General features: G+C 50.8%; 57 protein-coding genes and 2 pseudogenes (1 of these 59 running past the window's edge). 26 read left to right on the top strand and 33 right to left on the bottom strand.

Translation table 11 applies throughout. The annotated features are described in order from the left end of the window. The 11 genes from M3650_RS15920 to M3650_RS15870 all read right to left on the bottom strand — a co-directional run. Nucleotides 1–364 carry the 5' portion of a GNAT family N-acetyltransferase gene (locus M3650_RS15920; RefSeq protein WP_019424204.1) on the bottom strand. The gene continues 116 nt to the left of window position 1, outside the view, so only the first 364 of its 480 coding nucleotides appear in the window; its start codon is at nucleotides 362–364; its stop codon lies beyond the left edge, outside the window. Next, nucleotides 361–1293 carry an alpha/beta hydrolase gene (locus M3650_RS15915; RefSeq protein ID WP_251576189.1) on the bottom strand — a complete coding sequence of 311 codons (933 nt, stop codon included), beginning with the start codon at nucleotides 1291–1293 and terminating at the stop codon, nucleotides 361–363. The genes M3650_RS15920 and M3650_RS15915 overlap by 4 nt, the downstream gene beginning before the upstream one ends. Before the next feature lie 245 nt (nucleotides 1294–1538). Further along, nucleotides 1539–2030 carry an NUDIX hydrolase gene (locus M3650_RS15910; RefSeq protein ID WP_251576187.1) on the bottom strand — a complete coding sequence of 164 codons (492 nt, stop codon included), beginning with the start codon at nucleotides 2028–2030 and terminating at the stop codon, nucleotides 1539–1541. A 49-nt stretch (nucleotides 2031–2079) separates the two neighbouring features. After that, entirely contained in the window at nucleotides 2080–2487 is a 408-nt protein-coding gene (locus M3650_RS15905) for a DUF2500 domain-containing protein (RefSeq protein ID WP_251576185.1), read from the bottom strand. Between the two features lie 183 nt (nucleotides 2488–2670). Beyond that, nucleotides 2671–2868: a hypothetical protein gene (locus tag M3650_RS15900; protein ID WP_251576183.1), complete on the bottom strand. Its 198-nt coding sequence runs from the start codon at nucleotides 2866–2868 to the stop codon at nucleotides 2671–2673. 188 nt (nucleotides 2869–3056) lie between these two features. Beyond that, nucleotides 3057–3845: an APH(3') family aminoglycoside O-phosphotransferase gene (locus M3650_RS15895; RefSeq protein WP_251576181.1), complete on the bottom strand. Its 789-nt coding sequence runs from the start codon at nucleotides 3843–3845 to the stop codon at nucleotides 3057–3059. A gap of 18 nt (nucleotides 3846–3863) precedes the next feature. Continuing rightward, a complete protein-coding gene (locus tag M3650_RS15890; protein ID WP_019424210.1) occupies nucleotides 3864–4373 on the bottom strand; it encodes a GNAT family N-acetyltransferase in 510 nt (169 codons plus the stop codon). A 9-nt stretch (nucleotides 4374–4382) separates the two neighbouring features. Then, nucleotides 4383–4547, bottom strand: a complete 165-nt coding sequence (locus M3650_RS15885) for a hypothetical protein (RefSeq protein ID WP_157259752.1) — start codon at nucleotides 4545–4547, stop codon at nucleotides 4383–4385. Between the two features lie 52 nt (nucleotides 4548–4599). Then, a complete protein-coding gene (locus tag M3650_RS15880; RefSeq protein ID WP_251576179.1) occupies nucleotides 4600–5067 on the bottom strand; it encodes a DinB family protein in 468 nt (155 codons plus the stop codon). A 38-nt stretch (nucleotides 5068–5105) separates the two neighbouring features. After that, nucleotides 5106–6425, bottom strand: coding sequence for a purine/pyrimidine permease (locus M3650_RS15875; RefSeq protein ID WP_251576177.1), 1320 nt, complete (start codon nucleotides 6423–6425; stop codon nucleotides 5106–5108). An 87-nt stretch (nucleotides 6426–6512) separates the two neighbouring features. After that, nucleotides 6513–7808 carry a sigma 54-interacting transcriptional regulator gene (locus tag M3650_RS15870; RefSeq protein WP_251576176.1) on the bottom strand — a complete coding sequence of 432 codons (1296 nt, stop codon included), beginning with the start codon at nucleotides 7806–7808 and terminating at the stop codon, nucleotides 6513–6515. 298 nt (nucleotides 7809–8106) lie between these two features. Here M3650_RS15870 and M3650_RS15865 point away from each other — a divergent pair, with 298 nt between their 5' ends. From M3650_RS15865 to M3650_RS15850, 4 genes are all read left to right on the top strand, one after another. Then, nucleotides 8107–9027, top strand: a complete 921-nt coding sequence (locus M3650_RS15865; protein WP_251576174.1) for a proline dehydrogenase family protein — start codon at nucleotides 8107–8109, stop codon at nucleotides 9025–9027. 30 nt (nucleotides 9028–9057) lie between these two features. Beyond that, entirely contained in the window at nucleotides 9058–10605 is a 1548-nt protein-coding gene (gene pruA, locus M3650_RS15860; protein WP_251576172.1) for an L-glutamate gamma-semialdehyde dehydrogenase, read from the top strand. A gap of 263 nt (nucleotides 10606–10868) precedes the next feature. Continuing rightward, nucleotides 10869–13202 carry a glycosyl hydrolase gene (locus tag M3650_RS15855; protein ID WP_251576170.1) on the top strand — a complete coding sequence of 778 codons (2334 nt, stop codon included), beginning with the start codon at nucleotides 10869–10871 and terminating at the stop codon, nucleotides 13200–13202. A 173-nt stretch (nucleotides 13203–13375) separates the two neighbouring features. Beyond that, nucleotides 13376–14359, top strand: a complete 984-nt coding sequence (locus M3650_RS15850) for a phosphotransferase (RefSeq protein WP_251576168.1) — start codon at nucleotides 13376–13378, stop codon at nucleotides 14357–14359. A 135-nt stretch (nucleotides 14360–14494) separates the two neighbouring features. On the opposite strand, the gene M3650_RS15845 is transcribed toward M3650_RS15850, so the two are convergent. From M3650_RS15845 to M3650_RS15835, 3 genes are read right to left on the bottom strand one after another with little or no spacing between them, the layout of a single operon-like run. After that, on the bottom strand, nucleotides 14495–15871 hold the full coding sequence (locus tag M3650_RS15845; RefSeq protein ID WP_251576166.1) for an extracellular solute-binding protein: 1377 nt from the start codon (nucleotides 15869–15871) through the stop codon (nucleotides 14495–14497). Nucleotides 15872–15924: 53 nt separating this feature from the next. Next, complete coding sequence (locus M3650_RS15840; RefSeq protein ID WP_251576164.1) at nucleotides 15925–16830, bottom strand: carbohydrate ABC transporter permease; 906 nt, start codon at nucleotides 16828–16830, stop codon at nucleotides 15925–15927. Between the two features lie 13 nt (nucleotides 16831–16843). Further along, entirely contained in the window at nucleotides 16844–17677 is an 834-nt protein-coding gene (locus M3650_RS15835) for a carbohydrate ABC transporter permease (protein WP_483311754.1), read from the bottom strand. Between the two features lie 247 nt (nucleotides 17678–17924). On the opposite strand from M3650_RS15835, the gene M3650_RS15830 reads away from it, so the two are divergent. Then, a complete protein-coding gene (locus M3650_RS15830; RefSeq protein WP_251576160.1) occupies nucleotides 17925–18773 on the top strand; it encodes an AraC family transcriptional regulator in 849 nt (282 codons plus the stop codon). Nucleotides 18774–18802: 29 nt separating this feature from the next. Here the strand turns inward: M3650_RS15830 and M3650_RS15825 are convergent, their stop codons facing one another. Then, nucleotides 18803–19501 carry a hypothetical protein gene (locus M3650_RS15825; RefSeq protein ID WP_251576159.1) on the bottom strand — a complete coding sequence of 233 codons (699 nt, stop codon included), beginning with the start codon at nucleotides 19499–19501 and terminating at the stop codon, nucleotides 18803–18805. A gap of 444 nt (nucleotides 19502–19945) precedes the next feature. Between M3650_RS15825 and M3650_RS15820 the strand changes: the two genes are divergently transcribed. Both M3650_RS15820 and M3650_RS15815 read left to right on the top strand, forming a co-directional pair. Continuing rightward, nucleotides 19946–20098, top strand: a complete 153-nt coding sequence (locus M3650_RS15820) for a ParB N-terminal domain-containing protein (protein WP_251576156.1) — start codon at nucleotides 19946–19948, stop codon at nucleotides 20096–20098. 5 nt (nucleotides 20099–20103) lie between these two features. After that, nucleotides 20104–21021 (top strand): extracellular solute-binding protein, encoded by a 918-nt coding sequence (locus M3650_RS15815; RefSeq protein WP_251576154.1) that lies wholly within the window; start codon nucleotides 20104–20106, stop codon nucleotides 21019–21021. Nucleotides 21022–21236: 215 nt separating this feature from the next. Here M3650_RS15815 and M3650_RS15810 read toward each other — a convergent pair whose 3' ends face one another. Continuing rightward, the gene (locus M3650_RS15810; protein WP_251576152.1) at nucleotides 21237–21536 is read right to left on the bottom strand and encodes a hypothetical protein; all 300 of its coding nucleotides are present in this window, start codon (nucleotides 21534–21536) and stop codon (nucleotides 21237–21239) included. Between the two features lie 144 nt (nucleotides 21537–21680). On the opposite strand from M3650_RS15810, the gene M3650_RS15805 reads away from it, so the two are divergent. The 3 genes from M3650_RS15805 to M3650_RS15795 all read left to right on the top strand — a co-directional run bounded on the left by M3650_RS15805 (nucleotide 21681) and on the right by M3650_RS15795 (nucleotide 26007). Further along, nucleotides 21681–23147 (top strand): ABC transporter substrate-binding protein, encoded by a 1467-nt coding sequence (locus M3650_RS15805; protein WP_251576150.1) that lies wholly within the window; start codon nucleotides 21681–21683, stop codon nucleotides 23145–23147. 162 nt (nucleotides 23148–23309) lie between these two features. Next, entirely contained in the window at nucleotides 23310–24773 is a 1464-nt protein-coding gene (locus tag M3650_RS15800) for an ABC transporter substrate-binding protein (protein ID WP_251576148.1), read from the top strand. Between the two features lie 196 nt (nucleotides 24774–24969). Beyond that, nucleotides 24970–26007, top strand: a complete 1038-nt coding sequence (locus M3650_RS15795) for an AI-2E family transporter (protein WP_019421478.1) — start codon at nucleotides 24970–24972, stop codon at nucleotides 26005–26007. 153 nt (nucleotides 26008–26160) lie between these two features. Here the strand turns inward: M3650_RS15795 and M3650_RS15790 are convergent, their stop codons facing one another. From M3650_RS15790 to M3650_RS15765, 6 genes are all read right to left on the bottom strand, one after another. Further along, nucleotides 26161–26436: a hypothetical protein gene (locus tag M3650_RS15790; protein ID WP_251576146.1), complete on the bottom strand. Its 276-nt coding sequence runs from the start codon at nucleotides 26434–26436 to the stop codon at nucleotides 26161–26163. Between the two features lie 428 nt (nucleotides 26437–26864). Continuing rightward, a complete protein-coding gene (gene abc-f, locus M3650_RS15785; protein ID WP_251576144.1) occupies nucleotides 26865–28925 on the bottom strand; it encodes a ribosomal protection-like ABC-F family protein in 2061 nt (686 codons plus the stop codon). Between the two features lie 118 nt (nucleotides 28926–29043). Then, complete coding sequence (locus M3650_RS15780) at nucleotides 29044–29202, bottom strand: RAxF-45 family protein (protein ID WP_251576142.1); 159 nt, start codon at nucleotides 29200–29202, stop codon at nucleotides 29044–29046. A gap of 100 nt (nucleotides 29203–29302) precedes the next feature. Further along, nucleotides 29303–29824 carry a hypothetical protein gene (locus M3650_RS15775; protein ID WP_019421482.1) on the bottom strand — a complete coding sequence of 174 codons (522 nt, stop codon included), beginning with the start codon at nucleotides 29822–29824 and terminating at the stop codon, nucleotides 29303–29305. A gap of 234 nt (nucleotides 29825–30058) precedes the next feature. Continuing rightward, on the bottom strand, nucleotides 30059–31024 hold the full coding sequence (locus M3650_RS15770) for a Gfo/Idh/MocA family protein (protein WP_251576140.1): 966 nt from the start codon (nucleotides 31022–31024) through the stop codon (nucleotides 30059–30061). Nucleotides 31025–31746: 722 nt separating this feature from the next. Further along, nucleotides 31747–32712, bottom strand: coding sequence for a copper amine oxidase N-terminal domain-containing protein (locus tag M3650_RS15765; protein WP_251576138.1), 966 nt, complete (start codon nucleotides 32710–32712; stop codon nucleotides 31747–31749). 337 nt (nucleotides 32713–33049) lie between these two features. Between M3650_RS15765 and M3650_RS15760 the strand changes: the two genes are divergently transcribed. Together M3650_RS15760 and ald are read left to right on the top strand one after the other, a co-directional pair. Next, nucleotides 33050–34285, top strand: a complete 1236-nt coding sequence (locus M3650_RS15760; protein ID WP_251576136.1) for a PucR family transcriptional regulator — start codon at nucleotides 33050–33052, stop codon at nucleotides 34283–34285. Between the two features lie 129 nt (nucleotides 34286–34414). Then, nucleotides 34415–35548 (top strand): alanine dehydrogenase, encoded by a 1134-nt coding sequence (gene ald / locus M3650_RS15755; protein WP_251576134.1) that lies wholly within the window; start codon nucleotides 34415–34417, stop codon nucleotides 35546–35548. A gap of 121 nt (nucleotides 35549–35669) precedes the next feature. On the opposite strand, the gene M3650_RS15750 is transcribed toward ald, so the two are convergent. Next, nucleotides 35670–36722, bottom strand: a complete 1053-nt coding sequence (locus M3650_RS15750) for a YeiH family protein (protein ID WP_251576132.1) — start codon at nucleotides 36720–36722, stop codon at nucleotides 35670–35672. 398 nt (nucleotides 36723–37120) lie between these two features. Here M3650_RS15750 and M3650_RS15745 point away from each other — a divergent pair, with 398 nt between their 5' ends. Next, the gene (locus tag M3650_RS15745; RefSeq protein WP_233697766.1) at nucleotides 37121–38008 is read left to right on the top strand and encodes a LysR family transcriptional regulator; all 888 of its coding nucleotides are present in this window, start codon (nucleotides 37121–37123) and stop codon (nucleotides 38006–38008) included. Nucleotides 38009–38118: 110 nt separating this feature from the next. On the opposite strand, the gene M3650_RS15740 is transcribed toward M3650_RS15745, so the two are convergent. The 3 genes from M3650_RS15740 to pdxR all read right to left on the bottom strand — a co-directional run bounded on the left by M3650_RS15740 (nucleotide 38119) and on the right by pdxR (nucleotide 41106). Next, nucleotides 38119–38928: an HAD family hydrolase gene (locus M3650_RS15740; RefSeq protein ID WP_251576130.1), complete on the bottom strand. Its 810-nt coding sequence runs from the start codon at nucleotides 38926–38928 to the stop codon at nucleotides 38119–38121. Between the two features lie 3 nt (nucleotides 38929–38931). Next, nucleotides 38932–39489 (bottom strand): ATP-binding cassette domain-containing protein, encoded by a 558-nt coding sequence (locus M3650_RS15735; RefSeq protein WP_483311748.1) that lies wholly within the window; start codon nucleotides 39487–39489, stop codon nucleotides 38932–38934. A gap of 192 nt (nucleotides 39490–39681) precedes the next feature. Continuing rightward, on the bottom strand, nucleotides 39682–41106 hold the full coding sequence (gene pdxR, locus M3650_RS15730) for a MocR-like pyridoxine biosynthesis transcription factor PdxR (protein WP_251576128.1): 1425 nt from the start codon (nucleotides 41104–41106) through the stop codon (nucleotides 39682–39684). A 117-nt stretch (nucleotides 41107–41223) separates the two neighbouring features. On the opposite strand from pdxR, the gene M3650_RS15725 reads away from it, so the two are divergent. Then, nucleotides 41224–41871, top strand: a complete 648-nt coding sequence (locus tag M3650_RS15725) for a LysE family translocator (RefSeq protein ID WP_019421492.1) — start codon at nucleotides 41224–41226, stop codon at nucleotides 41869–41871. A gap of 66 nt (nucleotides 41872–41937) precedes the next feature. Next, nucleotides 41938–42720: an HAD-IIB family hydrolase gene (locus M3650_RS15720; protein ID WP_251576126.1), complete on the top strand. Its 783-nt coding sequence runs from the start codon at nucleotides 41938–41940 to the stop codon at nucleotides 42718–42720. Between the two features lie 79 nt (nucleotides 42721–42799). On the opposite strand, the gene M3650_RS15715 is transcribed toward M3650_RS15720, so the two are convergent. The 4 genes and pseudogenes from M3650_RS15715 to M3650_RS15700 form a co-directional block, all read right to left on the bottom strand. Next, nucleotides 42800–43732 (bottom strand): phosphotransferase family protein, encoded by a 933-nt coding sequence (locus M3650_RS15715; RefSeq protein WP_251576123.1) that lies wholly within the window; start codon nucleotides 43730–43732, stop codon nucleotides 42800–42802. Between the two features lie 293 nt (nucleotides 43733–44025). Next, on the bottom strand, nucleotides 44026–44472 hold the full coding sequence (locus tag M3650_RS15710) for an NINE protein (protein ID WP_251576121.1): 447 nt from the start codon (nucleotides 44470–44472) through the stop codon (nucleotides 44026–44028). Further along, a complete protein-coding gene (locus M3650_RS15705) occupies nucleotides 44472–44717 on the bottom strand; it encodes a TM2 domain-containing protein (protein WP_311295090.1) in 246 nt (81 codons plus the stop codon). The genes M3650_RS15710 and M3650_RS15705 overlap by 1 nt, the downstream gene beginning before the upstream one ends. A gap of 289 nt (nucleotides 44718–45006) precedes the next feature. Next, nucleotides 45007–45393: pseudogene (locus M3650_RS15700) on the bottom strand (class I SAM-dependent methyltransferase); the annotation flags it as partial. Here M3650_RS15700 and M3650_RS15695 point away from each other — a divergent pair. Both M3650_RS15695 and M3650_RS15690 read left to right on the top strand, forming a co-directional pair. Further along, nucleotides 45368–45613 carry a hypothetical protein gene (locus tag M3650_RS15695; RefSeq protein WP_251576118.1) on the top strand — a complete coding sequence of 82 codons (246 nt, stop codon included), beginning with the start codon at nucleotides 45368–45370 and terminating at the stop codon, nucleotides 45611–45613. The pseudogene M3650_RS15700 and the gene M3650_RS15695 sit on opposite strands and share 26 nt — an antisense overlap. 54 nt (nucleotides 45614–45667) lie before the next feature. Continuing rightward, complete coding sequence (locus tag M3650_RS15690) at nucleotides 45668–45835, top strand: hypothetical protein (protein WP_251576117.1); 168 nt, start codon at nucleotides 45668–45670, stop codon at nucleotides 45833–45835. Nucleotides 45836–45892: 57 nt separating this feature from the next. On the opposite strand, the gene M3650_RS15685 is transcribed toward M3650_RS15690, so the two are convergent. From M3650_RS15685 to M3650_RS15675, 3 genes are all read right to left on the bottom strand, one after another. Beyond that, nucleotides 45893–47281, bottom strand: coding sequence for an MATE family efflux transporter (locus M3650_RS15685; RefSeq protein ID WP_251576115.1), 1389 nt, complete (start codon nucleotides 47279–47281; stop codon nucleotides 45893–45895). Between the two features lie 603 nt (nucleotides 47282–47884). Further along, complete coding sequence (locus M3650_RS15680; RefSeq protein WP_251576113.1) at nucleotides 47885–48682, bottom strand: hypothetical protein; 798 nt, start codon at nucleotides 48680–48682, stop codon at nucleotides 47885–47887. Nucleotides 48683–48784: 102 nt separating this feature from the next. After that, the gene (locus M3650_RS15675) at nucleotides 48785–49555 is read right to left on the bottom strand and encodes a hypothetical protein (RefSeq protein ID WP_019421502.1); all 771 of its coding nucleotides are present in this window, start codon (nucleotides 49553–49555) and stop codon (nucleotides 48785–48787) included. 202 nt (nucleotides 49556–49757) lie between these two features. Between M3650_RS15675 and M3650_RS15670 the strand changes: the two are divergent. The 9 genes and pseudogenes from M3650_RS15670 to M3650_RS15630 all read left to right on the top strand — a co-directional run. Next, a pseudogene (locus tag M3650_RS15670) lies at nucleotides 49758–49895 on the top strand (AraC family transcriptional regulator); the annotation flags it as partial. A gap of 209 nt (nucleotides 49896–50104) precedes the next feature. After that, nucleotides 50105–50434 carry an antibiotic biosynthesis monooxygenase gene (locus M3650_RS15665; protein ID WP_019421504.1) on the top strand — a complete coding sequence of 110 codons (330 nt, stop codon included), beginning with the start codon at nucleotides 50105–50107 and terminating at the stop codon, nucleotides 50432–50434. Continuing rightward, nucleotides 50431–51150 carry a 3-ketoacyl-ACP reductase gene (locus M3650_RS15660; protein ID WP_233697723.1) on the top strand — a complete coding sequence of 240 codons (720 nt, stop codon included), beginning with the start codon at nucleotides 50431–50433 and terminating at the stop codon, nucleotides 51148–51150. The genes M3650_RS15665 and M3650_RS15660 overlap by 4 nt, the downstream gene beginning before the upstream one ends. A gap of 507 nt (nucleotides 51151–51657) precedes the next feature. Beyond that, entirely contained in the window at nucleotides 51658–52635 is a 978-nt protein-coding gene (locus M3650_RS15655) for an ABC transporter permease (protein ID WP_251576111.1), read from the top strand. Beyond that, a complete protein-coding gene (locus M3650_RS15650; RefSeq protein ID WP_251576109.1) occupies nucleotides 52632–53456 on the top strand; it encodes an ABC transporter permease in 825 nt (274 codons plus the stop codon). Before M3650_RS15655 ends, M3650_RS15650 begins: the two co-directional genes overlap by 4 nt. Before the next feature lie 107 nt (nucleotides 53457–53563). After that, a complete protein-coding gene (nikE, locus tag M3650_RS15645; RefSeq protein ID WP_251576107.1) occupies nucleotides 53564–55183 on the top strand; it encodes a nickel ABC transporter ATP-binding protein NikE in 1620 nt (539 codons plus the stop codon). After that, on the top strand, nucleotides 55180–56775 hold the full coding sequence (locus M3650_RS15640; protein ID WP_251576105.1) for an ABC transporter substrate-binding protein: 1596 nt from the start codon (nucleotides 55180–55182) through the stop codon (nucleotides 56773–56775). The genes nikE and M3650_RS15640 overlap by 4 nt, the downstream gene beginning before the upstream one ends. Nucleotides 56776–56908: 133 nt before the next feature. Further along, a complete protein-coding gene (gene nikR, locus M3650_RS15635) occupies nucleotides 56909–57334 on the top strand; it encodes a nickel-responsive transcriptional regulator NikR (protein ID WP_019421515.1) in 426 nt (141 codons plus the stop codon). A 150-nt stretch (nucleotides 57335–57484) separates the two neighbouring features. After that, a partial coding sequence (locus tag M3650_RS15630; RefSeq protein WP_483311747.1) for a transposase occupies nucleotides 57485–57671 on the top strand: 187 nt, incomplete at its 3' end.

Genomic DNA, 57671 nt, shown 5'->3' with positions numbered 1-57671 from the left:
ACTGAATGACGCTGCACTCGGGAAATTGGGATCGCAGTTCATTCATGCATGCCGCAAACATTTTCGTTCCATATCCCTGTCTTTGGTACGCCTTGTCTATAAAAAAACCGCAAATCCAATAATTATCGCGGCTGCCCGGCGTATACGAATAATAGAAAAATCCGACCATAACGCCGTTTATATATACTGCGTATGGATCGATCTGTTCGTCATCCGGGCGAATGTAGGCGGATGCCAACGATTCCGCGACGGTCGGCACCCATTCCCGTTGGGAAGGATGAACTTCCAAGTCGAGCGCCGTCTCCCAATTCCCCTTATGTACCGGTTCAATGGTTAGCTGCAACACTAGCTCTTGTTGCTTCATGTTGTTGACTCCTTTTCGAATACCTGTTGTAAAAATTGATGCACCTTGTCCCGATATCGTTCCTTATTCGTCGGGTAGGCATTGGCATGGATCGCATCGTCGATGATTAATAGCTCGCTTAATCCAATTCGCTTCTGGTTATGAATATCGACGCTCATCTGCGTCGGCACGAACGTATCCTTATTCCCGTGTATAAGGAGCAGCGGAATTTCCTTATCCTTCACCTCATCAATCGGCTTCACCTGTCTCATCGAGAACTTCGCTGTCTTCTTCAGGCTTCGGTCCAGCAAGCCCATAAACGGGAACAGCGGAACATGGTTCAGCTGCTTCAATTGATATTTCATCAGCTCTTCCATGTCGGAATAAGGGCAGTCCGCAATAATGAACTTCACGTGTTGGTTGATGCCGGCATACATGAGCACCGTCCCGCCGCCCATCGATTGCCCATGCAAACCAATTAATGCGTCTTTGCCTGCGTGCCGCCTTACAAATTCCACCCAAGCGTCTAAATCGTCACGTTCATGGAAGCCATAGCTCGCATACGTCCCTTCGCTGCGGCCATGGCCTCTCTGATCGATGAGCAGAACATTGAATCCTTCATCTGCGAACAGGCTGATAAACTGTGCCGAGATGATATGATTCGCGGTATAGCCGTGTACGAGAATAATGACCTTATTACCTTCCGGATATCGCTCGATATAGTAGCCTCTTAACGTGTGTCCGTCCTTGGACATAATGCTGACATCTTCCTTCGGAATGCCTTCGAATTCTGCTCTTGTCAACAGCCCGAAGCCTTCCACCGTCGTATAAGCGCTGTCCAGCGAGCTTCTCTCCCACAGCGTAACCTGCCGAAATGCATGGCGGCTTACGGCCGTGATTCCTATCAGCAGCAGGACAATAACTCCTGCCGCAATTATTAATAGCCACATGTTAGATCACCCTTTATGTCACGTCAATCTCATGGTATGCAATACGGCATTCGCACCAATTGCTCATCTAAAGCATATCGCCTTCAGGATGATTTGGCTATACTTTATATCGCTTTCATTTCTTTCCGCGCAATCCAGAAAGTCCATCGGATTTGCTCGAGCCAAGCCTCGTCCGCAACCCGAGTCGCATAACTTGCCTTTAGACTTCAGTCATGGAAATTAATCGGCATATACCGCCTCCGATATTAATTCTTCAATTCCAGATGTTTCAAATAAAATAGGATGCCGGCTCTGTCCACGCTTGAAAATTGCAGCGGATCTTCCCGCATCATATCACGCAAAGCATCGACGGGCATCCAGCGCACATTCGCCGTCCCATCTCCCGATGTCAACAACGCGCCTGACGCCTTGCAACGAAAGTAGTATCCAACCGAATCGAATGGTCCGCGGATGGTCTGATAAGCAGCAAACGGCCGAATGCATTCCACTTCGAACTCCGATTCGATGCCCACTGTATCCACCTTCGTCTCATATCCCTCAATTTCGACGATATCCAGACCAGTCTCTTCTTTCACTTCGCGGCGGAGCGCTTCTGTCAACGATTCATATGGATCGATTCTGCCTCCAGGGAGCTCGATGGTGGCCGGTTGATCTGGCTTTGAGCGGTTCTGGACAACAATTTCCACGCCGTGTTGATTGTTCCGTTCAATAATCGCCCTTGAATTGACGTACCACATTTTTTCGTTCCTCCTCAGCATCTCTGACATCGGCATCATCATGACTCAGCTATGTTTTTCCCCTCAACCTGTCATTTCTATCAAAGCTTACAAACCGTGTGCCTTGAAAGGTCAGTCTGCCGCGATCGCCCTCCGCCATCATGCCGAAATCCCGCTCCTTGATCTGAAACTCCATCCGGTCCCCGCTCTCCACTTCGAACGTCGTGTAATACAACGTGACGGTATGATGATGAAAATCTCCATCATGGGCGTGATGATCCCTTATCTTCGTCCGCTTGCCTACGACCAGCGCTTCCACGGCCAGCAGCGGCTGCTTATTGTTATAACTCCATTGGGAGATTCCTTTAATCAAGCTGAAAATAATAATTCCAAATACGACTATGAAGCCTAGCGGGATAATCGTGGTAATAAAGCTTTCCATGGGACTAGGGGAAAAAGGCGGGAACGAGAAGTTCATGTTGACCTCCTTATGAAAAAATGAGCTCATTAGTATGGAACGGGCTGTTGTGAAGCGAGCGTGCACGTTCATTATATACGATGCAGAGGAAAAGATTAACAACATTTTCAACGCAACACAACCCCATTCCAAGCGGAACAGGGCTGACTGTTGTTTCTATGCTGGGTTATTACGCCTTTCTTTTCAACGCGTCTGAATAGAGCTTGGCGATACGAGATATGATGTCGAGCGATTCACACGTGCCGCTGGCTTCCATCGCATGATCAGCATCCGGAATGACGGTAATCTGCACTGATCGTTGACCATAATCTGGCGGTGTTCTTCTTCACCGAACAACGGATCCTTCGAACCGTAAATGACACCGCCAGAAGAGTAAAGCATGTAAGGAATCGCATTGTATAGGCGTTAGTATAGGACGGGAAGCTCACATGAATATTGTTTTCCCGGAAACAGCACGACCAAAGAGTCGGAGCCGCATGTTATGAAGCGATGGCTCGTATTCACCCCAGCTTGACGGTTCTTGAAGGATATGTACATTCAATGCTATCTCCCCCTTCGGTCAAAACAATTTAAAACATTTCATCGAGCAAAATGTAGTAATCCACCTTGTCTTCATCCACCGCTTCAATTCCGTATCCTTCCAGAAACGGCTGCCTATACTTATCCGTTCCGAAGTTATGCATCATACTGCGTATCGCAATGCCAATATCTTGGTATCGATCCGCCAATCCGCATCGGCCCAAATCGATGAAGCCGCTAATCTTTCCTTGACGCAGTAAAATATTCGGCAGACAGTAGTCTCCATGCGTGAACACGATATCTTCTGCGTTCGGACGTTCTTGCACGAGCTGTTGATACAATTGTGCTGCCGACTTGCCCAGATTGTCCTCATTGAAATCCTCTTCATCGACGAGTCCCGCCAGAAGCCGTTTCTCAGCTTCCGCCAGCTTGCGACCCAACCGATTATCTATCGGGCATTCCTGCGTATCGACCCGATGGAAGAGCGCCAACCCCGCCCCAAGCAAACGCGCCGTATTTTCTGGTCGGGACAGCTGATCCGGAGAGCAGCACATGTCACCTTCAACCGCAGACATGAGCAAGAAGTCATAGCCGTTCGTTTCTTCGTAATAGAGCAACTCTGGCACCTGCAGCTTGCCTTGCAGCCATTCCAGCGCGCGTTTCTCCGATGCGAGCGTTGTCTCCCAACCACTGGGGGCCACTTTCAAATAGGCGGCTTCAGCAGCAGGCGTCTGAACTTGAAACACACGTGCGCCCGACATGCCGATGCTGTCTTGCACCCAGTCATTCTCGCCTATACGCTCCAGCAGCGCATCAGGAAATGCGATCTCTTTCATCATATCCGGGACACTCCCATTCTACGAATTGCGTATCCAATACTTGCAAATTCCTTCCTTCAGTTCGGCCAACTGGCCTCCGTTCGCCTCTGCTACCTTTCTCGAACGAACATTATCCTCGTCAACCGTAACTAATACTTCAAGGAGCCCCTTCTCTCGGGCTTTGCCCACAAGCTCTCCAAGCAACAAGGTTCCATATCCGTTGCCGCGTGCGGAAGGCCGGATGACATATCCGATGTGCCCTCCCCTTTCCAGCAAAGAATCGTTCAAATATTTCCGCAGCTTGCCGTATCCGACGGGTCTGCCGTTCACATATAGCCAGTATATCGTTTGCGGCACATATTGGGGCGGAAGATTAATGCCGTGGGACATTCGCCAATATTTTTTCAAATATGCCCGGAAACGATCGGCAGGCACACCATATCCGCTATTGGCAAATCCACTCTCTCCCGGCCCGATCTCCTGCAGCATGTCGTAGATGTCCGCGCCGTCTTGAATCGTCAGCTCCTTCAATTCCACTTCTGCAGTCATGACATCATCTCATTTCATTAGAGTTTGCACAACGGTCCGCAGTGTTTCATCCTCTGGGACGAATAGCTTCAACGTCTTTTCTAGCGGGTAAGCCTCGATGAAATCGCACCCTTTTTCGGTCGCTTCCACCAAGGAAGCGCTTTGCTGCAGGATATCCCATCGGTTCAGAGGCACATATAACAATCCCGCCGCATCATCACCGGGACACCCTCCCGGTTATCTGATCTTACTCGAACAGCACGACCTTAGGTGTCTTCACATGCTCGCACAGCAGCGTATATAGCTGCCCCCGATGATGGACAACGTGGCACAGCACTTCGAGCAGCCATTCATATCGAGTATACGTTACACCCCAATAGGATGTCTTCGTTTCCAGCAACTCTTCGAGCGTAAAGCCTGAAAAGGCTTGGACTAAATCTTCATGATGCCCGCGCAGCGCCTTCTTCATTTCCTCCAGTGTATTAGGGGTATGAAGGCGGTAGAACTCATCCATCTGCTCCTGCGTCGCCTCGTTCATAATAAGCCAGTCCGCTTGGCAAATAAGGGCGATATGGGACACCATCTCTTGAATCGAACGTTTATCTGGAATCGGTTGCTTCGTGAGATCCTCCTCCTTCAACTGGTCCATCATGTGATGGACCGAACGAATGGCAATATCCAATTGGTGGAACACAGTATCTACTAGCTGGCTCAACTAATCATCTCCTCATGAGATCTTAAATAAATGAAACGTTACACCGTTTTTGATGCCTTTTCCGTCCGATTTTCCTTTCTCTTATCGAGGAGACGGCTGCCTTGCTCCATAGCGATGCACAACACCATTCCCAGTATTATGCCGTTGTTCGCCAACGTCTTGAGCATACCGGGAAGCTCTCCTACCGCTGAAGCAGGAATGAACATGCACCCGATGCCGATCATGAGCGATACGCCGACAATGAACCGGTTCCGGTCATCCATTGGCACTGCCTGAAATTCCTTCAAGCCGATCCCTATCATGGAAGCGAACGGAATGAAAATAGTCGCATAACCGACAGGCATCGGAATCGAGGAGAAAAAGGCTGTCAACGCGGGAAAAAAGCTGATTGCCATCATAAAAATACTAGCAATAATAAATGGTAGCCGCTGATAGATCCGCGTAGCCATTACAAATCCGGCCGTACCCGAAATCGGCACGCAGCCCATGGCGGAAAAGATTCCGCCCAACGTCGTATTGGCGCCCATAATAAGCATCGTGCGATTATAAGCGATCGGCTGCTGCTGCTTCCCTGCGTCCTTCATGACGCCTTCCATGACCCGGATGCTGGTCATCATGTTCGTGATAAGCAGCAAGCTGATAAAGACCGCCGTCACCCCGATGCCAACGTCGAATTCGGGCATGCCCCAAGCGAATGGCTGCGGAGCGGCGAACCACGTCCCCGAAGATGCGGGCGGCTCGGTCACTCCAAGCGCGAGAAACAGCAGCCAGCCGATGCATAGGCTGATGAGAACCGAATAGTTGCGGAGAAATGGCCGGGAGCTGCGCGGCAAGAGCATCGATATGACGAGAGTAATGAGCGCGGGAATCGCCACCCGTAGATTGATCTGATCGGAGGACAAATAACCGATCCCCATCATCCCTTTCATGAATGAACCGCTCAGCTGCGCGACGAGCAGCAGCAAGTAGGTTCCGACGACCAACGGAGTGAACAGCTTCGTGATGGCCTCTGTGCAGCGCAGCAAAGCGATGACGACGAAAATGATGCCCGCGAGGAACATCCCCATCTCCAGCTGCTTCAATCCGGCTTCCAGTCCTAAAGTACCGGAAGCGATAAGACCCGCATAAACGGAAAACACGCCCCACCACAAGCCTGCCGGATTCTCCATAATCGGAAACCGGTGGCCGAACAAGGTCTGCAGCAAACCAGACACTCCAATCAGCAAAAAGGTGCGCTGCATGAAGCTTGAAATCTCCTCTGGGGCAAAACCGAATGCATGGCCTACCGCCAGCGGAGCCACCAGGCTTCCTGCCAAAATAAAAACGACCCATTGAAACGATGAAAAAAACAATTTCATGATGTCTATCACCTGTGTTCTACATAAAATGGTATGAAGCTATGCCTAAGTGCGTGTTCAAGTAGGACAATTTCAGCACCGTGAAGGTTATGAATCCAGCCCGTACTGCTTCATTTTATAGTATAACGCACCGCGGGAAATACCGAGCTGGCGAGCAGCCTTCGCCTTGTTGCCCTTCGTCCGCTGAAGCGTCTCGCAGATAAGCGCACGTTCCATCTCCTCTGAATGGGCGCTCAATGGCAGCTCGGGCTGCGTCAAATCCGTCAACGTCATGAGACGCGCATAATCGGGAAGTTCCCGTGCCGTAATCTCGCCCTTATCCTGCGCGGCAATGACGGCATAAGCCATCGCATTGCCCAACTGAGGCAGGTTGCCAGGCCAATCAAATGCAGTCAAGGCGGCCAACGCATCAGAGCCCAGGACGGGAACCGGGATTCCCGCTTTGTCAGACGCCGCAGCCAAGAACAGACGGCACAACTCAGGAAGATCTTGCGTTCGTTCCCGCAGCGGCAAGAGATGCTGAATCTGGAACGAATAATATAGCTCCTCAACGAGCCCCGCATGCTGCTCCCTTGAAGCCTCTTCCGCTACGGAAGCTACAATTCGGCATTGGAGCGGCACCGGCGCCGAGCCGCCTGAGCGATAGTAGCGCCGATCATGCATCGCATTCGCCAGCTTCTCCTGCAGCCGCTTCGGCAGCACGTGAATATCCTTCAAATAGATGCTTCCCTGCTGTGCTAGGTCCAGCTTCCCGGCACGCTCCTCATCCCCGTTGTAGCCGAACAACTCCGCTTCAAGCAAGCCGCTCGGAACGGCGCTGCAACTGACTGACACGAAATTCCCCTCGCACTCGTTGTGCCGATGCAGCCATTCGGCGAGCGATTTCTTGCCGACGCCCGGCTCTCCCATAAGGAGCAGCGGAGTCGCCATCCGCCCTGCTGCCGTGAGATGCTTCCAATCTTCCGGCTTGAACGAGAACACCTCGGGAGATAGCTCCCGTTCCCCTGGGTTGCTATACATCTCGGCGCTCAGCTTCACGTATTGCGTCACGTCGCGCTCGATCGAAATAGCGCCGATAAGCGTGTTATCCGTACTCAACACCGGCGCCGCATTGATCATGACGTGCATGCCCGGCCGCGGTTCATGGTACACCTGACGGACCGCTCGGCCGCCTTCCATGACTTGAAAGAGCATAATGGATTCCCTCTGAAAGAAATCACCGATTTTTTTGCCAATAATCTCTCCACTGTCAATTCCGTATGTTTTCTCTGCTGCTGGATTCCAATAGATGACGTTCCCCTCTGTATCAATGATAGAGACCGCATCGTTCGTCGTCTGCAGCAAACATTCGAGAAATGCTTGCATCTCTTGTAGTAGAATCATTCGAACCACCGATTTTTCTAGAGGCTGTTCAACAAGCGCCCTCTCGAGCACAATATTTCCCGGTGCTGAAAAGTTCACTTTTTGAACATACACTTCTAATATTTTCTTAAATTATGGCAAACCGCTCCTGAAAATGCAACGAAAAAGACAGAAGGGCTGCTGGCATGGCAACGCCCGATTTCCATATCATTCTAAAAAATGTGTTTACAATTCCAAATTTATATGATTATAATTAATCACAAATAGAATATGTGTATATTTTTTGAACACTTTTGTTCGCGGGAGGAGCATTTCGGACATGGAAAGTCTGATGAGAAATGCATTTCTATTTCTTTCGAAGAATAGGACGGCCAATCGTACCGCCAAGAAATACGGGTTGCGGTTCGGCGCGAAGCGGTTCGTTGCCGGAGAGCAAATTTCGGAAGCGATTACAGCCGTGCGAGAACTGAACGATAGAGGCATTGTCGTGACCTTGGATCATTTGGGTGAATTCATTTCGACGACGGACGAAGCGGTAGAATCCATGAAATATTGTATTCGCACTCTGGACGAGATTGCCGCTAGTAGAGTCAAGGCCAATCTCTCGCTCAAGCTGACACAGCTCGGCCTGGACATTTCGCGCGACCTATGCCTGAGCAACATGCGCTCCATTCTCGAGGCCGCATCACGCTACGATAATTTTGTGCGTATCGATATGGAGGATTACGCGCATAACGAAGCCTCTATCGAGCTGTTCTGCCAGCTCCGCGAAGAGTTCGGCAGCACGATTGGCCTTGTCATTCAAGCGTACTTGTATAAGAGCGAGGAGGACATCATCAAGCTGCACCGGTACCAGCCGAATTTAAGACTGGTGAAAGGCGCTTACAAGGAACCGCCCGAAGTCGCCTTCCCGAAGAAGGAAGACGTCGACAATAATTACATCCGGATCATTGAACAGCATCTCAAGAACGGAGATTACGCAGCCATTGCCACCCACGACGATAACATCATCAACTCCGTCAAGACCTTTGTAAAAGCAAACAACATTCCTCTCTCACAATTTGAATTCCAAATGCTATACGGTATTCGCACTCAGGCACAACAGCAGCTGGCAGATGAAGGCTACACGATGCGCGTGTATGTCCCATATGGTGACGACTGGTATGGTTATTTCATGCGCAGACTGGCAGAACGTCCGGCCAACGTCGGATTTGTCGTGAAGTCCATGTTTAAATCATAAATCATCCAATCATTTGAAGGAGGCGCAATTATGACTATGGTAGAATACCGCAATGAACCGTTCACTGATTTCTCGCAGGAGGCAAACCGCAAAGCGATGCAACAATCGTTGGAGCGGATCGGAGAACAACTTGGCCGTACTTATCCACTTACGATTAATGGAGAGAAAATAACGACGGAGAAGCTCGGCACGTCGATTAACCCCGGCAACACCGATCAGGTCGTCGGGTTGATGGCGCAGGCTGATTCGACGCTGGCCGATCAAGCGATTGCCGCGGCGGATGCCGCTTTCCAGCAATGGCAGTATGTTAGCCCTGACGAACGCGCAGGCTACCTGTTCAAGGCATCTGCCATTATGCGCCGCCGTAAATTCGATTACGCGGCATGGCTCGTATACGAAGCGGGCAAGAACTGGGCCGAAGCGGATGCAGACGTAGCCGAAGCGATCGATTTCCTGGAATTCTACGGCCGTGAAATGATTCGCCTGAGCGGTCCGCAACCGTTGACGCCGCTTCCGGGAGAGGATAACCGGCTTACCTATATTCCGCTCGGCGTCGGCGTTGTTATTCCGCCGTGGAATTTCCCGCTCGCCATCATGGCCGGCATGACATGCGCAGCCATCGTATCCGGCAATACAGTCGTGCTGAAGCCGGCCTCCACCGCTCCGGTCATCGCAGCGAAATTCGTCGAGCTGATGGAGGAAGTCGGACTGCCTGCGGGCGTACTCAACTTCGTGCCGGGCTCCGGCGGTGAAATTGGCGACTTCATCGTCGATCACCCGCGGACACGGTTCGTATCCTTCACCGGTTCACGCGATGTCGGACTACGCATCAATGAACGCATCGCGAAGCCTGCGAAGGGGCAGATCTGGATCAAACGTCTCATTGCGGAAATGGGTGGCAAGGACGGCATCGTCGTCGACCAGTCGGCGAACCTAGAGGAAGCCGCAACCGCAATCGTCCAGTCAGCCTTCGGCTTCCAAGGGCAGAAATGCAGTGCAGGCTCGCGCGCAATCGTTCATCAAGCGGTGTACGACGAGGTACTGGAGCTCGTCATTGCGAAGACAAAGCAGCTTACCGTAGGTCCAGCCGATGAGAACTTCGCCATCGGTCCGGTCATCGATGCGAATGCATACGGCAAGATTCGCGAATATCTCGAAGTCGGCAAAACGGAAGGCCGCCTAGTCGCCGGTGGAGACATTGCGGAAGGCAATGGCTATTATATTCAGCCGACCGTCTTCGCCGATGTCGAACCGACCTCGCGCGTCATGCTGGAAGAAATCTTCGGTCCCGTGCTTGCGGTATGCAAGGCAGACGATTTCAAGCAGGCCATTGATATTTTCAACAATACGGAATATGGCTTGACCGGCGCAGTGTTCAGCCATAACCGCGAACACCTGGAGTACGCCAGACAACGCATGCATTGCGGCAACCTATACTTCAACCGCAAATGTACGGGCGCACTGGTTGGTGTGCATCCATTCGGCGGCTTCAATATGTCTGGTACGGACTCCAAGGCGGGCGGACGCGATTACTTGCTTCTGTTCACGCAAGCGAAGCTCATATCAGAGAAATGGTAACGGACTCTTTCTATCTCTTATGAACGGTACTCTCACCTGCACGGCAGCATCTTTGCCGTGCAGGTTTTTCTCATGCCCGCCTCTGTCGAACAGCCCCGGATACCGCTGGACCATGTTTGCAGCCCTTCCGCTCGGACAGGTCTGAATGCCGCTAAAGAAAGCATATACTGGATCATAATTTCCCACATGCAAAGCGAGCACCAACCCTATCTATGCAGGCTGTCGAACGATTGCATATTATCGCCACACAAAGGAGGGAACTTATGAAAACAAAGGGCTTCGCCCTTATGCTTGCAGCATGCCTTGTCTTGTTGACGTCTGTGCCCCTATCCGCGTTCTCGGGAGAACAGCGGCTCGGTTCAGGCTCCTATTCTACGCTGCCGCCTAACGGAACCAAAAACGCGCAGACAGGCCTATACCAGACCAGCCGGATTTCCGGTGCCATGCCAACGAACCGCTGGTGGAGCAGCTTGGCATGGAATACATACTCCGAGGCCCAATATCCTCACCCGCTTGCAGTCAAGAATGAAGCGAACGGAATGAGCGTTTATGCTCCCGGCCCGCGCATTGCCGCACATCCCGCCTGCATTTGCGGCACGATGAGCGACACACCCGACTTCACCGTAGGCCATACAGGCGCCTCTTCATTCACAGCAGCCTCAGTAGACGGTTACAGCGATTGGTTCGTCAATGCGCGCTACGAAGCCGGAAGCCGATCCATGAATGCCTCATACGGACTTGGTTCCCCCTATGTGTACTTCACGTTTCATGGCGGCAGCCCACAGCTCTCCTTCACCGCCTCCCCGACTATATGGTCGGGTGATGAGCAAGCTTCCGTGCTCGGCATTACAATCGACGGCGCGCATTACGGGCTATTCGGACCTTCCGGAGGCACATGGGACGGCATTGGCACGGACACGCTGACGAATCGCCTGAACGGGAAATCATACTTCGCCATCGCCGCGCTGCCAGACAATCGTCCGGATACGCTGGAGCAGTTCCGACGCTATGCATACGCCCATGTCACAGATACGAAGGTGGCTTGGTCATATAATGCGGATAGAAGCGAGGTCCAGACGACCTACACGTGGACGACGTCGGTGAAGGAAGGTGCCGAGCAGGGCACTATCTTCGCATTGTATCCGCATCAATGGAAGCATACCGATGCTGCACTGCTGCCTTACGAATACGACAGCGTCCGCGGGGTGATGAAGACCGGGGCCGGGAACAGCTTGCGCACCGCAATGAAGTTCACGGGCGTGCTCCCTTCACTTCCATTCAAGCTTAGTGTGGATGAACGCGCTGCACTGCAAGGATATGTGGATGAGGCGCAGGCCGAATCCTATTCGGGTGCGTCCGGCACGCATCAGACCGGCAAACGTCTGGGCAAGCTGGCCGCTCTCGCGCCGATAGCCGAACAAGTCGGTGATGCCGCAGCCACGCAGCAGTTCCGCTCTGACATGAAGGGCATTCTGCAGGATTGGCTGAAAGCAAGTGACGACACAGAGCGTCTCAAACGTTCCAATCTGTTCTATTATAATGAACGATGGGGCGCCCTCATCGGCTATCCAGCGGAGAACGGCTCCGACACGGAATTGAACGACCATCATGTGCAATATGGCTACTTCATCCGGGCAGCGGCTGAAATCGCGCGCATTGATCCAGATTGGGCCAGCGACGACGAATGGGGCAAGATGGTCAAGCTGCTCATTCAAGATATCGCCAATGCGGACCGCAGCGACACGCGCTTTCCGTTCCTGCGCGGCTTCGATCCGTATGCCGGGCACTCGTGGCAATCGGGCCGCGGCCAGTTCGCCGACGGCAATTACAACGGATCGCCTTCTGAAGCGATGAACGCATGGTCGGGGCTTATTTTGTGGGGAGAAGCGACAAGTGATACCCGGATACGCGACTTGGGCATTTATATGTACACGACGGAAATGAATGCGATTAGTGAGTATTGGTTCGATGCCTACGAGGCGAAGCAGCGGCAAGATTTCTCCCGCACCACCGCCAGTATGGTGTGGGGCGGCAAGACGACGAGCAGCGGGTGGTCGGACCGACCGGAGCAATCGTACGGCATGAGCTGGCTGCCCATCACCGCGGCTTCTCTCTATCTGACGCACCGTCCGGATTACGCCGACAGGAACTATGCGGCGCTGTTGGCGGAGAACGGAAGCATAAGCTTCAATCTCTGGGCAGACATCGTCTATATGTACCGCGCAGCCTCCGATCCCGAGGAAGCAGCAGCGTTATTTGATGCTCTTGCCGAGGCCATGACACCGGAGGCAGGCAATTCCAAGGCGAACGCCTATTACTGGATTCGCAGCTTGAATGTGCTGGGGCAGGCCGATCCGGCGGTGAGCGCCGACTATCCGCTCTACGCCGTATTTAATAAAGACGGAGCAAGGACGTATGCCGTCTACAACATGACGAACCGGGCCAAAACCGTCACATTCTCTGACGGCACACAGGTGAAGGCTGAGCCTTCAGCCTTCGGCATCGCCTCCGTCGGAAATGGCAGCATCGATATCGTCCGCCCAGAACCGGATGACGGCGAGTTTCACATTCTCCCCGTTCCCCCTCATATGGAATAAAACAGTATCACGCTGCATATGACAGCTTCTGAACGCAAGGCACACACGTGTTCACTCATAAGCACCCCCATGCAGCACCCCATCGGGGTGCCTCTTTTTTGCAGGAATGTATATTCCCAATGTCGAAAATAAGAAGGCTAAACCGATAGCGTCCAAGAAAGGGATAAGAAGCCATGGAGCAACGAAAGCAAATTGATCCTCTGTTAATCGAATTAGCAGACATCTCTAAGCCGTTATTCGGCTTGCAAATCGAGTCTTGGCAGCCAATCGCTCGCGGTTGGCTCAATTTAAAATGGAAAATCACAACGGAGCAAGGGGAATTCGTGTTAAAGAAATACCATTCGAACCGATTCAAAAATGTTGAGGTGCTTACTCGTGCATTGCAGCAGCAGCAAAGGCTGCATGAAGCAGGCATTCCGTGTCCCAAATTGATGGCCGATAAGGGGCGGCTTCTTCACGCTTCCTCTGCGAACGAACATTTCATCATCATGGATTACTCCACTGGAGAAATCGTTAAACCAGGCCATTTCAACCGACAGCAAATGGTTGATTTCGGCTGTGTTACTGGTAAAATCCATCGAGTCTTGAATGATGGGACACTTGGCATGGAAAGCGAGCCGCAATTTGTTCCTCCTGAACGGAAGGAAAGAATGCTGCATTGGCAGAATGCGCTCGTGGAGGCGCAGCACAGTAAAAACAGGCAAATAGCAGCCAACATCGAATTGCAAATGAACGTAACAGAAACGTTGGACCTTGACGCTTTTTCCGAGTGTAAAACAGGTTGGGCCCATCGTGATCTATGGGTGGATAACCTGCTGTTTCACAAAGATCGAGTGTCGGCGGTTCTCGATTTTGATCGGCTCCACTTTGAGTATCCTGAGATCGATGTGGCGCGGGCCATATTGTCATGCGTATTGCATCATGGACATTTTCACCAAGAGCTTGCCTCGGCATTTCTTGAAGGTTATCGGACGGAGGCTGATTTTCCTTCCGGATCGTTAGTCCGCGCATTGCGCTTGCTTTGGTATTTGGAGAGCATATGGTGGATCAGCGCCAATATGGAGAAGCATAATGCCGTTCAGACCCGATTTGCAGAGGAAATGCTGTGGTTAGCCCATAACAATGAGCAGCTTCCGTTAATATTGGGAGATATATAGCTGCGTATACCCTAACCGCACATGGAACATAAAAAGGCGTACGATCCCATCGTCAGAGATCGTACACCCCATTGAACTAGAAGTTCATCGCATAAACAGTTAACTTTGCCAGGCTTTTCAGGCAAGGCTTAGGCTTTACTGCTCCGCCGACCATTTCTCCGCATCGTTCTGCAGGTCGGACAATGTTTTGCCGATATCGGTCGGGTTGCCATTCGCCGCTTGGCTGATGAACCCGTTGATGACCGGCACCATGCGCGTATTGTAGAACGGATTCGCCTCGTCGAGCAAGTTCTTGCGCGCGATATCCGCGAGTTCCATCGCCTTGGCCGTATAAATGTCCTTCTCGTCCACGAAATCGGCCTTCTTCAACGTTGGCGTAGCCAAGGAATTTTCGTAAAAATACTTTTGCGTCTCGTAGCTCGTCAAAAACTTCATCACTTCCCATGCCGCCTTCTCATCCTTCACCTCCTTCGCCATGACAATCGGGTCGACGGCAACCCAGCCTTCCCCGCTCGGCCCCATATTCAACACAGGCACGAAGCGTTCGACCAGGGCGGCGCTGCCAGAGCTGCGGAATTCGTTGAACGCCGCCCCGCCGCTCGAATCGATGGCAATCGCGATGTTATTCTCCTCCATGCCGAAGTTCTCCGCTCCCTGCCCATTAATGAAGGCTTTCGGGGCTAGCGGCGCGGCTTCCTTGAACCATTCGATCACCTTTGTCATCTCTGGCGTATTCAGATTCCATTTCAAATGTTTCAAGTCGTTGAGGCTGCCTTCGACGCCGTTGACGTTATACGCGTAGGACAACGCCACAAAGGTGGATTGATTCAAGCTGTTGCCGCTGAACCAAAGGCCGTAATTTTGCTTGCCCGTCTTCGGATTTTTGCCCGTCATCTTTTTCGCCTTCTCCAATATTTCTTCTGGAGCTGGATTCGCGGATAACGGTTCGACGCCCCATTCTTCGAACATCTGCTTGTCGTAGACGACCATCCGTTTGCCAAGAATGATTGGAATGCCGAATTGCTTCGTCCCATCTAAGGAACGCACGCTGAAGGAGTTCTTGAAAACGCCTTCCAAATAAATGCCCGGATCGAACGATTTGTCGTTCGCGATGAGGTCATCAATATCCCGAATCAACCCCTGCTGGTAAAATTGATTCGCATAAGCTCCACCCGTATATATCAGATCGACGTCCTTCGAGAGCAGCATCGCTTTCTGCTTCGCCATCGCATTCTCCCATGGAATCTGTGCCACTTTCAGCTCGATGTTGGGGTACATCTTCTTGAATGTGTCCTGAATATATGGATTGAAGCCGATCGTCTTACGTCCGGTCAACGTATCGACGCCATTTTCCATCGCCCAGCCCGCAACCGCAACGCGAACCGTGCCCGTGATGTCCGATACCTTTTCAATCTTCCGGTCTCCGCCGCCGCCAGAATTCGCGCCGCCTGAACACGCACTGACGAGCAGTGCCATGGACATGAAGAGACAAAGCCATACCGATTTTTTCATACCGTTTCCCCTCCGTTCATTACCTGCATCATACAAGACCGTTTTTCCTCGCATTATTGCTTGATGCCCGATAAAGCGATGCTTTCCACGATATATCGCTGTAGGAACAAGTACAGCACGAGCACCGGAAGCAAGCTTACCGTCGTTGCAGCCATGATGATAGCCGGCATCCGGTTCAGACCTTGATTGTATGTGAACATTGCCAACCCGAGCTGAATGGTGTACTTTCCCGCGTCGCTCAAGACGAGCAAAGGCCACAGCAGGTCATTCCATACTCCGAGAAACTGCAAAATGATAATCGTTGCCACAATGGGTGTACAAAGCGGAAAATAAACCCTCCAGAACACGGTACCTTCCCTTGCTCCGTCGATAATGGCCGCTTCGCGCAGCGTATTAGGCAATTGGTCGATGAACTGCTTCGCGAGAAACGTTCCGAATGCATAGTTCAATGCCGGCAAATAGAACGCCCAATAGGAATCGAGCAGGCGCAGCTTGTCAAACAACAGATATTGCGGAATCATCGTCATTTCGAACGGTATCATCATCGTACTGAGCGCCACGACCAAGACGAATCCGGCACCTCTAAACCGAATCTTAGATAATGCATAGCCAGACAACAGTGCGGATAGCAAGCTGACGATGATGACGCCGACGGCGACGATGATGGAATTCAAAATGTATTTCAGCATATCGATATTAAGAAACGCAACTTCGTACGTGCGAATGGAAAATTGTCTCGGGAATAGCCGCGGCGGAAATGGAATGTTCAGCCGGGCCCCCCAATCGAAGCTAGTGATGAGCATCCATAAAAAAGGGACGATCATGACGAGCGATCCTAATGAAAGGACGGTCACAAGGAATATACGGCCCATGCGCTGATTGCGCTGCTTCGAAGGATGACGCGGGGACCGCCCCGGTCGGACAGGCTTATTCGCGTTCCAGGAATTGTGTTCTGCCATCCCGTGGCCTCCTCTAATCGATGTCATGACGGCGGTTCGTGCGCAGAATGAGCACCGTCAAAATCAGGATTACGATAAACAGCAGGTACGATGCGGCTGTCGCCAGTCCCATCTGATGCCCGATGAAGGCCGTTCGATAAATGTACAGAACCGAGGTGAGCAGCGTGCCATCGGGATTGCCAGCCGTTCCGCCGATGAGCCATACATCGGTGAAACGCTTCATGCCGCCAATCGTGCCCATCACTACCATGAACAGAAATACCGGGCGCAAATACGGAATGGTAATATAACGCCACTTGCGAATCCCGTTCGCGCCGTCCACCTCCGCCGCCTCGTACAAATCTCGCGGCACGCTCTGCAAGGCGGCCAAAAAAATGATCGTATTGTAGCCGAGCGCCCCCCACATGCTCATAAGCACGATGCTGAAGCGCGAGAATGTCGGATCGGTGAACCAGCCGACCGGTCCGAGCCCAATTTGTCCGAGCAGGAAGTTAAGCAAACCTTCTTCCCCGGGGTAGAACAGGAAGGAGAACAGAATGCTGGTCGCTACGGCGGAGACGACATTCGGGAGAAAGTAGACACTTTTGAAGAAGTTTCTGCCGAATGTCCATGGCAAGCTGTTAATCAGACTCGCCAACACGAAGGAGACGACGATGCCCGATACGACGGACAAGACCCCCATGAACATCGTGTTGTATAGAGACCGCCAGAACACAGAGTCGGACAAGACGATGCTGTAGTTGTGCAGACCGACCCAATGGCCCATAATTCCGTTTGTCTGTTGGAAGCTCATGAACAGCGCCGCGGCAATCGGGTAGATCGAGAAGCTGATAATGCCAAGCAGCATCGGCGTGGCGAACAAGAAACCGATGCGATCGTTGCGTGTCCATCTTCTCTTCCGGATCTGCTTGCGGCCGGAGATGGCGTTCACGTTGGCTGACAAATCATCACCACCTTAAGTTCAATTCAACGGCAGGTTGTCACCTCTCATTTCACGGGTCTGAGAGGTAACAGCTTTTGTTAATCATGTAAGCGGATACAAATAATTATAGGTTGTTCCTGGGCGAGGTGAAATGACCTTTATGTTCAATTTCATGGATTATATAATCCGGGAGGCTCAATCACGTGTTTCCGCATTTACTGACGGCTCATCCCGCCGCATTCAGTCTTTGTCTCTGCTGGAATGCGGACGAATCCGGCATAACGATGGCAAATATGAGCAGTTAACGAGCGCGTGTTGGATATTCTTGATAGTAGAACGTGGAACGGGCAGCTACCGATACAGGAGTGGCACGGATCGGCCGGTGCGTCCGGGGTCGTGCTTTCTAATCCCCCCAGGAGAAGTATTCGACCTTAATCCGTCTGGCGGGACAGGGTGGGAGCTTGCCTATGTGCTGTTTTCAGGGGAAAGAGGGCAGGAGATCTGCGGCTATTTCGGGGCGGATCGGATTTGGCTAGTGGAACCGGACGGAGCATGGCGGCGGCAGCTTGAACAAATCAACGGCATGCTGGAATCCGCATCCCCCGCGTTCGCCGAACGGGCTGCTCTCTTGTTCGAGTTCATGCTGTTCGACATGTCGCTCCACTATGATAATGGTTCGGCCTCTCCCCTTCCTTCATCCGACAAAGCGGCCATTCTAGATGCAGTGGGCCAAGCCATCTATACGCCAATTGACGACAATATGCTTGCCGCCAGCTTGAATATGTCCGTTCCGACGCTGCGGCGCAAGGTCCGACAGTATACCGGATGCGCTCTCCATGATTACTGGCACCGTCTGAAAATGGAAGAAGCCAAGCTGCTTCTGACGCACAGCCCGGCTTCGGTAAAACAAATCGCAGCGCGATTGTGCTACGAGGATACGTATTATTTTTCAAGACTGTTCAAAAAAATCGTCGGGCTGTCCCCGCTGCACTACCGCGAGAAGGACAAGCCGCAGCGATAGTAATTCCATAAGCAACGCTCCTCTGCTGCTCACAGCATGCGATTTCTTCTTATCAAATACGTTAGCGCAATTACAACAGCCAGTAATACGGCCAAGCTCCAAGTCACTTTGAACAGCATATCTGGGGTGTCCTTCGATTCGAGCGGTATGATATTATCATCATTTAATTTGGGCCTAATTAATTGCTGTACCCCATCCCGGCTATACCGCAGCGCGGCTTCATCCATCTCTGGCGCGATTCGAACGGCGGCTCCATTGTCATATTTCCCGGTAATGACGTCATTTTCAAAGTGGAAGGCAAGCGGAGTCCCACCGCTATTTATGTAGTATTCGAGCGCCTTATAATCTGGATTGGATTCAGAACCGGTCAATCTGGCTTGGCCGTCTTCGATTACCAACGGATACAGGCCCCACTTCGTGTCGTACGAGTGCTCTGATTCATCCGCCTCATCCAGTGAAAGCAACGCCGTATCCTGCACGGCCAACTGTTCCCATTGTGCATCACAGCATGTCTGGTTGACAGTAATGATATGACTCGTGCGGATCCCCGATACGATATACATCACGTGAACCTGCAGGGAGGTGTCGTCCATAGCGGTGATTCGGCCGATAACGAGCGTTTCCTGATCATGATGAGTCAAGCGGTGGAGAAGGTCGGCTCCTTGTACCGGTGAAATGAGAGCAACGCTTAGCAAGAGAAAGATGCAGAGCGATATGATCTTTTCCACGGGATACCTCCTGTGCGAAAAAAATGAAAATGCATTTCTAGCGATATCGATAACTATGATTAAACGACACATTTTCCGTATTATACCATATAGTAATAGAGATTGCTGGAAATAAGAACTTCTGAAAATAGAGGGTGCGCTTATTAACCCTTTTACCCACTATCCCAACTATTCAGATAATGAGCACAATATGGAATCTCCGATCGGCCAAGCTCAACCGCTCCTCACTGAAGTGATTAGCCCATTCCTTACGGTTACCGATATTCCACCATCCTCACAACCATACTTTTTCGCGTTCCGCTCATGATATAACGGTTTATCCCATGCTCGCTATAGTCGTAATTCCAGCATAAAGGAAAAAGCTTAAAACCAAATGAGCGGCTTATTCATCTAATGAGTGCAAGATTCTCCCTGCGACAATCATAACAAGCAGGAGGACATACGGTGGCGAAGACGAGCAGTACATACGCCAACAATATACCGACATCTTCGAATATACGAATGGCGGCATTTCCATCGACATCGTTCCCGCCGTCGATACGAGCGGATATCGCTATGCCGATCCGGCAGAGAGGGACAAAAACCCCGATCCCGTAGAGGAAATGCGGAAGCTTATGACTGGAGCCAATCCGGTAGATGTCGTCATTCTCGATACGGACGCATTTCAGGAAATCGTCCGCGATGGGAATTTAAAACAACTGGATCCGCTCATCCAAAAGGACAACTTCGATACTTCGGATATTATTCCTTCCGTCCTGGACACGATTAAGACAATGGGGGACGGAAACATCTACGGACTGGCGCCAACATTCTCGTCAAATGCATTATTTTACAACAAAACGTTGTTCAAAGAAGCTGGAGTCGAGCCGCCGTACGACAACATGACGTGGGACGAAGTATTCGATCTGGCGCGCATGGTCGCCAATGGCGAAGGGAAAGACCGTACATTCGGCTTCGGCTTCAACAGGTATCCAGGCGACAACGCATTCTGGAGCGTGTCGGACTACGTGAAGCCGCTGCAAATGCGGCTTTTTGACGACAAGGCCGAGCGAATGACAATCAATACGCCGCAGTGGGAACATGTATACGGCACGCTCGCGAAGCTGTCCAAGGATCATGTACTGCCCGGCCAGAATGACGATATGGAAAGCAGCGGCGAGTACGGTCCGCTGAACCACGACCTGTTCTTGTCTGGAAGAGTGGCCATGATGCTCGGATATTACGGCTATACTTCGGAGCTGTTAGATGCCAGCAAGCATGCAGGCAATATCAAAGGCCTCAATATGCCGGAATGGGATGTCGTCACAGTTCCGCATCATCCGGAAGCGCCAGGCATTAGCAGCGGCATGAGCTTCAACACCATAACTGCCATCAATACAGAGGAGCAAAATCCAGATGATGCCTGGAAATTCATACAGTTCATCAACAGCGAGGAATGGGCAAAAATCAGATCCCGCTCCAGCCATGAGATGGTATCCCGCAAATCGTATATCAAGCCGAAGGAAGGGCTGAACTGCTGAAAGAATGGGAGACGAAAGGGAATGCCCTGCTGTTGGCCATCAAGAAAAATCCGAACGGCCCCATTGGCAAGGACGATGATATCATGAAAGGGGTATATGGGGATTAATGGAGGGTTTAAAAACAAAAAATTCACAATACAAAATTCTGTATATCAAAAAGACATCGAGCCGTAGTGCTCCATGTCTTTTTTACATTCCACCCGTGTTAAAGCGGCCTATGCATTCTGGTTCATCTGCTGCTTGGCTGCCGCCAATAGCTGCTCGAACAAATCGTCATCCTCTTCGAGAAGTTCATCCATCGCAAGCATTTCTTCTTCGTTTCCGGATTGTTCGGTGAAGTTCAAGCTATAGTCCCACTCTTTCCCTTTCTTGCTGAAAAACGTAATTTCGTACGTAGATGAAAAACGATCGTGCGTAAAGACGACTTGTCCTGCATAGGTGCCGTCTTCGCGCTGACTCATGTTCGCCTTTACGATATTGAACTGCATACCTGATCCCTCACTCGTTATAGTCATAATTCCATTATAAAAGAAAAAAGGCAAAACCAAAAGCGCCGCTCACTCATCTAATAAGTGTCACCATTATGCCTCCGAGGAACGTAACAAGAAGAAGGACAAGCAATCATTGCCAAAACAAAAGAATGGAGAGGTAGAAAAAGAATGAAGAAACGTAACAAACTGATGCTGCTGACATTATCTATGATGCTGCTCATCCCGCTCTTGACGGCATGCGGCGGAGAAGCGAAGCAGAACGAGCAGGAGCGCACGCTCCGCATCGGAGTATTGTACGGCGGCGGAGACGAGCAGCACATACGCCAAGAGTATACGGACATCTTCGAATATATGAACGGCAACATTTCGATCGAAATCGTTCCTGCCGTCGATACGAGCGAGTACAACTATTCCGATTCGGCTGGTCCTGACCCGACAGAGGAAATGCGAAAGCTGCTTACCGGCGCCAATCCGGTCGATGTTGCCATCGTGGACAGTGATTCATTTCAGCAATATGTCCGGGATGGACAGTTCAAGCAATTGGATGCGCTGATCCAAAAGGATGGCTTCGATACGAGCGACATCATTCCTTCCGTTATGGACACCATCAAAATGATGGGAGACGGCAATATTTACGGATTGGCACCGACCTTTTCGTCTAAAGCATTGTACTACAATAAAACGTTGTTCCAGAAAGCCGGAGTCGAGCTGCCAACCGACAGCATGACGTGGGATGAAGCATTCGAGTTGGCCCGCCGAGTCGCCAATGGCGAGGGAAAAGACCGGACATACGGCTTCAGCTTCGACCAGTATCGATGGGGGACTGCTTTTTATGGCGTTGCCGATTATGCTGGGCCGCTGCAGCTGCGCACGTATGACGACAAGGCTGAAAAGATGGCGATCAATACGCCGCAGTGGGAGAAGGTATACGACACAATTGCAACGCTGTCCCAAGATAATATAATGCCTGGCCGAAAAGATGATGACAACGGCGGCAGCCTCGGCGAGGGACGTTACAATCCACTGGACCACGATCTGTTTTTGTCAGGAAAAGTCGCAATGATGATGAACTACTACAGCTATACTTCGGAATTGTTCGACATAAGCAAAAATGCAGGCAAAATCAAAAACTTTCAAATGCCCGAATGGGATGTCGTCACCATTCCTCACCATCCGGAAGCGCCAGGAATAAGCAGCGGCATGCGCTTCGACTCCATTATGGCCATTAATACGCAAGCGCAGAATCCGGATGACGCTTGGCAATTCGTACAGTTTATCAACGGAGAGGATTGGGCAAAAATCAAATCCCGCTCTACCTATGAGTTGGTGACTCGCAAATCATTTATTAAACCGAAAGAAGGAATGAATTATAATATCCAGTCCTTCTATGCAATGAAGCCGGCTCCAGGCAATCCCGCTGAAGAGAAGCTTCATCAGAAGTATAGAAATTTATGGATTGTTAAGAACTCAGCCGAAGAACTATTCAAAAAAAGGATAGAAGGCAAATTAACGACGGCCGACATGCTAAAGCAATGGGAGACAAAAGGGAACCAATTGCTGCCAATGATTAAAAAGAATCCGAACAAATCGATATTCGGAGATGAGGCTGTACAGAAGGCAGTATATGGGGATTAATTGAATACGAAAAAATGCTTCGCACCGCATTCCGGTCGGAGCATTTTTGGGGTTGAAATGAAGTCATGAAACGAAAGTGTAACATTATGGCTCCCAGAAACGTAATAAGGAGGAGGGCAGGCAATCATTGCCAGAACAAAAGAATGGAGAGGTAGAAAAAGAATGAAGAAACGAAACAAACTGATGATGCTGACACTATCTATGATGCTGCTCATCCCGTTATTGACGGCATGCGGCGGAGAAGCGAAGCAGAACGAGCAGGAACGCGTGCTCCGCATCGGAGTATTATACGGCGGCGGAGACGAGCAGTACATACGCCAAGAGTATACGGACATCTTCGAATATATGAACGGCAACATTTCGATCGAAATCGTTCCTGCCGTCGATACGAGCGAGTACAGATATTCCGATTCGGCTGAGAGAGGGAAGCGACCCGATCCGACAGAGGAAATGCGGAAGCAGCTCACTGGCGCCAATCCGGTCGATGTCGTCATTTTAGATAGAGATTCATTTCAGCAATTTGTCCGGGACGGACAGTTAAAGCAATTGGATCCGCTTATCCAAAAGGATGGCTTCGATACAACCGACATCATCCCTTCCGTTATGGACACCATCAAGATAATCGGAGACGGCAATATTTATGGATTGACGCCGACCTTCACATCAAACGCATTGTATTATAATAAAACGTTGTTCAAGGAAGCCGGAGTCGATCTGCCAACCGACAACATGACGTGGGATGAAGCGTTCGAGTTGGCCCGTAGAGTCGCCAATGGCGAGGGAAAAGACCGGACATACGGCTTCAGCTTCAACCAGTATCGTCGCGGGGGGAATGCTTTTTATAACGTTGCCAATTATGCGGCGCCGCTGCAGCTGCGCAAGTATGACGACAAGGCTGAAAAGATGACGATCAATACGCCGCAATGGGAGAAGGTGTACGACACCATTGCGAAGCTGTCCCAAGATAACATAATGCCTGGCCGTAAAGATGAAGACAATGGCGGCAGCTACGGCGAGGGGCGTTACAGTCCACTGGACAACGATCTGTTTCTGTCAGGAAAAGCCGCAATGATACTCAGCTACTACAGCTATACTTCGGATTTGTTTGACGCAAACAAAAATGCAGGGAAAATCAAAAACTTCCAAATGCCAGAATGGGATGTCGTCACCATTCCGCACCATCCGGAAGCGCCTGGAATAAGCAGCGGTATGCGCTTCGACTCCATTATGGCCATCAATACGCAAGCGCAGAATCCGGATGACGCTTGGAAATTCGTACAGTTCATCAACGGCGAGGACTGGGCAAAAATCAGATCCCGCTCCACCTATGAGTTGGTGACTCGCAAATCCTTTATTAAACCGAAAGAAGGAATGAATTATAACATCCAGTCCTTCTATGCTATGAAGCCGGCTCCCAGCAATCCTGTCGAAGACAAACTCAACCGTGAGTATAGAAATTTGTGGATGATTGATAACTCAGTCTATGAACTATTCGAAAAAAGGATAGAAGGCAAATTAACGACGGCCGACATGCTGAAGCAATGGGAGACAAAAGGGAACCAATTGCTGCCGATGATTAAAAAGAATGATGATGAGGCTGTACAGAAGGCAGTATATGGGGATTAATTGAATACGAAAAAATGCTTCGCGCCGCATTCCGGTCGGAGCATTTTTTGGGTTGAAATGAAGTCATGAAACGAATCCGTTTGCTTTGACGTATGTAATAGCATATTCTTGAATAAGGTGATTATAGGGGCGTTCTCTTCTATCATGATAAGGATCGGCCACTCACAAGTAACAGTCAAAGGAGTCCACGATTTAGATGCAAATTTCGAAAGATTTTTTCAAAGGCCCGGGAATCAAGCGAATCCTTATCTTACTCTTCTTCATCGCACTGCTATTTGCCTTAAGGAGCATTTTACATCTGATTCTTATCACCTTCATCTTGACTTACCTGGTTGACAGGCTGCATATGTTCATTCACAAGGGCATCAACAAGTATGTCAAAATTAATTATAAGGTTACCGTGCTGTGCTTATATGCGGCCCTGCTCCTGATGATGGCTTGGGGAACCTATAATTATTTACCGAAGATCATTACCCAGATCAATCAGTTGGTTAATGTAGTGGTCCATTTCTATAATGTAACCTATATCAACTATGATAATGATATTATGGAATACATTATGGATTCGCTGCAGAAGATTGACCTGGCCAGCTATTTGAACAAAGGCTTTGATTTCCTAGTTAAATCGATCACCGATCTGAGCCAATGGGGTACCCGCTTCATCATCGCCTTCATACTTAGCCTGTTCTTCGTACTGGAGAAGAAGAGAGTGAAGGAATTTACGATGAATTTCAAGACGAGCAAAATTGCGCCAATCTATTCGGAGCTCGAATATTTCGGCAACAAGTTCCTGTATTCCTTCGGCAAGGTCATTGAAGTGCAGTTCCTGATTGCGCTGATCAACTGCATCTTGAGCACGCTGTTCCTCTGGATGATGGGCTTCCCGCAGTTGTTCGGACTGGCGATTATGATTTTCCTGCTCGGCTTGATTCCGGTAATGGGCGTCATCATTTCCCTCATTCCACTCTGTGCGATTGCATTTAGCATTGGCGGCGTGGTGAAAGTAGTATACGTCATCGTCATGATCTGTGTTGTACATGCTATCGAGGCTTATATTTTGAATCCGAAGCTGATGTCTTCCAAGATACATCTTCCCATCTTCTATACCTTTGCGATTCTAATCGTCTCCCAGCACTTCTTGGGCGTATGGGGGTTGATACTCGGCGTGCCAATCTTCATGTTTTTGCTAGATTTGCTTGAAGTCGATGTGAAGGCAGGGAATAAAATCAAATGAAGAAACTAGCCCTAGGCCGAATGCTTTGTCGGTCAAGGGCTTTATTTATGGCTCGTTAACGTTGGGCCCAGTCTCCCCCCTCTAGAGCCTTACAGTGGGATGAGATCGCCGTGACGACGAGCTGCTGAAGTGTAGCGGTCCGATGTCTAGAATTTAGAACACTGCGGGATCTTTTAGAACGCTCCATTGGACAATTGGCTTTCCAACCGGGGTGACTGACATCGTGCCTACATAAATATCCGGCTCGGCGGAATGCAGCGCATAATGCTCCAGCATCTTGGTGACAATGGCCGACATGTGCAATTGCGGAAGCGCTTGCGGATGAATCCAGTGCAATTCTCCTTCTGCAGACGATACGACGTTCGGATGGACAGTAGAGGCAAAATAAACATATTGCTGGCGAATCTCCGTCTCTTTCTGGCGCAGCAAAATATACCGCAGGCGGATGTCACGCAGGTAGTAAAATCTGATCCTGATGAAACAGGAATGCGGTTGCCATTTCCCTAATACGCATTATCTCACCTCCGATATCTATTTCTATGTATATAAGGTGAATGATTGAACTTCGCAATTGTCACTCCCTTACTACACTCTACCAAAGTGATTATTTGCTGCTTCGCATGTAGAAGCCATATCCCTATATTGTTATTCGCGGCCACAGCGAGAAGAGTCGAACCGGATGAGTATCTCCAACACGATTCATTAACGAAGAATTTAGTTCAACTTATATATTATAGAAATGAGAGAAGAAATCCTTCCATCTTCAGGCATGGATCTTAAAAAAGCAGGCTGCTGCCCACAAACCGCCGTTCATGGGCTCGACCTGCTCTCACTTACTTAACTGTATCCGCAATTATTTATTGTGCCGCGGCATCCATCCATGCCTCGTACATCATTTCCAGCTTGGCCTGCAGCGCTTCCCGTTCCGCGTGCAGGACGGCAAGCTTCTCCGCGTCAGCGGCGAGCGCAGGCGCCATCATCGCTGCGTCCAAGCTGCGCAGCTCCTGCTCCAGCTCGGCGATGTCCCGTTCCAGCCGTAACGGATCTGCGGCGCGATCGTGCGAACGGCCTCCTGAACGCGCGGATTCATCGGACTGCCCCCGTGCAGCCATTGTTTTTCCAGCGCCCGCTTGGTCCAAGCTCTTCTGCCGAGCCGTGCATCCAGAGGGATTGGCGTGTGTCCGCGCGGCATCCACCTGTGATGCCGGTACTTTCCTGGCCGTTCTGGTGCTCCTGGCAGCATCCTCCCGTTCACGGCCTTTCGGAGAAGCGCCTCCTTCCCTGGCGCTGTCAGCCTTCGCCTTGTAATTGTCGAAGTTGCCGTGCACCGTAACCAGTTGACCTGCCTCCAACGACCAGATCCTCACGGCCAACCGATTAATGAAGTAGCGGTCGTGCGATACGGCGAGCACCGTGCCAGGGAACTCCTCGAGCGCCTCCTCCAATGCTTCGCGGGAATCGATATCGAGATGATTCGTCGGCTCATCAAGCACGAGCAAATTCGGCTGCCGATGCATGAGCAATGCGAATCGCAGACGGCTCCACTCACCGCCGGATAGCGATCGTATGGACTTGAAGACGTCGGCGCCGCAGAACAGGAAGCGCGCAAGACGTCCCCGGGCTTCGCCTTCCTCCATTCCGACTGCTTCGCGGAAGTGTTGCAGCACCGTGGCGTTCTCGTCCTCCGGTGCGGCCTCCTGGGCCAAATAACCGACATCGACTCGCGAACCGAGCCGGATCTCACCTTCGTCCAGTGCTTCAACCCCTAAAATACACTTTAAGAGCGTGCTCTTGCCTGATCCGTTCTCACCGATGAGCGCTACCCGCTCCCCATAACGGAGCAGTTCGCGTACACCGCTGAACAGCACTCGTTCTCCGAACGCCTTCCCCACGTCTTCCAACGTCAACACTTGGTTGCCAGAGCGGTCGCCTTGCTGCAGCTCGAGCTCCATGGCCCTGCGTTCCATCATCGGACGCTTCAGCTTCACCATGCGATCGAGCGCCTTCTGCATCGAGGCAGCGCGGCGATGGAAGCCTGGGTTCGGCGGATTCGCCCGGTTGCCCCATTCGATGAGCTGCTTAATCGTCTCCTGCATTTTTTTAATCTTCTTCTGCTGCTCCTGGAAGTTGGCGAACTGCTGCAGCAATCGGGCTTCCTTTTCCTGCTGGAATCCCGTGTAATTCGTATGGTACGTCACGGCCTCGCCGTCCTCGAGCTCAATGATCTTGGTCACGACTCGGTCAAGAAAGTAGCGGTCGTGCGAAATGACGACGACAGTCCCGGCGTAAGCCTGCAAAAACCGTTCCAGCCAGTCGATCGCCTGCATATCAAGATGGTTCGTCGGTTCATCAAGCAGCAGCACGTCTGGCTCTTCTATTAACATGGCGGCCAAGCCAACCTTTGTCTTCTCTCCCCCAGACAAAGACGCGAATAATCGCCCGTACTGCGTGTCCGGAATGCCGAGCCCGCCCGCCACTCTCCCGACATGGGCATCGATGTCATAGCCACCAGCCCGTTCGAACTTCTCTTGCAGATCGCCGTAACGATACAGCAGCCGTTCGAACCCGTCTGCGCCCCCTGCTTGCTCCGGATCAGCCATGATCCGTTCCAGTTCCCGCATCTCAGCCAGCCACTGCCTCGGTTCACAAAAGGCTCTCTCCAGCACATCCCGCACCGTCTCGTCGTCTCCGCTGCGAGGTACTTGATCCAGATAGCCAATCTGTGTACCTTTGCGGATCGAAATCTGCCCGCCATCTGGCTTCTCGCTCCCATTAAGCAATTGAAGCAAAGTCGTCTTGCCCGTACCATTGCGGCCGATAAGGCCCACGCGCTCGTTCTCACCGATGTCGCATGTCACTTCCAACAGGACCGATTCGGCCCCGTATCCTTTTTGCACCTGTTGGCATTGAATCATCATCGTTATCTCCCTCTCTGATGACCCTCCTCCCCGCGCTGTATGCCGGTCCTCAAAAAAAAACATAAAAAAGGCCGCGGGGAAATGTCCCCGCAGCCCTCTGGTTGAACCAGATGTTCCGTTAAGGCAGAGGCAGGATGGTCACTTCGCTTAAATGTTGAATTCGATTGGAATTACTGAAAATAGACACACGTATCCCGTTGTTTACGAAATCATGGAAAATTCCGAGCAATTGCGTACGAAGCACATTCAAGCGTTCCGACATGACGTTGCGTTGCATCCTGCCACCCCTCCTCGTTTAACATAATAAGAATTACAATACCATATGATGGATAACGAAAGCAAGTGTCAAGTTTATAATCGAATCAATCTGATTTTTATTATAATAAGGCAATGTTGGGCTGACTGTGATTGGCGAGGCGGGAACGCCAATGATTTAGATGTCGGGATAGGCGTCTGTGATATGTATGTTCGTGCTGATGAGTTTCAAGCGGAATGTACATGCAGTGGTGTTCATAAGTGTCGACGTTGCGACGAAATTCGTAGACGATATCTTTCTTCCCGAAGGTGTGTGGTCCCCAAGGTGTCAACGTATGTTGAAGGAACGGGCCTGATTCTGTGTCTATCGGCAGAGATACGCGGTATGATCCTCCCAAAATAACCCGTCTGGATAAACCTTGAGGCATTTCGTTCCATAGGCTTGTCAAGCTTTGAACTTTAATTCCTGCAAAATATAATCCGTTCCTTCCGATACCAAAGCTGGAGTCGATATCCGCTTGGACCGACCTATTTTCCAACAAAAAAGGCAGTGTGCCGCAAGTTCGCTCCATTTCTGATATGGAATCACAATACTTCCCTACCATTGTAAATGACGGCAGTTGAATCGTTTGCTGAGTCTTCATTCAGAACCCCTCCTTGGGAACTTAGTTTTCATCCCATCTTTGTATGATTATAGTAATAAATAACTATTTCTTTAGACCCTTTTTCCGTATTATCACACCTCCTTTTTACTATTATCGGAATAAAGTCCTAATACTTTGAGATTATTCCAATATTCAATGTATTTATTCCAAAAAAGGCGCTTCCGCTTTTTTTGCGAAAGACGCCCGACTGTTCATTCCGTTCAATCATGCTATCTAAAGGATGTCTGGTAATTGAATGTGGATGCTCGTTCGTGTCGCATTGGATAAATGGGCATGGTGCACAATCGCTTGCGTCTTGATGTATTCCTCGCCGCTCGTCTCCCCTTCCCGTCCGGCGGATAATGACGCAACAAATTCATCCAAGCAATTCGGCGCGTGCACGCCGCTGAAGTCCTCGATTACGGTCGTGCGCTCGTCTTGCGTCAGCAGAATAATGTCGTCTATAAGCTGCAATGAACCTGATGTACCTTCGATGCGCCAGCTGCCGCTCCACGGCGTCGGCTTGCAGCAGGATGCGACTGTCGCATTGTAGCTGACGCGAATACCGCCCTCCATCTCCAGCAGCGCATGCGCGTTAATCATTTCCTCCGCCGAGCCCCATCCTGCAACCGGATGATAAATTTCCGCATAAATCCGCGCGCCCTCACGGCCGGTCAAATAACGGACCAAATCGAAATGATGAATTCCGATGTCATCTAGTATCTGTACCGCATATTTACGTTCGACCTGATGTTTGCGGTAAAAATCAATATGCAAAGAAGAGATCTCGCCGATGGCTCCTTCATCCAAAAGCTGCTTGAGCTTGCGCATGAAAGGGAAACAACGGTAATTTTCCGCAATCATAAAAGGAATCTCCTCCTTGACCGCACGCTGTACGATCCGCACTGACTCCGTATAATCGAATGAGATCGGCTTCTCGCACAGCACAGGAAGGCGGCGGTCGAACGCTGCTTGGTTGATAGACGTATGCACGAGCGGCGGCGTCACGTTTACGAGAAAATCTACCTGCTCCCGCTGCAACGCCTCTTCCAATGAAGTGTAGAACGGAATCTCTCGCCCGTCCAATTTTCGTTTCATTGTAATGTCCGTTTCTACAATGGCAGCCAGCATTCCGCGTTCGCTCAGCTTCTTATACCAATGAAATCCGGCGGATCCAAACCCGACTAACAATGCTTTCATCTGTCTCTCCCCTTCGCAATATATGTATTTCCTTTATTCCTCGCCCGCATGGCACCATAATGTGACGATCGGATTTTATCCGCCAGCCTTAATCTTTTCACGCTCCCACCACCTCTATTTGTTCTATCTGCATTATAGAGCAGAGCATATAAGAAGAGACAGGTTATCTATTCAGATTCTGTGGAGACACTTCATCATTCACGAAATATTTGATTCGTACAGTGGCGTGTTCAGACTGAAGGGGGCGCTCATCCGACCCTTTGCTTCAGTCTCCCCTTCCATCAGTGGTTGGCACGCCTAAGGACAACTCTAGGTTTCTGCCATCAGGATTCGGCATGCCCGAGGACGGCTCTGGGTAACTGCAATCATAATCGGCCGCTTCATGGCATGATGTCTGGCGAAACGGCAATTACCTTACCTTGGACGTTATCCATCCTGATTGTATGGGAGAATGGAGCTAAGGGCCATTATAAGGAGAACTGACAGAATATTTTCGTGTAAAAGGGAAAGGGGGAGCTGATGTTCTGAATGCAGGGGAGAGTGATGCAAAGAATGGATCAGGCAACCCTTATCCGGGAAGGGACAGGTGACGACTGCAAGGCGGGAGAACATAAAAGACGACAAAAGACATGCTTAGAGTTCACCCCTTTGTTAGGGATGCCTTCCGAAGCACGTCTTTTCCTTTTTCACATCTGTATATCTTCTATCTCTAATCATCTACATTACTGTTCTTCTTGTATTCCGATGACACCGGTCGGATCAATGCCTGTTTTTGCGCCAAATACCTCTGCCAGCGATTCGAATGGAACGTACAACGCGCCGTCCTTGACCACAGGAGCCGTCTTCAACTCTACGTTCATTTTGCCCACGGCAGCATTCTTTTCGCCTTCCTTCAGCGCAATCCATTTCGCGCCGCGCACGAACTCATATGCGCCCGTGTCTGTGTTCCTCTCGACCGTATAACCAAGCGCCTGCCCGATGGCTTCCACCGGCACCATGACACTGTCCTCTGTCGTATATACCTCATCGGACTTCACGCCGATGCCTTCGCCATTGACGACAATGACCACCCAATGCATGCCACCGAAGGAATCTTGCGGAATTTGTTCCGATTGGCTTTGAATCGTAATATTGCCTTGCTCATCCAAGGTTACGTCCGCTTTCAGCACCTCGGATACGAATTGCAGCGGCACGTACATCATATTGTCCTTCAACACAGGCGCTTTGCCGAGCTGAATCGGCATTTTAGCGAAATTGTACTGGTCCTTGTTCAGCTGTACGCTCGTCCACTGGGCGCCCTTCGTCGCTTCAATCGATTTGTGCTCGGCATTCCATTTCAGGTCGTATCCCAAGCTGTCCATGACCGTTCGCAGCGGAACGAGAAGGTACTGCCCGTCTACATCAATGTTGGCTGCAACGCTCTGGCCGTCAATAACCAGGTTTTTACGCTCGGATACTTTATGTAACCACTCCTTGTTGAGGCTCGTCTCGCGGGTGGACCCGATAATCTCTCCGTTATCGTTGCGGACAAACTGCTTTACATATTTATCATAAAAATCACGTTCTTGTTCAACAGGAGAATTTACTGCTCCTTGATCGTTCATTGCCTGAACCGGCGCAGCAAAAGCTTGCGCGCTCATCAAGCCGATGGCTAAGGCTAAAGCAGCGGCTACAGTTTTGTTCAACATTCGTCATCCTCTCTAGAGTGCAAGTCTTGTTGTGACTTCAATTGCGCAATTGGTTGCCAACTGATTCACACTCTCAGACGGAGACGCCGTCTATAATGTTTCACGGAATGATTCATCCATTATGTTCTACCTAGGACGGCAATGGAATGACTGATGCATATTGGAAAGTGCAGATGTAAGATGAATGTCTTGTCACCCCCATGCATGAGCCCTTTAACCGCCTGGGTGAAAAGTTATACCGATTTCAGTTACAAATGATAGTTGCGGCCCGTAAATCGTGTTAGAATGTACGTGTCAGAAACAATGAGAGCCATTTTCATTTAAAGGAGCAGTGTGGATGAATATGGAGCCCAATCTATTCGATCGGCACTTCGACAGCCTGGAGGCCATTGCCGATACGGTTAGCGAGCTGCTGCAATGCCCTGTGACGATTGAGGATGCCAGTCATAATCTCGTCGCATACAGCTCGCATCATGCCGAAACCGATTCGGCACGGATCGCGACGATTATTGGCCGGAGGGTTCCGGAGCAGGTCATCAGCACGCTGTGGCGGGAAGGCATCATGCAGCAGCTTATGACAAGCAGCGAACCCGTCCGTATTGGGGAAATTCTCGAAGTCGGACTCGGCAACCGGATTGCAATCGCCATTCGTCATCACGGCGAGGTTCTGGGCTACATATGGGTGCTGGAGTATCACGAGCCGCTTGGCGATACGGCACTGCTGCAGCTAAAGCAAGCGGCAGGCGCCGCCAAGATGAAGCTTATGCAGCTGCAGACGCAGCGGCGCAGACAGGAGCAGCACAGCCATGACTTCTTCTGGCAGCTGCTGACCGGCCATCATGTCTCGGAGACGGTCATTCGCGAGAAGGCCGCCCAGATTGGCATCATGCTTCCACCATCCTATCAAATCCTTCTCTTGCAATTTGAAACGGCCATAGATGATAGGCTGTACCGGCAGATTCACTATATGGTGAAAACGGCGCAGCGAATGCGCATCGTACTTCACGTGGCGCATAATGACCGCTTAATCATACTTTCCTCCCCTCTTCAAGGAGGCAACGGCGGCATCCGGCAGTACAGGGAGGAATGCGGCCAGCTCGCCCGTCTGCTCAAGCAGCGCTTCGATGCGGAACCGGTGCTAAGCGGCGCAAGCGCATTCCGCGAGCCGTACGCAGCGGTCGAGGATGCGTACCGCGAGGCGCTTGCGGTGCTGCATTTGAAGCGGCGCTTTCCCGCAGAGCTGCAGGATGCCGGCGAGTATGGCGAGTTGGGCTATTACCGCTACCTGCCGCTGCTCGCGGATGAACGCCGTCGGCACCCCGTCGCGCACCCGGGCCTCAGCAAGCTGCGGCAATATGATCTAGAGCACCAAAGCGGATTGCTGCATACGCTCGAGATGATGTTGAAGCATGATGGCAACGTGAAAAAAGCAGCGGAGGCCTTGCATATTCACGGCAATACGCTTATGTATCGAATGAAGCGCATCGCCGACATCAGCGACATCGATCTGGCCAGCATGGATGAGAAGGTGACCTTGTACCTCGAATATAAGCTGAATCAGCTGGAAACTTGATCCTGTCATTTGTGATTTTTCACAAGTACAGGGTCTTTTTTTCAGGAATTGGAATAAAGCGGTTTCATTGCGCTAGCTTTATACTTTATATGGATAAAATATCAGTTTCAGGTGTAAGGGGGAGTTGCAATGATTATCGGCGTGCCTAAAGAAATAAAAAACAATGAGAATCGCGTCGCGATGACACCAGCCGGTGTGGCGGCGTTCACGCAAGCGGGCCATCAAGTCATGATGGAGCGCGATGCCGGGCTCGGCAGCGGGTTCGCAGACGAGGATTTCAAGCAGGCCGGGGCAACCGTGTCTGACCGGGCGGCCGACGTCTGGGCGAAGGCCGATATGGTCATGAAAGTGAAGGAGCCGCTCCCTTCGGAATATGGATACTTCCGTGAAGGATTACTGTTATTCACTTATCTGCATTTGGCGGCAGAGCCGGAGCTGGCGCGGGCGCTGATGGATAAAGGCGTGACGGCCATCGCCTACGAAACGGTGCAGGTGAACCGCACGCTTCCGCTACTGACGCCGATGAGCGAGGTAGCTGGCCGGATGGCGGCCCAGATCGGAGCGCAATTTTTGGAGAAGCCGCATGGCGGCAAGGGCATCCTGCTCGGCGGCGTTCCTGGCGTAAAGCGCGGCAAGGTAACCGTCATCGGCGGCGGTGTCGTCGGAACGAATGCGGCGAAAATCGCGGTCGGTCTCGGAGCGGACGTCACCATCATCGACATGAGCGCCGATCGCTTGCGCCAGCTGGATGACATCTTCGGCTCCACCGTGAACACGCTTATGTCCAACCCGCTCAATATTGCGGAAGCTGTGGCCGAGTCCGATCTCGTCATCGGCGCTGTCCTCATTCCGGGCGCGAAGGCACCCAAGCTGGTGACGGAAGCGATGATCCGATCAATGCGGACAGGCTCAGTTGTCGTCGATGTCGCGATCGATCAGGGCGGCATCTTCGCCACGGCGGATCGCATCACGACGCACGACAAGCCGACGTACGTGAAGCATGGCGTCGTCCACTATGCGGTGGCGAACATGCCTGGCGCCGTTCCGCGCACGTCCACGATGGCGCTCACGAACGCGACCGTTCCGTATGCGCTGCAGATCGCGGACAAAGGGCTGGAGCAGGCGCTGCGCGACAGCAAGCCATTGCTGCTCGGCGTCAATGCGGCCGGCGGCTCACTCACGTACTCCGCGGTGGCGCGCGACCTCGGCCTGCCTTATGTACCAGTCGAAGAGGCACTCAAGAAAGCGGCCGTAATTCTGTAATATACAATAAGCCGGCGTCGACGAAGTTCCCGCTTCATCGATACCGGCTTAACTTATGCCTGATAGAACATCTTCCGCACACCCTCTGCTCCGAAATTACGGTACATTTTTCACGACCTCGTCAAGTCAGCCCCAAAAGATACACTAGTGCAAATCCAAGACACGAAAGTAAAACGGAACCGATAAGCCCTGCAGCGAACGATTTCATCCCGAGACGACGGAACGTGACCAGATCCACATTCAAGCCGAGGCCCGCCATCGCCATCGCAATGAGCATGTAAGCAATCGTCACGATGACGCTCGCGATGTCAGCCGACACGATGCCAAGCGAGTTGAACCCGCTCACGAGCAGGAAGCCGAGAATGAACCACGGAATCGGAATCGACTTCCATGAGGTCTTCGAGCTTCCGCCCTGTTCCTTCTGTTCTGCACGGCTTGCCCAAATCCCGATCAGGATCGCGACCGGCACGAGCAGAGCCACCCGCGTCAGCTTAACGATGACTGCCATATCAACCGCATCGTTCCCCCCTGGTGCCGCTGCCGCAATGACGTGTGCGATTTCGTGCAGGGTCGCTCCCGAGAATATGCCATACCCGTTCGGCGAGAATCCGAGCACCGGATACAGGAACGTGTATACTAATGTGAATATCGTTCCGAGGATGGCTACCATGGCCGCCCCGATGGCGGTTTCATCATCCTTCGCCTTAATTTGCGGAGCGATCGCCACCACGGCAGCAGCGCCGCATATCGCCGTGCCGCAAGCCGTAAGGATGCCGAGCCGCTTCTCTACCTTGAACAGCCGCGCAAGTCCGTAGACGACCGACAGCGTAAACGTGATGACGATGACGGCGATAAGGAACACCTTCGGCCCCGCATTGACGATATCCATCAAGTTCAGCCGCATGCCGAGCAAGATAATCCCAAGGCGCAACAGCTTCTTGCTTGAAAAGTTCGTGCCCGCAACCAATTGCTCCGGCAATCCGATCGTCGCCCGCCAAGCGATGCCGATTAAGATTGCAATGACGAGCTGCCCCATAATGCTCAAAAACGGAAATCCCGCCAAATATTTGGCAACCAACGCAATGATGAGCGTCAGACCGATTCCGAGCGCGAAGCCTGAATATTGTTTCTGTCTCTTCGGCTTCGTCGCCGCAAGCACTTCCCCTTGACTCATGTTTACCCCCAACTCCTTGTCTATCACTGGGATACAGCTATGAATTACAGTGTTAAAGTATTTGTGGCATGTCGAATAAGCACCGGTCCACGATTTCTCGTCCTTCCGTGCCATTCATGCCTACCATTGCCACTCAATACCATTAACATCACGTTGCTATATTCCAATGAACCTTGTGTTCATAATTCCACTATATAGAGGATTCCGGGGGAAGGGAAATACCGAAATGCTATCGTAACGATTAGGAATACTTATGCTTGTATGGGCAATATGCACCAAGACCGTGTTATTACGGGATTGTTCCGAACAGCGGGAAGGGATAAAATGGGTGGTGGACGTTCAAGATGATGGAACGTATGGCAAGCGGTACAGCTTGCAGACTGCGGAGGAACAGCAAAATGATGGTAGATACATTGAAAGTGTATGTAACGGTAGTGGAACAGAGCAATTTCTCGCGCGCGGCCAAGGTGCTCAATCTGTCCCAGCCGGGCGTCAGCCTGCACATTCGCAATTTGGAAAATGAATTCGGCGTCAAGCTCATTCACCGTTCCTCGAAGCACGTCAAGATGACGGAAGCAGGGGAGATACTATACGAACGCGCCAAGCAAATGCTCTCGCTCTTCGATACAGCCAAAGAAGAGATTCATCTGTTGCGGGATGAAGTGACGGGCTCTCTTAAAATTGGCGCCAGCTATACAATTGGCGAATATATTTTGCCGCGGCTCATTGCGGAATTCGCCCAGCAATATCCGCAAGTGGACGTTCACGCGACGATTGCGAATACGGAGGATATCGCGCAAGCTATCCGGTCCAATGAGCTTGATATCGGGCTTGTGGAGGGCAAGGTGGACTATGCGGACATTCAAGTGAAGCATCCGTTCATGGAGGACGAAATGGTGCTGGTCGTGCCGCCGGATCACTCCTTGTGCTCCACTCGTACGGCCGATGCGGCCATGCTGCAGCATCAAGTGTGGATACTGCGGGAGAACGGCTCTGGCACGAGGTCTTATTGTGATCAGTTCATTAAGGATCTGGGGCTTGCAGTGAAGCGCACCTTCGTCTTTAATAGCAATCAGGGCGTGAAGGAAGCAGTTATGGCTGGTCTCGGCGCCGCGCTTCTGTCCCGATGGGTCATCCGCAAAGAACTGGAAGCGGGCGAATTGTGCAGCATCCAAGTGAAGGGCGCGCGCATTACGCGGCAGTTTTTTATTTTGCAGGATACGAAAACCTCTTCCACCATGGCGATGAAAATGTTCGTCCAGAAGCTAAGACAGCTCAACATCTAAGAGCGCATCAAGTAAGCAAATAGAAGAAGCCGACCGGAGTTGCTCGATCGGCTTTGTTGCTATTACGGCAGCGAGGGATAGTTCGTCCAGGTGTTTTTGCGCAATAGCGCTTAGTCAGCAGCGACGGCGCCGCTGGACCGGGAGGCTAGCTCGTCGATGCATGCTAGCAGCTCATCCATCTGGCAGATGGCATAAGCGGGCAGATATGCCTCGGGCTGCAACGAAGTGTGCAGCTCCGGGTCTTCCTTGCGCATCTGCTCCTCGCAACGCTGCAGGAACGGCGCCTGTATCGTCCGTTCTGCCGGGGACAGCACTTCCAATCCGGCAGGTAAATCCCGAGCAACCAGCACAGATGGAATGCCGGATTGGTTCGCCATATGTATATCGTGATCGAGACGGTCTCCGACATGGGCCACGATCATTCCGTCCTGCTGCAGATCCCGCAATATGCCGGCGTCGGGCTTCCCGCACTCCATTCGCTCTGGAGTGACGATATCATCGAACAAGCTTCCGATGCCAAGCTCCTCCATTACGGGATATTGGTATTTACGGAATCCGTTCGTCACGGCCGCAAGAGAATAACCTTTCTGCTTCAGCTCCTCCAACGTCGGAAGCACCGTGTCATCCAGCAAATAAATTTTGGGCGCGGCAGCATGCTTCAACAGCAGCTGCTCCACATCGATGGACAGGCTAACTCCCCACTCCTTCGAGAGCTGACGCACGATATCATCCCAATCGTAGGCCGCAACCATCTCCTGCCGCTTCATCCGGAGCTTATGCTCTTGGAACAACGCCTTCCTAACTTCAATATTTCGGTTCAGTTCACCGCAAATCAGTTGTTCCACCTCGGGAAAAATCCATGCGGAAAACGGATTCTGCATCAACGTTCCATCCAAATCAAACGTAATCCATTTGTTCAATGTTCATCCCTGCCTTTTTAACGAGTTCGGCTGCCTGGCCGTCATCTTGCTGCTGCAGCTGCGTACAGTACAGCGCATAATACTTTCCCTCAAGCGCAAGCAGCTCTTCATATGTCCCTCACTCCACAATGCTCCCGTCCTCCATAACCAAAATGGTATCCGCATGGCGGAAGTAGATAGCCTATGAGCGATAACTAGTGTCGTCTTGTCCTTCATCAGCCTTGACAGCACATCCTGCACCAGCCGTTCCGATTCGTTATCGAGCGCCGCCGTTGCTTCATCCAGCAGCAGCACAGGGGCATTACGTATAATTGCCCGGGCAATAGAAATGCGCTGGCGCTGGCCGCCCGATAGCTGTGAGCCGCGTTCTCCAATTTCCGTCTGGAAGCCGTTCGGCAGCTGCAAGATCAAGTCATACGCATTCGCATGCTTAGCGGCGGCGCTCACTTCCTCTTCGGTTGCATCAGACTTGCCGTCGGAAATATTGTCCCATATCGTTCCAGTATAAATAACTGCGTCTCCTGCGGCACGAAGCCGTAATAATCCCGCACGCAATGCCAAGAGCCAAGAATCACCGCGATACTTATCATCATCGTTGCAAAGAGTCCGGCGTACAACAGCCTATACTGTCTCATATATCCCCATAATCTGGATAACGTCTTACCTCGATTCATGTGCAATCCTTCTCTTTATCTATATATAGATGTACTTTGAGATAAGACGTATATTTCCATAATCCATATTTGCCCTTTACTAATGGAACCAAGCGCCATGAAGCCGAGTGATGCCATCTTCGATCTGCTGATTACTTAAGCCGCCGAACCCGAGCAGTAATGCGGCAGCCTGAACGTCTGCCGGCTCCCCCCAATAATTCGAGGTCGGATACACCTTTACCCCAGCGCGGGCGGCGGCTTCCAGCAACCCGGCTTCCGTCATGCCGTTCTGGATCTGTATAAGCAAATGGAGGCCGGAATCGTGGCCAATGATGCGTACTCGATCGCCCATTGTACGCTTCAAAGCAAGCAATAACACTGCATGCTTCTTCTGATACACTTTGCGTATTTTCCGCAAATGCTTCTCCCAATGTCCTTCTTGCATAAATCGTTCCAACGTCAACTGATGAAGCTTGGATGCGGTCTGCTCATACACGGCAAACTCCACCTTGTACCGTTCCAGCAGCGCCGGCGGCAGCACCATGTAGCTTAATCGAATGGAAGGCAGCAGCGATTTGGAGAATGTGCCCATATATACGACCCTTCCTGTCGAATCCAGACCTTGCAGGGCAGGGATTGGCTTCGTATGATATCTGAATTCGCCGTCGTAGTCGTCCTCTATTATAAGTCCATCCCGCTCCTCCGCCCATTGCAGCAATTGCATTCGCTTCGCAACTGACATGACCATCCCAGAAGGAAATTGATGGGATGGGGTAATGTATACCGCTTCCGCCCCGCTCTCCTTCAGCCGGCGCACATTCATTCCGTCTTGCTCCAGCGGAACGGAGACGATACTCAGCCGATGATTGCGGAAGATCGTTCGCGCTCCATCATAGCCGGGATCCTCTACGGCAATGGTCCGCCGATCGCCATCGATCATCTGACTGAGCAGCATAAGCAACTGCTGGATGCCCGCCCCGATGACAATCTGATCCGCTTGGCATGATACTCCACGCGAATGACGCAAATATTGCGCAATCTGCCGGCGCAGCCCCATCTCTCCTTGGCGTTCTCCGTATTGCAGCGCTTCGACAGGCGTCAGGCGGAATACGTCGTTCGACAGCTTGCGCCACAGAGACAGCGGAAAGCCGTCAAAATCAATGTTGCCATGCCGGAAATCGATATCGACGCCGGGTTCGGCCACAGCTTCAGCAACCGTATCCCTTCCACTATAGACAAGCCGGTTACTAACTCCAGCTGTCTCGCCCATATCGCTCTCAATCTCGCACACGAACAGGCCGATGCGGGAGCGACTGTCCACATAACCTTCTGCATGCAATTGCTGATAAGCGGCTTCTACTGTGTTGCGGCTGAGATGCAAGCTGTCTGCCAATTGCCGTATCGAAGGCAGCCTCGTTCCAGCCGAGATGCCGCCGCTCATAATTTGCCGCTTTATATAATGATAGATTTGCATATATTTCGGTTCGTCTGCCTGTTCGTCAATGTAAGGCGTAATCTCGAGCATTCTTCCCCTCCAATCTGTCCCCATATAAATCCACTAATCTGGCACTTATCAACAGGACAGAGTTTGACTATGATTATACCAGACTTTTCAACTCCGTACCGTGAGAAAGGAACAACTATGGCAAGCATTTGGATTAGTTATGTTTTGCTCGGAATTTCGCTGTCTGCACCCGTCGGCCCCGTCAACGTGGCGCAAATCAAGGCTGGACTGAGCAATGGGTTCTGGAACGCATGGTTCGTCGGCATTGGCGCGATGTGCGCTGACCTCGTGTTCATGCTGCTTATCTACTTTGGTGCTGCCGCTTATTTGACGACACCGCTGGCAAAGTTGCTCATTTGGATAATGGGCTTTGCCGTCCTTATGCTGCTCGGATACGAGAGCATCCGCGACGCCCGCAAAGGGATAGATATCAGTAGCAGCGGCTCCCGCAAAGAGCATGTCGGGAAATCCTTCCTGTCCGGCTTTCTCATTGCGATCTCCAATCCGTTGAACATCGTGTTCTGGATAGGAATCTATGGGTCTGTCATTACGAAGACGCTGGAGACGATGGGGAACGGTCAGGCGTTATTGTACAGCGGTGCGATTTTTGCCGGAGTGTGCGTGTGGGACCTCTTAGTATCCACCGTCGTGCATGTGAGCCGCAGGGCGGTCACCCCTCGCTTGATGAAGGGAATCTCCGTCATTGCCGGTGTTTCGCTCATTGGATTCGGGCTATATTTCGGTTACTGCGCTGTCGTACAATTTATATCGTTGGCGCAAATGTAAAGTTACTCAAAGGAACTAAGAAACTTCATGAATTCTAGGAATTATACAAAAGAGAGGGATTTAGCAATGCATTTTATTTTCGATATTGATGGAACCATTTCATTCAAAGGTCAACCCGTGTCTGAGACCATCCTCGACTGTCTTCACGAGCTGCAATCTTCCAGGCATGTCATCGGCTTCGCGTCCGCCAGACCGTGCAGGGACATGCTGCCGGTGCTCGATAGCCGCTTCCACCAGAATCTATTGATCGGAGCCAACGGCGCAATGACGCATTTTGGTGGAGAGCCTGTAGCGGTGAACCCGATTCCGGAGGCGCTCGCACGGGAAATTATCGGGATTTTGGATTCGTATCACGCATCATATTTGATCGACGATGAGTGGAATTATGCATATAACTGTGGAGAAGATCATCCGTTTCTGATGAATGTCGATGCCTTGCAGCTTGCCCGCCGCGTAGAATTGACCGATCTGAAGCATGTGGTGAAGCTGCTCGTTCTGTCCTGCGATCATTTTGAGGAGCTGGCTAAGACGATGGAGGGGTTGAACGTGACGATTCACTATCATTCCTCAGAAGGAATACTCGATATTACGAATCAAGGTGTCAACAAAATGGCCGCTATCCGTTCGTATGGCATCGCCCCTAGGCAATTCACTTGCTTCGGCAACGATATGAACGATATCCCGATGTTTCAGGAAGCCGGTACCGCCGTCGCGATCGGGAGCTTCGCAGGGTTGACTCCCTTCGCAACGCATCGCCTCGAGACAGTTGATCAGGATATCGAACATCGCATTGTAGACATGCTGAAGGACTTAGCCTCGAAAAGCGAAGAGGTACTGCTATCACGTTAAAATAAAGGAGGAGGTCCGTCCAACAGACTCGATCGTGTGACGGACCTTTTTTTCTCTGTGTATCGCCCCTCGCCTGCAACTAGCGGGACATGCTGTTCGTGAGCTCCTCTAGGTCGAGCAGCATATCGCCTATCCATGCCTCCGAACCGGAAATGACATGCCGCCCGTAATCAAGAATCCACCGTATCGTATGAATGAACCAGCACACGCCTCCCACGCGAACGAGCCAGTCCAATGTCAGCTCGGCATTTCCATAGAGGCCGCTTGCTTCCGCATAGGCTTGCAGCATTTGCTCTCTTGATGCGCCGTATGCCGCGGCTTCTTGACTCAAGCCGTACAGATCGCCCAAATGAGGACTTAGATAAGAGTTTGTCCAGTCAATGACCCTCACCCCTTGCCCTTCTTCCTGCACGATGATGTTCTTCGGAAAATAGTCGTTATGCACGAGCGTGACCGGATACTCCGAGTACAGTCGTTCCAAATGCTCGGGGAACAAGAGGACAAGTCGTTCCAGCACCTGTCGCTGCGAGCCAGCGAAAAATGGGTGGCTTGTCACATAGGCAAGATCGTCCAGAAACATATCTTCCCCTTTATAATGTCGGTGAAAAGCTTCTTCCGCCAACGCCCCATCCTTCATAAATGAGGTTGCGGTGCGATGAATGACAGCCAACTGGCGAGCCGCTTGCAGAAAAGCGTCTGCCGAAGGCTTGGATTCCAGCGTATCCGTGCCAACGTCCTCCATCATCATGTAACAGCCGGTCTCATCTTCGAACGCCGCATAAATGCAAGGCCGCTCGATGTGAAGCGGAGCCAGCACGTCGTTATACAAGTCAGGTTCTCCCTTCATTTTGCCGCCAGACCACTTCGCGATGACTGTTGCTCCAGATAACAACGTCACGCGGTACACCCCGGATAAAGACCATTGCCGCAGCGACTCCCAATGCTTCGATTGTTCCACAAGCGGAAAGTGCCCTGCTCTTTCAAGCCATCTGTCGGGAATATGCAATGTCAATCCAATCACTCCTTCCTTTCGGTAGTTTGATTATGAAAGAAAGGAGCATAAAAATATAGACTTATATTTTTATTTTTGATAGACTGTTGATAGAGTTCTAGATATGGAATTGAGCAGCAGCCGACTACGGCTGCTTTTTTGTTGGATGTCACCTTGAGCCACAATTAATGCGCAGCAGCGCCAGCACATCTCCCGGCACGCAAAAAGACACATTCTCCTGAAAGGACGAATGTGTCTCGTGGCGCCACTCTTATTTAGCCGTTCATCTCTGCAGACCGGCTACGGTAGGGCTCTTATAAATGATTCCCCGGTTGTTCCGGAGTACGGTTATTCATCAAATAATGGATGATTTCCGCTTCGCGGGCTTCGTTCCACTGCTTCACCATCTTATTCACCAAGAATAGATCCACGATAACCCAGACGGTCAATGCAAGAAAAGAAACGAGCGTCAACGCCAAAAATACATTCGACACCGGATCGTCCATTTCCCCGCCAGCCGTCATGACGCCAAACAAAACATAGAATACGATTAGTGCAACAAAGAGCGCCAATTGAACGAAAGCGGAGCCGAAGCGGCGCAGATAGAATCGGTGCACCCCAAGATGCCCCCCGATGAGCATCAGGTAGGCAAGCGCCAACGATTTCTCCTGATGACGCATCTCTGATTGGAGAATAGCCAGCTCCTTCAGACTTAATTGCCGCTTCGCGGAAGCAAAATCATGAAATGCCCCGTTCCTCATTAATAGTTGAACCCTTTGTTATTCAGAATTTGTTGCATAAGCATGCCTTCCGTGTACTGGTTCTTCTCGCGCACCCATGTGTGAAGCAGAAAGGCGTCTACAATCCACCAGATGGAAGTCACAATCAATCCAAAAACCGTTAGCGACAGAATAAGCTGAGCCACGGCTGAGCCCGTCTTCTTCATATAGAAGCGATGTCCGCCGAATAATCCGAGAAAGTACCACAGGATATAAGCCACAAGCATGCTCTTGCCCTGATTTTTCATTTCCGATTCGAGCAGCATAAGCTCTCTCGCTTCGAGCTGGGAAGCTAACAACACGTTCCTCTTCAACCGCGATGCGAAAATGATGTCGAATCTCTCCCTGTGCGGCAAGCATCGTCTGTTCCAACTCGTCTTTCTCTTGTTGCGGACGTCCCATGCGTTCGAACCAATTGCCATAATGGAATCGTTTCGAGAACGTCCTCATTAACTCGATCTTCAGCCCGTTTTCCTCAAGCATGCGCAGCCACTCTGTTTTTTTCAAGGCGCGGCAATGGCTCGGATCCCGCCGCTTCTCGACCGCATTATAAAATGCGTCATAGGCGTCATTCTCGGGAGAAACGTTGTCGATAAGCAGAAAGCTGCCGCCAGGCCGAAGCACGCGCCAGGATTCCTGCACGAACGCCAGCACGTCGGGAAAATGGTGCGCCGCAATACGGCAGGTCACCATATCGAAGGCACAGTCAGAAAACGGCAGCCGTTCCGCATCTCCTTGCACGAACTGCACATTGCCATGGCCATTCCCGGCAATGAACCTTCTTGCATGATCGAGCATCGCTGGTGTCAGATCGTACGCTACCACGTTCTCAGCCAGCGGAGCGAGCGCATTCGCGACATGTCCTCCTCCGGTCGCGATGTCCAGCACATCCCGTCCTGTCATCGATACGAGCGGCAATTATCATGTAGTCACTGACATTTTTGACGTCCATGATTATGATCAGAATCCAGATACATTCCGAGAAAAGTATGAACCAATGAAGCACGGCGGACCAGCGTTCGTCACTTTTCCAGAGCGTCAAGCCTATGAAGGCCAACCGTATTTCGTAAGCGAATACGGTGGTATCTGGTGGAATCCGGGGCAAACCGATGGGCATGGCTGAGGCTACGGCGACCGCCCGACAAGCGAACCCGAATTCATCGAGCGATACGGGAAATTGACGAGTACGCTGCTCGATCATCCGATGATGTGCGGCTTCTGTTACACGCAGCTTTATGATATCGAACAGGAAGTAAACGGGCTGTGCACGTACGACCGCAAGCCTAAATTCGATCCTGGCCTCATTCGGCGCATCAACACCCGGAAAGCGGCCATTGAGGACTGACAGCGCAAAGAGAGCGCGCAACCTGTTATCGGCTGCACGCTCTCTCTTTTATACCCGTCACACTTCTGCCGCCGGTCGCCCCGCTATGGACGAACAGCCGCTATCTTCTTTGGCACGCTCCGCCCTGCGCAAATATTTTTTCCCCTTCCAACGATACAAGGCAAGAAATCCGCGCACATACTCATCAGCAATCATGCATATATATATGCCTGCCAGTCCCCATCCCCATCCGATGCCTATCACATAGGACAGCGCCGTAGCGATGAGCCACATCGAGAAGAGCGACGCAAGCATCGTGAACCGGGTATCTCCGACCGCATTGAGCGAGTTGTTAATCGCCATGTTCAACATCTTGCCCGGCTGCAGCAATAGATTGAATCCGAGCAGCGAAACACCGAGCGCAATAATGTCCGTGTCGGTCGTAAATAAGCCGAGCAGCCATTTGCCGAAAACGAAGATCATAAACGCATTCACCACTACCAGCGCAAGCCCGACGCCAAGTGCCCGATACGCTACCTTGTATGCATCACGCGTGCGCCCTGCACCGTACAAATGGGCAATCTGAATCTGAACCGCGAGCGCGATGGAATTGCCGAGCAAGAAGCAGTACGATTCCAACGTATTCATATACGTCCGTGCTGCCAGCTCCTTCGCTCCCAGCAAAGCGATGAACGTGAAGATGACAAGCTGGGAGAACACCCAACAGGACATATTAACGCCCAGCGGCCATCCGATGCGAAGAATCTCTTTGAACAGCTTGCTATCGAACGTCAGCAAGTCCCGCGTGCGGATGCTTGGCTCGAACGAGCGCACAAACAGATATAATAGCAGCACGGTAGCAAGCAGACGGCTGACGAGCGTCGAGATCGCCACCCCGGTCAAGCCCCATTGCGGAAATCCGAATTCTCCAAAAATGAACCCGTAGTTCATAATTACGTGCACGACATTCATGCCGATCGCCGTATACATCGGACCTTTCGTATTGCCGGTATTGCGGATGACTGTGCTGAGGGTGGACATGAGCGCCGTCAGCACCATGCCCCCGCCCACAATCGAAATATATACTTCCGCAAGCGGCAGCAGGTTATCAGGCAGCTGCAGCACGGATGCGATAGCGCGCGGCTGCGCGTACAATAACAGACTGAGCAGAACACCAATAAACGCACTGGCCGTCACCGCCATAATCGCAATCGTGCGAGCATCATTCTCTTGACGGGATCCCAGCTTCTGCGCAATGAGAATGCCAGCCCCGCTGGCTACCGTCATGAACAGCGTCGTCAGCGCCATGAACAATTGGTTGGAAAATCCGACAACCGCCACTGCGTCATCCGAAATGCGGCTGACCATGAGCGTATCCGCCGCTCCGAGCAAAAACTGCAAAAACAATTCTACAAAAATAGGCCATGCCAGCAGACCTAATGAAAACTTATTCCGTTCGTCATTCACAAAACAAACCTCCTGCTTTCCCCTGGTGTCACAACGCTAAAATTACGTCTCTAAGCAGATAGAACGATATTATTATAGATGGTATACTTGATGCGATGTATCAGGAATCCAACCTAAATAGCCTGCACTTTTTGCAATCGAAAATGCTTCCTGCTTCGTGCATCGCTCTGCGTAGCTTCAATTGTAGGCAGTAGTGTATCCACTTGATTTTTCATATACGTTTACTTCGACAGAACCCTCACCGCTTCCTGCTCCAGGTGCCGATAGAGGTGACTTTTTCAGGAGTTAGCAGCAATAAGGATAGTCAGGATCGTGTTAGACTTTTTCATGGAGTCGCCACCTTTCGGTTCAGTTTGTAGGGGTACAAACATTTTGCCGGGTTAGAGATTCTTTTCCTACCATTTAGTGGTTATTCAACAAACGTGCTGTTGTAAAATAGGAATAACAAAAAAGCAAAGTAGAAAACTGTGACCAGGTATTATCATTCTGGCTGTAGCTTCTAATTTGCTTGAATCTAATTTGCTTGAATATATCTGAATAATTGGGTAGAGTTGAAAGCGTTTTTTATCGAAATCTCATTAAAGAGTCCAGGAAGGAGATCATTTATTTATTTGCTCTTGTTTCAACTTTCTTTAGAGTGGTAACCAATATGGATTCATCTGTAATTTCTTCCTCTATCTGAAATATGATGCGAAGGTTTGGATCAATCCATATTTTCACTTTATTATCCATAGTAGTTAATGCGATCGAATTAATTTTTCCTAATATAGAGTTTTTTATGTCTTCATTCCCTTTATTAATGTAACTATTAATTTTTCCGTCCAATGTATTGCAAAAAATATACTTATCATTTAAGTTCTTAATAAGAAATGGAATTTGAAAGTAAGAGCCTGAACTTAACGTATAATTATCAGGATAAGCAATTTGTACGTTGGAAGTATTATTTTTACCATCTAGAGTAATTTCAGTAGATTTTGTGTCAATAACAATTGAATTATCTGAAATTCTTGTACTAACTTCTCTTTCATACCGTTCTTTGTTATCTATATATTCTGTTTCAGATAAATCCACTAATGAATATTCAGAGTTTAACTTATATTTTTTTATGTTAAGTAAGTCTTTTCCCAACCCCACCAAAAATTCCTTTTTCAAAAATCTTTTCTCATCGAGTATATAGTAATCACCTTCCTGATGTATTGATATTTCTTGGGTCCCAATTAATTCAGAAGTTGGTTTATTCCTAATCTCGTAATACAAAATTGATGAATCAATTTTATCAGTTAAAATTATCTTTTCTGAGTTATCATTGGCCGTTATGTCTGAATTATCCTTGGTTGAATTTTGACAAGCGCTGAGAAGAATGATAACTAATAAAAGAAACATATATTTTATCCATTTCATAATTATGGTGCCTCACATTCAACAGATAGTTCAAAGAGGAGGGGGTTATCCTACTACACAATCATAATCAATTTTCAAGTTTTTTTTGTGTAGAGCCTTAAATCAATACCAGTAGCTGTATGACCAATTCCATTGCCACCAAAATTGTAAACCTGGTTCATCTCCATTTTTAACAAACCAAGCTGTTGCGCCTTCTTGTGCTACATTTGCAGGGTGAACTACAGGATCCCCAGTCCAAGTCTCACTGAAAGTATTGGTACTTGGTTCCGCTACAAGCAGTCCTTCATCCAATTGAAATGATCCACCAATCGAACCTACACTCACCCCTTCAATCGAGGGGTTGATGGCCCAATTGAAGGCACTTGTTGATTTTTGCTTTGTAGTCCCTTTTGGCGACCAGTCATTTAGGCTGATAGAACCTCCTTCGGAGGAATAGTATGATGTCCACTTCAACTGCGATATTCCTGAAGATTTACTATCTTTCGTAATTCCTGACGCCGTAGAAACTTGTTCTAGAACATACAACTTATGTTTTCCCGCATCCTTTGCTTTGTACAAACGCACGACACCATAAAAATTAGAGTAATCATCTCCTTCTTGTGTTGGGGAGGAATTCAGGAGAGTGTAGTCAGAACTAGCATAAGTAGATGAATTCAAAAAGTAGCTAATGTTATCATTTAAAGAAAGGTTCCCGTACGACTTAATTAAATCTTGATTTTTGACCGGGTCAGTAGTTAAGTAAAACCGTTGGGTCGAATGTTTGCTTTCATTTACATTCGAAGAACTTTGATCAGTAGCGGCAGTACAAACAGAAGTGGCCATCGCTGATAAGAGTAACAACAAAACAAGGAATGTGGACCATTTTTTAAACACTTTAACGCCTCCTTTAGTATATAAGGATATGCATCTATTATAAGGTTAAGACAATTGGATACATTTGTAAAGTTTTGCGTTGTAAATTTACGATAGGATCTCTGAACTCGATTCTCGAAAGCAACTCCATCTAAAAAGTTCAAATCTTTGGTACACGACTTCGCGATGAGCCTGTCGTTAGGAAAGCGATAGTTCCCAGTAGCTGCTGCAAACCGATTTGACTATCTCCCGCATCGCTGAGGACGTCGGGTTTCGTCACGCGGCCTACTTCACCTCATGCTTCAGCAAGTATGAGGGAATTGCGCCGCGCAGCTACCGGCAGCGGTTGTTCTCCATTTGATAATGGCGAACTGACTTGCTTTCAATGAGGGTACAGTGCGTCGAACTTTTGGCTGCATACTAAAAAGACGTGATATATGATCTCGGACTCCCGTTCCGTTATAATAGATAGTGCAGACTACAGAAACGGCAGAGCCGTCCTAGTTATACATAAGGGATTTACGTTTCTGCAATCGATTCTGCGCAAATTAGTGCAATGGAGGCGAGAGCATGTTAGTCGTTACAAACACAATCAGAATTAAAGCTGGATTCGGGAAGCAGGTGGCGGAACGCTTCGCGAACGCGAAGGGCGTACAGCAAATGCCCGGCTTCGTCCGCATGGAGGCTTGGCTTGGCGAAGGTAAAGAAGGCGAAGAAGAACTGAAAGTGTGCACACTCTGGGAGAATGAAGAAGCATTTCACAATTGGACATCCAGCGAAACGTTCCGCGCTTCGCACCGTGGAGCTGGAGACAGCAAAGAATACATGCTGGGCGCATCGCTGAATAAATATGAGTTGGTCGTCAGTCACAATACACAACAAGGAGCGGTAACGGAATGAACTTAAACAACAAAGTCGCTCTCATCACCGGTGCGGGCAAAGGTATCGGTAGAGCCCTCGCGATCGCCTTGGCGAAGGAAGGAACGCATCTCGGACTTGTCGCCCGGACGACTTCCGATCTGGAAGCTCTAAAATCTTCACTGACGAAGGAGTATGGCGTGAAGGTCAGCATCGCCGCAGCGGATATTTCCGTGCAAGCGGAAGCGGACAAGGCAGTTGCCGCCATCCGAGACGAACTCGGCACAATTGATATTTTGGTAAATAACGCCGGTATCGCCAAGTTCGGCACTGTTCTGGAGATGGATCCTGCAGAATGGGAGCGCATCATTCAGGTCAATCTGATGGGCACTTACTACGTAACGCGCGCCGTGCTGCCAACCATGATCGGACAGAACTCCGGCAGCATCATCAATGTAGCCTCCACCGCTGGTGAACGCGGATTTGCGACGGGCTCCGCCTATAATGCCTCCAAGTTTGCCGTCATGGGCCTGACCGAGGCGTTGATGCAGGAAGTGCGCAAGCACAATATCCGTGTCACGGCGTTGACACCGAGCACCGTCAACACAGAGCTTGCCGTGAACGCCGGCCTCAAGATTGGCGACGAGGAGCGGATGATGCAGCCAGAGGATGTCGCCGATCTGGCACTCGCTACCTTGAAGCTGCCTGAGCGCATTTTCATCAAGACGGCGGGCATTTGGACCACGAATCCACAATAACCATTGTCCATTAACATATCGCATGAGAAGACAGGGGAGCTTATATCCCCTGTTTTTCTTTTTTACCGGAACTTTCCGCGTCCGTTTACTTGATTAGAGTTTGATACGCTTCGTTACTTATCTCAAGATATTGGAGAGACGATACTCTCTCTGTTCGGCGCTTCCGATCACTCTCCCCTTCGATCAGTAAACAAAGATTCCCGCCTGTCTCAGGTGCTAGGCGGTGTGATCTAAAGGTGATGTTGCTGCATCGTCTAAGAAGCTACGGAGGGATGCCCCTTCTGAACGAGTGGGAGAATGGAGAGAAGTACTTGGCAGCGTATCGTTATTGGATGGAAAGGTGATCTTTCTTTCGTTCAATTTATATGGCTCCCCTACTATTTCATAAAAAAAACATACAATATGAAAATTTATACAGTATCACATATTTACTAACTCGTAACACCATGCTATAGTGTTACAGATTGTGTAATTCGTGATACCACTAACGGCTTGGGAGAGGATGTTGTGCTTCGATTTGTATTGTCACGAATTGGCGAGGCTGCAGTCGTACTGCTGATCGTCAGCGTAATCGTCTTCATCTTTATCCGCCTGTTGCCCGGCGATCCGGCGATGGCTCTATATGGCGATAACATCCAGAAGATGACACCTGCCGATCAGTTGCGCATCCGCGGCAATCTCGGATTGGATGAACCGCTTCACATCCAGTACACCAAATGGCTCGAAGACGTGATGCACGGCGAACTCGGACGCTCCTATCTGAATGGGGAACCCGTCAGCACCATCATTTATCATGCGGTCGGCCCCACCGTGCAGTTGATGCTGACAGGGACGTTCCTTACCCTGCTCGCCTCTCTGCTGCTTGGAAGCTACACCGGGCTCAGGCATGCTTCCAAGACTGATGTTGTTGTAACCGTCTTCAGTTACTTATTGATGTCCATGCCCGCATTTTATCAAGCGTTGCTGTTCATGCTCGTGTTCTCTCTGTATTTCGGTTGGTTCCCTATCGCAGGCATGGGAAACCCGCATGGAGGATTCGGCGAGTGGCTCCGCCACATTACGCTTCCCGCACTCGTTCTGTCCTTATCACACATCGGTTATTACATACGCCTTTTACGAAATCATGTCCTTATAACAAAGGAAAAGGACTTCGTGCGTGCGCTCGAAGCCCGTGGCGTTCCTTACCTGCGTATCGTAACCCGTCACATCGCACCTAATTCAGTACTGCCGTTTCTTACGTATATTGGGATGTCATTATCGTTGACAATGGCTGGTTCCGTCGTCATAGAAACGCTGTTTTCTTGGCCTGGTCTTGGCATGCTGTCCTTGAAATCGGCGCTGACGCGAGACTATCCGGTACTCTTCGCCGTAATTCTGCTCGGCACGTTCGTTGTCATTATCGGCAGCTTGCTTATCGATCTGTTCTGCGCCTGGTTCAATCCGCGCATCCGGCGGCAGCTTGTAAAGGAAGGAGCAGCTTCATGAAACTGACGAAATGGCTGGCTGTCACCGCCTGCGCCTATCTATGTCTCTTGCTTCTGCTCTCGTTCGCCGCACCGTATGCAACCGGGCACGACCCGGTTGATGTCAATCTGGGATCCATTCTGCAGCCGCCGCGGCCAGATCATCTGATGGGTACGGACGAAATGGGGCGCGACGTGTTCACTCGCTTGTTGTACGGCGCGAGAGTATCGCTCTCTGTCGGATTCGCCGCTATGCTCGTGTCGCTCGTCGTCGGTGTCGTCTACGGTACCGTAAGCGGATACTACGGCGGCTGGATCGACCGGATCATGATGCGGCTTCTGGATACGCTGCTCAGCATCCCGAGCTTGCTTATCATGATTGGAGTACAAGCCATCCTCTCCCCCGGTCTGCTCACAGTCGTCCTCGTCATCGGCCTGACGGGCTGGATGTCGCTTGCCCGCCTCATCCGTACCGAAATGTTCGAGCGCAAGGAAGAAGTATTCATTCAAGCATCAATCGTTGTCGGCGCTTCGCCTTATCGGCTGTTCGTCCGCCACTTGGTTCCGCATTCCTTGCCGACGATACTGGTCATGTCGGCGAGCGGCGTCGGCCATGCCATTTTGTCCGAATCGACGCTTAGCTTTCTAGGCCTCGGTATCCCGCCGCATGAAGCTTCGTGGGGGAACATGCTCGTAGGCGCACAGAATCATCTGCTGACAGGCGCCTGGTGGGCAGTCGCCTTCCCCGGAGCATGCATCGTGTTAACGGTGCTGGCTATTACCTTCCTCGGTGATTGGCTTCAGAGCCGCTATGGCAGCCCGCAATTCAATCCGAAGAAATGAAGAGCTCGTGTTCAAAAAAGTGCCTTTCCGTATCGAGAAGCACAAGGAAGCACAAATATTCGTGAGAAAACTGCAGCGGAAGCATTCCCGAAGAAGGAGGAAGGAACATGCCTACCGAGATCGATTTACTGCGTGTGAATGAACTCACGCTTTCCTTTGACGACGGTGCCATGAAGAAGGATGTATTGAAACAGTTGTCCTTCTCACTACTGCGAGGCAGGGTGACGGCTCTCATCGGCGAAAGCGGTTCGGGGAAAAGCCTGACTGCCCAAGCCCTGTTGGGAATGTTGCCACAGGAAGCGTATGTAAGTTCAGGCACGATCCTGTTCGAAGGGGAGGACATACGAACGTGGTCGGAGCATCTGCTGCAATCGTACCGAGGGGGCCAGGTCGGCATCGTCTTTCAAGATACGTTCGGAACCTTCGATCCGCTGTACAGAGTCGGCAGCCATTTTCAAGAGCTGTATGCCGTACATGCGAAGCTGTCGAAGTCCGAAGCGAAGGAACGGGCCCTCCAGCTGCTCAGGGAAATGCAATTTCCCGACCCGGACCGCGTCTATCGGGCCTATCCGCACGAATTGTCCGGCGGGATGCGGCAGCGCGTCCAGCTAGGATTGGCGCTCGCTCCTGAGCCGAAGCTTCTTATCGCGGACGAGCCCACGACCGCCTTGGACATGCCCATACAGGCTGACATCCTGCGATTAATTTCGCGCTGGAATCGCCATACCGGAGCAAGTGTCCTCTTCATTACGCATGATCTGGGCGTCGTCGACGAGATTGCGGATGAGGTTCTCGTCATGCAGCATGGTGAGATCGTCGAGTCCGGATCGAAGCTGGACATCATGACCCGACCTGCTCATTCACATACAAAAGCACTGCTCGCTGACTATGCTTCGTTATCGGCGTCGAATCAAGCAAGCCTGGCTATCGGATCCGGCAGCATCGTTAAAGTGCGGGATGTAAGCAAATCGTATCGTGCCCATTGTGGCTGGGGCAAAGCCAAAAGCCAGATAAACGCCGTGCGAAACGCATCATTCCAGATCGGCGAAGCGGAATTGTTGGGACTCATCGGAGAGAGCGGCAGCGGCAAGAGCACCTTGTCGCGTCTGCTGCTCCAGCTTGATACACCAGACGGCGGATCCATCTGCTGGAGCAGCAAGACAGAGCCGCCGCGTTCCGTACAGTGGGTTCATCAAGACCCGCTTGCCTCCTTCGACCCGCGCTGGACCGTCGCCCAAATCGTCGGAGAAGGATTGGATTACGGCTGCAAGCTCTCGCAAGATGAGACTCGCACCCGCATCAAGCACGCACTCAACAGCGTCGGACTCGGCGAGGAATTCGCTGGTACATATCCCCGCCAATTGTCTGGCGGCATGCGGCAGAGAGTTGCGCTGGCCCGCGCCTCGATTGTTCAGCCGCGTCTGCTCATTCTTGATGAACCCTTCGCTAGTCTGGATATGACCCAGCAAAGACAGATGCTTGCACTTCTCCGGCACATGAATGAAAGACAAGGAACGGCCATGCTCTTCATCACCCATGATATCCGTGCCGCTATGATGCTGTGTCATCGCGTCATGGTTATGCGTCAGGGGGAGATTATCGAGCAGCTTCCAGCGGCTCTGCTTCCGCATTCCGACCATCCTTACACGAAGCGGCTGCTGACGGCGATTCCTGGCTTTGCCCACAGTTCGAACAAAAAAATTACTAAAGGAGTTATATGCACATGATGAAAACATGCAAATTGCTGCTGGCGTTGTTCTCTATTGCAAGTCTGCTTGCCATGTTAGGCTGTTCTTCAACGCAATCTGGCGATCAGGCAGGATCCGTTCCTGCTGCACAGTCAGCAGCAGCGCCGAAAACGATCGTATTCGGCACGGAAAGCGAAGTTGAAATGATCAATCCGGTATTGAACGGCGATCAGGATGTCGATACGCTCCTATTCCGCGGTCTGACGAAGCCAACCTCCGATAATGAGGTTGCTCCGGACATTGCTAAGGAATGGACGGTCTCTACCGATCAGCGGGAATATACATTTGTACTGCGGGAAGATGTCGCATGGGAGGACGGGAACCCGCTTACGGCTGAAGATGTCAAGTTTACACTCGACACACTGCTCAATCCGGCAACAAATTCCCCGATTCAAAGCGACTTTAACGAGATCGACCGGGTCCAGGTGCTTGAGCCGCACAAGGTGAAAATTACGTTGAAGGATCCGTTTCCACCGCTCTTGAACAAGCTGAAGCTCGGTCTGCTTCCTAAGCATCTATTGGAAGGCAAAGAGATCCACACGGCGGAATTCAACCGCAAGCCTGTCGGGAACGGACCATTCAAATTGAAAGAATGGAAGACGGATCAGTCGATTGTTCTCGTCCGTAATGACAAGTTCCACGGCACGAAGCCGCAGATCGACGAGATGATTATCCGGCCCGTAACGGACCCGAATACACGGTTGATGCAATTAAAGACAGGTGAGATCGACTTAGCCTACATGGAGCTCAACCAAGAAGGCAGCGTGAAGGATACCGATCCGTTCACCGCGCTTCAGATAACAACAGTCGATTACCGCGGCATTCTGTACAATTTCCGCAACCCGCTGTTCCAAGATCCCCAAGTCCGCCTGGCGATGAGCGCTGCCTTGGATCGCGAAGCCTTAGTGCAGGGCGTGCTGTTCGGCAAAGGCCAACCAGCATACGGCCCGCTGCAGAAATCTTGGGCAAATGATCCGGCTCCGGAAGGGGCGGAGCTTCGTCCCGAAGAAGCAAAAGCGTTGCTGGAGAAGGCGGGCTGGAAGCCTGGCGCAGACGACGTTCTCGTGAAGGACGGCACACGATTCGAGTTCGACTTGGTCTCGCCAGCGACAGATACGGTCCGTGTGGCGTTAGCCAATGCGGTTCGCACCCAGTTGAAGCCGCTCGGCATTTCCGTCAACCCGAAACCGCTGAATTGGAGCGCGATTCAATTCGACAAGATCGACGCGTTCATGATCGCATGGGGCAGTGAATTTGATCCTGACGACCATACGTATCGCGTATTCCACAGCAGCCAGATTGAGACCGGATTGTACAATTACGGCGCATACCGTAATGACAAGGTTAATAAGAGGCTGACCGAAGCGCGGATCGAACCGGAGCGCGACAAACGTAAAGATCTTTATGCTGAATTCCAGCGCGAGCTGCGGAAGGATCCTGCCTTCAATTTCCTTGTCTACGTTGATGCCTTGTATGGCGTCAGCAAAAAAATAAGCGGAGTCGGCAATCGCCCGTTGGGGCACCACGGCGCCGGCGTACTGTGGAACATTGAAGAGTGGACTGTGAAATAATCGGTATCATCGGGGAATCAGCCATCATGCGTATCAGCTTTTAGATACGAACGCCTCTATTTTCATACCTAAATTCCGCTTTTGCCGTATTTATGGTAGAGTTATTATAAAAAGTTGTTTTATGAGGTGCGTCATGAATGATTCCAATTTAAAACGGTTTGGCGTTTCCATGGATGGCAAGCTGCTAGAAAAGTTTGATGAGACAATTAAAGCAAAAGGGTATGAGAATCGATCCGAAGCGGTCCGTGACTTGGTCCGTGACGCCCTGGTCAAGGAATTCCTTGAAGATGACGACAAAGTGGTAGCTGGCAGCATTTTGCTGTTCTATAACCACCATCACCGGAATCTCCTTGATGAGTTATCCAATCTTCAGCATGAGATGCATGATCTCATCCTGGCGACGACCCATTTCCACTTGGATCCGAGTAACTGCCTCGAACTCATCGTTGTCAAAGGGAAAGCCAAGGAACTTAAAGTGCTGAGCGATCAGATCATCAGTTTAAAAGGTGTCAAATACGGCAAATTCACAGTGGCTCCCATTGATGAACCTCATTCATAATAAATATGTATATCCGGCAAGCCCCCTGCTTCAGGCGAGGCCACTGAAAAAGTCCCTTAGTCCTGAAAGAGACAATTCTTCATTTTTTTGAAGAGTCTGTCTCTTTTTTTCGGTATAATCAAAGTATCTCATCAAAGGCTGGTGATCTCTGTGCTCCCGAAGCAACAAAGCTTTATTTTGAGCCCATATATGGAACTCTACAATCTGGTAGTTCCCAAAGATAATCTACTGCGCAGAATGGACGAGTTGGTGGACTTTGGCTTTGTCTACGAAGAGCTGCACGTCAACTATTGCCACGATAACGGACGCACCGCGGTGGATCCGGTTCGGATGTTTA

It is taken from the genome of Paenibacillus sp. MER TA 81-3 (assembly GCF_023713585.1).
Lineage (GTDB): Bacteria > Bacillota > Bacilli > Paenibacillales > Paenibacillaceae > Paenibacillus_B > Paenibacillus_B profundus.
The sequence above is the reverse complement of the archived record's forward strand: the minus strand, read 5'-3'. Positions and strand labels throughout refer to the sequence as shown.

What these genes read in the sequence shown, in the direction of transcription:
- M3650_RS15915 (WP_251576189.1), bottom strand. Translation starts at nt 1,293, where the DNA reads ATGTGGCTATTAATAATTGCGGCAGGAGTTATTGTCCTGCTGCTGATA.
- M3650_RS15910 (WP_251576187.1), bottom strand. Translation starts at nt 2,030, where the DNA reads ATGTGGTACGTCAATTCAAGGGCGATTATTGAACGGAACAATCAACAC.
- M3650_RS15905 (WP_251576185.1), bottom strand. Translation starts at nt 2,487, where the DNA reads ATGAACTTCTCGTTCCCGCCTTTTTCCCCTAGTCCCATGGAAAGCTTT.
- M3650_RS15900 (WP_251576183.1), bottom strand. Translation starts at nt 2,868, where the DNA reads ATGCTTTACTCTTCTGGCGGTGTCATTTACGGTTCGAAGGATCCGTTG.
- M3650_RS15895 (WP_251576181.1), bottom strand. Translation starts at nt 3,845, where the DNA reads ATGATGAAAGAGATCGCATTTCCTGATGCGCTGCTGGAGCGTATAGGC.
- M3650_RS15890 (WP_019424210.1), bottom strand. Translation starts at nt 4,373, where the DNA reads ATGACTGCAGAAGTGGAATTGAAGGAGCTGACGATTCAAGACGGCGCG.
- M3650_RS15875 (WP_251576177.1), bottom strand. Translation starts at nt 6,425, where the DNA reads ATGAAATTGTTTTTTTCATCGTTTCAATGGGTCGTTTTTATTTTGGCA.
- M3650_RS15870 (WP_251576176.1), bottom strand. Translation starts at nt 7,808, where the DNA reads ATGATTCTACTACAAGAGATGCAAGCATTTCTCGAATGTTTGCTGCAG.
- M3650_RS15865 (WP_251576174.1), top strand. Translation starts at nt 8,107, where the DNA reads ATGGAAAGTCTGATGAGAAATGCATTTCTATTTCTTTCGAAGAATAGG.
- pruA (WP_251576172.1), top strand. Translation starts at nt 9,058, where the DNA reads ATGACTATGGTAGAATACCGCAATGAACCGTTCACTGATTTCTCGCAG.
- M3650_RS15855 (WP_251576170.1), top strand. Translation starts at nt 10,869, where the DNA reads ATGAAAACAAAGGGCTTCGCCCTTATGCTTGCAGCATGCCTTGTCTTG.
- M3650_RS15850 (WP_251576168.1), top strand. Translation starts at nt 13,376, where the DNA reads ATGGAGCAACGAAAGCAAATTGATCCTCTGTTAATCGAATTAGCAGAC.
- M3650_RS15845 (WP_251576166.1), bottom strand. Translation starts at nt 15,871, where the DNA reads ATGAAAAAATCGGTATGGCTTTGTCTCTTCATGTCCATGGCACTGCTC.
- M3650_RS15840 (WP_251576164.1), bottom strand. Translation starts at nt 16,830, where the DNA reads ATGGCAGAACACAATTCCTGGAACGCGAATAAGCCTGTCCGACCGGGG.
- M3650_RS15835 (WP_483311754.1), bottom strand. Translation starts at nt 17,677, where the DNA reads ATGCTGCTTGGCATTATCAGCTTCTCGATCTACCCGATTGCCGCGGCG.
- M3650_RS15830 (WP_251576160.1), top strand. Translation starts at nt 17,925, where the DNA reads ATGGATTATATAATCCGGGAGGCTCAATCACGTGTTTCCGCATTTACT.
- M3650_RS15815 (WP_251576154.1), top strand. Translation starts at nt 20,104, where the DNA reads ATGCGGAAGCTTATGACTGGAGCCAATCCGGTAGATGTCGTCATTCTC.
- M3650_RS15810 (WP_251576152.1), bottom strand. Translation starts at nt 21,536, where the DNA reads ATGACTATAACGAGTGAGGGATCAGGTATGCAGTTCAATATCGTAAAG.
- M3650_RS15805 (WP_251576150.1), top strand. Translation starts at nt 21,681, where the DNA reads ATGAAGAAACGTAACAAACTGATGCTGCTGACATTATCTATGATGCTG.
- M3650_RS15800 (WP_251576148.1), top strand. Translation starts at nt 23,310, where the DNA reads ATGAAGAAACGAAACAAACTGATGATGCTGACACTATCTATGATGCTG.
- M3650_RS15795 (WP_019421478.1), top strand. Translation starts at nt 24,970, where the DNA reads ATGCAAATTTCGAAAGATTTTTTCAAAGGCCCGGGAATCAAGCGAATC.
- abc-f (WP_251576144.1), bottom strand. Translation starts at nt 28,925, where the DNA reads ATGATGATTCAATGCCAACAGGTGCAAAAAGGATACGGGGCCGAATCG.
- M3650_RS15780 (WP_251576142.1), bottom strand. Translation starts at nt 29,202, where the DNA reads ATGCAACGCAACGTCATGTCGGAACGCTTGAATGTGCTTCGTACGCAA.
- M3650_RS15775 (WP_019421482.1), bottom strand. Translation starts at nt 29,824, where the DNA reads ATGAAGACTCAGCAAACGATTCAACTGCCGTCATTTACAATGGTAGGG.
- M3650_RS15770 (WP_251576140.1), bottom strand. Translation starts at nt 31,024, where the DNA reads ATGAAAGCATTGTTAGTCGGGTTTGGATCCGCCGGATTTCATTGGTAT.
- M3650_RS15765 (WP_251576138.1), bottom strand. Translation starts at nt 32,712, where the DNA reads ATGTTGAACAAAACTGTAGCCGCTGCTTTAGCCTTAGCCATCGGCTTG.
- M3650_RS15760 (WP_251576136.1), top strand. Translation starts at nt 33,050, where the DNA reads ATGAATATGGAGCCCAATCTATTCGATCGGCACTTCGACAGCCTGGAG.
- ald (WP_251576134.1), top strand. Translation starts at nt 34,415, where the DNA reads ATGATTATCGGCGTGCCTAAAGAAATAAAAAACAATGAGAATCGCGTC.
- M3650_RS15750 (WP_251576132.1), bottom strand. Translation starts at nt 36,722, where the DNA reads ATGAGTCAAGGGGAAGTGCTTGCGGCGACGAAGCCGAAGAGACAGAAA.
- M3650_RS15745 (WP_233697766.1), top strand. Translation starts at nt 37,121, where the DNA reads ATGATGGTAGATACATTGAAAGTGTATGTAACGGTAGTGGAACAGAGC.
- pdxR (WP_251576128.1), bottom strand. Translation starts at nt 41,106, where the DNA reads ATGCTCGAGATTACGCCTTACATTGACGAACAGGCAGACGAACCGAAA.
- M3650_RS15725 (WP_019421492.1), top strand. Translation starts at nt 41,224, where the DNA reads ATGGCAAGCATTTGGATTAGTTATGTTTTGCTCGGAATTTCGCTGTCT.
- M3650_RS15720 (WP_251576126.1), top strand. Translation starts at nt 41,938, where the DNA reads ATGCATTTTATTTTCGATATTGATGGAACCATTTCATTCAAAGGTCAA.
- M3650_RS15710 (WP_251576121.1), bottom strand. Translation starts at nt 44,472, where the DNA reads ATGAGGAACGGGGCATTTCATGATTTTGCTTCCGCGAAGCGGCAATTA.
- M3650_RS15705 (WP_311295090.1), bottom strand. Translation starts at nt 44,717, where the DNA reads ATGCTTGTGGCTTATATCCTGTGGTACTTTCTCGGATTATTCGGCGGA.
- M3650_RS15695 (WP_251576118.1), top strand. Translation starts at nt 45,368, where the DNA reads ATGTCCAGCACATCCCGTCCTGTCATCGATACGAGCGGCAATTATCAT.
- M3650_RS15680 (WP_251576113.1), bottom strand. Translation starts at nt 48,682, where the DNA reads ATGAAATGGATAAAATATATGTTTCTTTTATTAGTTATCATTCTTCTC.
- M3650_RS15665 (WP_019421504.1), top strand. Translation starts at nt 50,105, where the DNA reads ATGTTAGTCGTTACAAACACAATCAGAATTAAAGCTGGATTCGGGAAG.
- M3650_RS15660 (WP_233697723.1), top strand. Translation starts at nt 50,431, where the DNA reads ATGAACTTAAACAACAAAGTCGCTCTCATCACCGGTGCGGGCAAAGGT.
- M3650_RS15650 (WP_251576109.1), top strand. Translation starts at nt 52,632, where the DNA reads ATGAAACTGACGAAATGGCTGGCTGTCACCGCCTGCGCCTATCTATGT.
- nikE (WP_251576107.1), top strand. Translation starts at nt 53,564, where the DNA reads ATGCCTACCGAGATCGATTTACTGCGTGTGAATGAACTCACGCTTTCC.
- M3650_RS15640 (WP_251576105.1), top strand. Translation starts at nt 55,180, where the DNA reads ATGATGAAAACATGCAAATTGCTGCTGGCGTTGTTCTCTATTGCAAGT.
- nikR (WP_019421515.1), top strand. Translation starts at nt 56,909, where the DNA reads ATGAATGATTCCAATTTAAAACGGTTTGGCGTTTCCATGGATGGCAAG.